Origin of the sequence: Streptomyces durocortorensis (assembly GCF_016901035.1) — a bacterium.
In the GTDB taxonomy this organism is placed as follows: domain Bacteria; phylum Actinomycetota; class Actinomycetes; order Streptomycetales; family Streptomycetaceae; genus Streptomyces; species Streptomyces durocortorensis.
Genome location: NZ_JAFEUF010000021.1, coordinates 5,664 through 53,766, shown reverse-complemented (window position 1 = coordinate 53,766; position 48,103 = coordinate 5,664). Strand labels below are relative to the sequence as shown.

Here is a 48,103-nt window from a genome sequence, read left to right as displayed (position 1 = left end):
CTCCAGAGCCGTGTCCAGCGAGCCGGTGTTGCGGTGGATCTGCGCGATGCCCTCCAGCGCCCACACGGTGTGCCGGGGCGCGCCCCCGGCGCGGGGCGCCGCCCCCGTCCCCACGGTGCGGCGCGGGTGGACCGTCCCCATCCGCCGGGACGGGCGGTCCACGTCTGTCAGGACTCCGGTGCCCCCGCGGTGAGTCCGAGGCCCGGGAGGATCGCCATCTCCACGAACCGGGTCAGATACGCGGCGTCGGCGTAACGCCCCTCCAGCAGCGGCCGGGCGCGCATCACGCCGAGCAGCTGGGCCGCCACGAACTCGGCCCCAGGGAGGTCCGCCGCGATCTCGCCGCGCTCCTGGCCCCGCCGGACCATCGCGTCGATCGCCGCGATCTCCGGCAGGATCAGCGCCTCGCGCAGTGCGCACAGCAGCTCCGGGCTCTGGAGTGCGGCATGGCTGAGGGCGTGCATCAGCGGGGTGTCCCTCCCCGAGGCCTCGCCGATCGCCCGCGCGGCCTCCAGGAGGTCCCCCGCCAGCGTCCCGGTGTCGATCTTCGGGAGTCGCATCCGCCGGGTGCCGTGCAGCGCGGCCACCACCAGCTCCGGCTTGGAGCCCCACTGCCGGTAGAGCGTCGACTTCCCGCACCGGGTGCGCGATGCGACGCCCTCCATCGTCAGCGACTCGTAACCGCTTTCCCGCAACAGCTCCAGCACCGCCGCGTACAGCTCCTGCGCCCGCTCCGGTGTGATCTTCGACCGGGGGGACGAGAGTGCTGACTCCGGTGCGGAATCGGGCGACGGCATGGGCTGTACCTCCAGCGGCGGTGCGGTGAGGTTCTCGATACGCCAGTGTACCGATACGCGCGTGTACCGATACGTCGGCGTATCGGTACACTGGCGTATCGATACGGCGTGGATCGATACGACCGGGCCGTCCTGCTACCGCTTCGCATCCAAGGGGGCACGGGTGAGACTCGCCCGCACCGAGCCCACGGACCAGGAGCCGGACATACGTGCCCGACCGCCCCTCGTCCGCGAGTTCCTTCTCGTGGCCGGACTCTTCCTGGCCTACAAATTCGGCCGCCAGGCCGCCAACGGCCATGTCGAGGAGGCGTTCCGCACCGCGGGGAACGTGTGGGACCTCGAACGCGCCCTGCACCTCCCCGGCGAGGGGGGTGTCCAGGGGCTGCTGCTGCACAGCCAGCCCCTGATCCACGCGGCGAACACCTACTACGCCGCCGTGCACTTCCCGGCCACGGCCCTCTTCCTGGTCTGGCTCTACTGGCGCCGTCCCGCGCACTACGTCCGGTCGCGCCGCGTCCTCGCCGCGCTCACCGCCGCCGCCCTGGTGCTGCACCTGCTGTTCCCGCTGGCCCCGCCCCGGATGCTGCCGGTCGCCGGACTCGTCGACACCGGACAGGTCTACGGGCCCACGGTGTACGGACAGACGCCCGCGACCGACACGATGGCGAACCAGTTCGCCGCGATGCCCTCGCTGCACGTCGGCTGGGCCGTGATGGTCGCCCTCGGGCTGATCGCCGCCACCCGCTCGCGGTGGCGCCTGCTCTGGCTGCTGCACCCGGCGATCACCCTGTTCGTCGTCGTGGGCACGGCCAACCACTACTGGCTCGACGCGATCGTCGTCGTGGCGCTGCTCGCCGTCGCCCTCGCCGTGTTCCGGCTGCCGGTGCCCGCCCGGAGCGGCCCTGCACAGCTGCCCCGGCCGGGCGCAGGAGGGAGCGGTGAGGGCACTCCCGTGCCGGCGTTCGCGGGTGGCACGCGCCTTGCGGCCTCCGGGACGTACGAGGGTGGTGCGCGCCCTGCGGCAGCCGAGGTGCCTGTGGCCTCCGGGACGTACGAGGGTGGTGCGCGCCCTGCGGCAACCGAGGCGCCTGTGGCCTCCGGGACGTACATGAGCGGTGCGCGCCCTGAGGCACCCGTGGCCTCTCGCACGTACGCGGGTGGCGCCCGATGAACGCCACCCTGCTCGCTGTCGCGCTCTCCCTCGTCTCCGCCGGCGCCTACGCGGCCGCCGCCGTCGCCCAGTCCCGGCTCGCCGGGCGTACCGACCCCGCCACCGGAGTCCTGCGGATGCTGGGCCGGGGCGCCTGGTGGTCGGCGGTCGGCCTCAACGCCGGGGGCGCGCTGCTGCACGTCGCCGCGCTCAACTACGGCCCGCTCACCCTGGTCCAGCCGCTCGGTGCGCTCACCCTCGTCGTCGCCGTCCCGCTCGGCGCGCGCGCCGCCGGACGCCGGGTCGGCCGCGTCGAGTGGCGGGGCACGGCCCTGACCCTGCTCGGCCTCGGCGCACTGCTCCTGACGGCGGGCGGATCCGCCCCGCACGAGACCCTCAGCCTGCCCGAGGCGCTCGGCGTGGGCGCGGCCACCATGGCCGTCGTCGCCGGGCTCAGCCGGCCGGGGGCCCGCCCGGGGCTGCGGCACGCGGCGGCGTCCGGGATCACCTCCGGTGTCGCCTCCGCGCTCACCCAGACCCTCACCGTCGCCGTCACCGACCACTCCGGCGGCCCGCTGTTCAGCTGGCGGCTGCTGACGGTGGCACTCCTGGTCTCCGCCTTCGCGATGGGCGGCCTGCTGCTGTCGCAGACCGCGTACCGGGGCGGGCTCGGCGCACCGCTCGCCGTGGTCACCCTCGCCAACCCGGTCGCCGCCGCCGCGATCGGCCTGGCCATGCTCGGCGAGCGCCTCCAGGGCGGGCCGGTCAGCCTGGTGCTCGCGCTCCTCGGCACGGCGGCGGCAGTGCGCGGGGTGGTCCTTCTCAGCCGGGCCCAGGCGCGGAACACGGACCCGGGTGACGTGCCCGAGGCCCCCGTGCCGGCGGATCCGGTGCCCTCCCGGATCGTCATCGGCAGCCCGCGCCTCGCGGCCGCCCCGGATCCCGTGGCCGTACCGGCGGGCGGTGCGCCGCACCCGTGAGGGTGCGTACGGTCAGCCGTCCAGGTCGGCGATGGCCCGGGTCAGCCAACTGATCCAGAACGTCTCCAGGTCGATGCCGCCCCGCAGCACCAGATACCGCAGCCGGTCCTCGTCGGTCGTCGGCGCGGGGGTGAAATTCCGCTCCTCGATCTCCCGGTACTCCGCCAGCTGGGCTTCGTGCAGCGCCAGGTGGCGGCGCAGCTCCGCTCCTATGCCGTCCGCGCCGACGACCGCCGCCGCCCGCATCCGCAGCAGCAGCGGATCCCGGACCGGCCGGGGGTCCTCGGGGAGCGCGACCCAGGCCGCCAGCTCCTCGCGGCCCGCGGGCAGCACCTCGTACTCCTTCTTCTGCCCCCGGGCCGTCACCGCCGTGGGAAGAGCCCTGATCCGCCCGGCCTCCTCCAGTTTTCCCAGCTCGCGATAGATCTGCTGGTGCGTCGACGACCAGAAGTAGCCGATCGACCGGTCGAACCTGCGGGTCAGTTCCAGACCCGAGGACGGCTTCTCCAGCAGGGCGGTGAGGATCGCGTGCGGCAGTGACATGGGGTGCATCCTAGGAAGGGCGAGGGATCGCAGCGGGACGCGGGTTCACAGCGCCGCGGCCAGCTCCGTGCCCTGGCGGATGGCCCGCTTCGCGTCCAGCTCCGCCGCCACGTCGGCGCCGCCGATCAGATGGACCGGGACGGCGCCGGCACTCAGCTCCTCGTACAGCTCGCGGCGCGGCTCCTGGCCCGCGCACAGCACGACCGTGTCGACCGGCAGCACGCGCCGCTCACCGTCGACGGTGAGGTGGAGGCCCTCGTCGTCGATGAGGTCGTACGAGGCCCCGGCGATCATCTCGACGCCCCGGTGGCGCAGCTCGGTGCGGTGGATCCACCCGGTCGTCTTGCCGAGCCCCGCACCGACCTTGGTGGTCCTGCGCTGGACCAGGTGGACCGTGCGCGGCGACTTGGGGCGCTCGGGGGTGCGCAGCCCGCCCCGGTCCTCGTACGCCGTGTCCACGCCCCACTGCCGGAAGAACGTGTCGGGGTCCAGGCTCGCCGCGTCGCCGCCGTCGGTCAGGAACTCCGCGACGTCGAAGCCGATGCCGCCCGCGCCGACGATCGCGACCCGGTCGCCGACCGGCGCCCCGTCGCGCAGTACGTCCAGGTAGCTCACCACGTTCGGGTGGTCCGTGCCCGGGATCGCCGGGGTGCGCGGCTCGACGCCGGTGGCCAGCACGATCTCGTCGAAGCCGTCCAGGGTGCCGGTGTCGGCCCGGGTGGAGAGCCGCACGTCGACGTCCAGCTCCGCCAGCCGCGTACGGAAGTAGCGCAGCGTCTCGTCGAACTCCTCCTTGCCCGGCACCCGGCGGGCCACGTTCAGCTGGCCGCCGATCTCGTCCGCCGTGTCGAACAGGGTCACCGCGTGCCCCCGTTCGGCCGCCGTCACCGAGCACGCGAGGCCCGCCGGACCCGCCCCGACCACGGCGACGCGTTTACGGGTCCGGGTGGGCGAGAGCACCAGCTCGGTCTCGTGGCAGGCGCGCGGATTGACCAGGCAGGAGGTGATCTTGAGGCTGAAGATGTGGTCCAGGCAGGCCTGGTTGCAGCCGATGCAGGTGTTGATCGCGTCCGCCCGGCCCGCCGCCGCCTTCGCGACGAACTCCGGGTCGGCGAGGAACGGGCGGGCCATCGACACCATGTCCGCCCGGCCGGAGGCGAGGATGTCCTCGGCGACCTCGGGGGTGTTGATGCGGTTGCTCGTCACCAGCGGTACGGAGACCGCGCCGCGGACCTTCTCGGTCACCCAGCTGAACGCGCCGCGCGGCACGGAGGTGGCGATCGTCGGGATCCGCGCCTCGTGCCAGCCGATGCCCGTGTTGATGATCGTCGCGCCCGCCGCCTCGATCTCCCGCGCGAGCGTCACGACCTCGTCCAGCGTCGAGCCGCCCGGCACCAGGTCCAGCATGGAGAGCCGGTAGATCAGGATGAAGTCGTCGCCGACCCGCTCACGGACCCGGCGCACGATCTCGAGGGGGAGCCGGATGCGGTTCTCGTAGCTGCCGCCCCAGCGGTCGGTGCGGTGGTTGGTCGCGAAGACGATGAACTCGTTGATCAGGTAGCCCTCGGAGCCCATGATCTCGACGCCGTCGTACCCGGCGAACCGCGCCAGCTCCGCCGCCCGGACGAACTCCTCGATGGTCTCCTCGACCTGCTCGTCGGTGAGCGCGTTCGGGACGAACCCGCTGATCGGGGCCTGGATCGCGCTCGGGGCCACCAGGTCCGGGTGGTGCGCGTAGCGGCCGAAGTGCAGGATCTGCATCGCGATCCGGCCGCCGGCCTCGTGCACCGCCGTGGTGATCTCCCGGTGCTGCTCCGCCTCCGCCTCGGTGGTCATCTTGGCCCCGCCGGGGAAGGAGCAGGCCCGCTCGCTGGGGGCGATGCCGCCGGTGACCATCAGGCCGACGCCGCCCCGGGCGCGCTCGGCGTAGAACGCCGCCATCCGCTCGAAGCCGCGCTCGGCCTCCTCCAGTCCGATGTGCATCGATCCCATGAGCACCCGGTTGGGAAGGGTGGTGAACCCGAGGTCCAGCGGGCTCAGCAGGGTCGGGTACAGGCTCATGAGGTCTCCTCCGCACAGGGTCGTCGGGACAGTTGTAGACCACGGTCAAGCGATTGTGCAACAAGTTGCACAATGATCTGCGTCGCACCCCGTCGCACCCCGTCGCGCCCCCGGGCCTTGCGGCGCCCGGCCCGTGCCCCGTACGGCCTACTCGGCCGCGCCCGTCCGCCACCCGCCGACGAGAGTGGGAGCCGTACCCGAACCCCCCTCACCCCGGGAGTCCTCATGGTCTGCGTCAACCGGCGTGATCTCGGTCTGCTCGCCCTGCGCGTCGGCACCGGCGCGGTGCTCGCCGCCCACGGCAGCCAGAAGCTGGCCGGCTGGTTCGGCGGGGGAGGGATCCAGGGCACCACGGCCGCGATGGAGGCGATGGGGTTCCACCCGCCCAAGCACAGCGCGGTGGCCGCCGGACTCGGTGAGGCGGGCGGCGGTGTGCTGCTGGCCCTGGGCCTGGCCACCCCGGCGGCGGGCGCGGCGGCGGCCGGGGCGATGGCGGGCGCGGTGGCCGTGCACGCCCCGGCGGGCTTCTTCGCCCAGGGCGGCGGCTACGAGTACCCGGCGTTCCTCGGCTTCACCGCTGCGGCCATCGGGCTGACCGGCCCCGGGCGCTACTCCGTGGACCACGTCACGTGCCATGTCTTCGACCGGCCCTGGATGGTCGCGCTGGCCTTCGCAGGTAGTGCGGCCGCGGCGGCCGCGGTGGTCGGCCGGCGGGCGAAGGGGCAGACGGAGCGGCCGGGGGAGGAGTCCTGATGAGCGAGGACCCCTCGGGGAGTGCGGGCCCGTCCCGGGCCACCGGCCCGTCCGGCGCGGCTGACCCCGCGCGGGCTGCGGACCCGTCCCAGGCCTATGACCCGCCCGGCCCGGCCTACCTGTCCCGACCCGACGGCCGGCCGCCGTCCGGCCCAGAGCAGGAGCCCCGGACCGGACCCGGGCAGGAGCCCCGGACCGGACCCGGGCAGGGCGACACTCCGTGGCAGCGCGCCGACGGCCCTGCCGTTCCCGCACCGGTGCCCGATCCGGGCAGCCTCTGGGTGACCGGCGGAGTGCTCCTGGCCGGAATGCTGATGCTCTGCCAGGGCGTCGTGGCGGCCCTGGAGGGCATCGCGGCCCTCGCCGACGGCGATGTCTACGGCGACGTCGGCGAGTACCTCTACCGGATCAGCCTCACCGGCTGGGGCTGGATCCACCTGGTGCTCGGCGTCTGCGTGGCCGTCACCGGGGCCGCACTGCTCAGGGGGGCGAGCTGGGCGAGAGTGGCCGGCATCCTCTTCGCCTCCCTGAGCCTCTTCGCGCACTTCCTCTTCCTGCCGTACGCGCCCTTGTGGTCGGTGATCGTCATCGCCCTGGACATCTTCATCATCTGGGCGCTGTCCGCCTACCGGGATCCGGACCCGGTCCCGGCCGCCGTGCGGCGCTGACCGTCCGACCCTTCCCGGCTCAGGGCCCCGGGCCACCACGCCTTCGGCCCGATGTCCCGTACCAGCGCCGGGACGAGCAGCGACCGGACGACCAGCGTGTCCAGCAGGACGCCGAAGGCCACGATGAACGCGATCTGGAGCAGGAACGCCAGCGGGATCACGCCCAGCGCCGCGAAGGTGGCCGCCAGGACGACGCCCGCCGAGGTGATGACCCCGCCGGTCGTGGTCAGCCCGCGCAGGATGCCCTCCCGGGTGCCGTGTCGCAGCGACTCCTCCCGGACCCGGGACATCAGGAAGATGTTGTAGTCGACGCCCAGGGCGACCAGGAACACGAACCCGTACAGCGGAACCGACGAATCCGTGCCGCTGAAGCCGAACACATGGGTGAAGACCAGCGAGGAGATGCCGAGCGTGGCGAGGAAGTTCAGCGCCACGGTCGCCACCAGCAGCACCGGCATCAGCAGCGACCGCAGCAGGAACACCAGGATCACCAGGATGATCGCCAGCACCACCGGAACGATCAGCATGCGGTCGTCCTCGGCCGTGCGCTGGGTGTCGTACTGCTGGGCGGTGTAGCCGCCGACCAGCGCGTCCGATCCCGGTACCGCGTGGACCGCGGTGCGCAGGTCCGCCACCGTCTCCTTCGCCCCGTCGCTGTCCGCCGCGTCCTTGAGCGTCGCGTCGATACGGACCTTGCCGTCGACGACCAGGGGTTCGCCGCCCGGCCGCCCGCTCGCGCTCACCGGCGCGACCGAGGCCACCCCGTCGGTACGTTCGGCGGCCTCCGTGACCTCGGGGAGCCGGTCGGCCGCCGCGATGATCACCGCAGGGTTGCCGGAGCCGCCGGGGAAGTGCTCGCTCAGCGTCTCCTGGGCGGCCACGGACGGGGCGTCGTTGACGAAGATCTCGTCCAGCGGCACGCCCTTGGAGGTGAGCGTCGGGGCGAACGCCGCACAGGCGATCAGGGCCGCCAGGGTGAACGCCCAGACCTTGCGTGGCGAGCGGTCGACGAGGGCCGCGACCTTGTGCCAGATGCCGTGGCCGCCGGACACCTTGTCGTCGGCGGGCTTGGGCTTCGCCGGCCAGTAGGCCTTCCGGCCCAGCAGCACCAGCGCGGCGGGCAGGAAGGTGAGGGCGCTCAGGACCGAGCAGACGATGCCGATCGCGCCCACGGGGCCGAGGGCCCGGTTGTTGGTGAGGTCGCTCAGCAGCAGGGCGAGGAGCCCCGCCGCCACCGTCGCGGCGCTCGCCGTGATCGGGCCGAAGGACTCGCGCAGCGCGACGCGCATCGCGGTGAACCGGTCGCCGTGGACGGCGAGTTCCTCCCGGAACCGGGCGGTGAGCAGCAGCGCGTAGTCCGTCGCCGCGCCGATCACCAGGATCGACAGGATGCCCTGCACCTGACCGTCCACGCGCACGATGTCGTGGTCGGCGAGCACGTAGACGACCGCGCAGGCCAGGCCGAGGGCGAACACCGCGCCGAGGATGATGACGAAGGGCAGCAGCACACTGCGGTAGACCAGCAGCAGAATGACCAGCACCGTGATCAGGGCGACCCCGAGCAGCAGCCCGTCGATGCCCGCGAAGGCGTCGGACAGATCGGCCTGACTGGCGGCAGGCCCCGCGAGCTGGACCGTCGTGCCGGGCACGGACGCGCCCGCCTTCTCGACCTTCTCCAGTGCCGTCGGCAGCTCGTCCCCCAGATCCGGGCTCAGCTGCACGATCCCCTGGAGGGCCAGGCCGTCCTCGGAGGGCAGCGCGGGGGAGGGTTTCCCGGCGACGCCTTCGCTTCCGGCGAGCGAGGCGAGGGCGCCGGTGGCGGCCTCCCGCTGCTCGTCGCCCACGGGGGCGTCCTGCTCCTTCGAGGTCCAGACGAGGATGACCGGCAGGGTCTCGTTCTGCTGGAACGCCTTCTGGGCGTCGATGACTTGCGTGGACTCGGCGTTCTGGGGCAGGAAGGCGGCCTGGTCGTTGGTGGCGACCTCGCCGAGCTTTCCGGCGTACGGTCCGAGCCCGCCGCCGATGCCGAGCCAGGCGATCAGCAGGACGACGGGGACCAGCCAGCGGACCGACCGTGCAGGGGTGGGCATGTCTCTCCCGAGGGGTGGAGATATCTCATCGGCAAACAATCTCAATCGTTGAAATATATTACGGGACCGCTTCCCGGGAGATCCGTACGGGGGTGGTTTCCGCGGCCCGTCCCCTCATGGACGCACCGGGCCGGGCGGAAACTCAGCGACGCGCCGGGGGAACCTCGGCCAGCTCCTCGTTCATCGCCGCGAGGAAGCGCAGCACGGTCGTCAGTTCGCCCTCGCTGAAGCGGGCCCTGGCCCGTGCCGTGGCCTCGGCCAGCGGCATGAAGTAGTCACGGGCGACCGTGCGGGCGCTCGCCTCGTAGTACACGTGCACCACTCGGCGGTCGGCGCTCTCCCGCGCCCGGCGGATGTGCCCGGCCCGCTCCAGCCGGTCCAGGCAGGCTGTCACCGCACCTGAGGTGAGACCCAGATGCTCCCGCAGCGCCCCGGGCGTCAGGGGTTCCGGGGCGTCCAGGATGGCCCCGAGCGCACTCACGTCCGTGGGGTGCAGTTGCTGGTTCACCGCGAAGCCGTGGCTCATCCGGTTGATCTCGCCGTTCATCCTCCGCAGCTCGACCGCGAACGCCTGGAGGTCGGCGAGGGGGGGCCCGGAATCCGAGCCCCCGCTCCGGGTCGATCGGTCCTCCGCGCTGGTCACGCCTTCAGCGTATAGAACCCCCGCCGACGTGCTACGCCCGGACCGTCACGCGGTCCGGGCGCGGGTTTCGCGGCGCGCGGGATGCTCCATCACGCTCGTCACGACCTCCTTATGACGGCGGCATCAGCACCGTGTCGACCAGGTTGACCGTGGCGTTGGCCGTCGGCACATCGCCGCAGACGATCTTCGAGGAGTCGTTCACCGTGAACGCGGTGCCGGAGCCCTTCGTGGTGAGGTCGCTCCCCTCCAGCGTCTTGAAGGTGCCGTCCTCCATCTGCTGCGTCGTGACCTTTTCGCCCACCACGTGGTACGTCAGAACCTTGGTGAGCTGGTCCTTGTCGTTCAGGAGCGCCTCCAGGTCAGCCTGCGGGATCTTCTCGAACGCGGCGTTGGTCGGCGCGAACACCGTGATGTTCTCCGCGTTGTTGAGGGTGTCGACCAGGCCGGCCTTCGTCACCGCGTCGACGAGGGTGGAGAGTTCGGGGTTGTTGGACGCGGCGGTGGCGACCGGGTCCTTGGCCATGCCCTCCAGGCTGCCCGCGCCCTCCTTCGGCACGGAGGCGCAGGCGGGGCCGTACGGATCGGCGGGGGCCGCGGCCTGCGCCTGTGGAGCGAAGAACGCCAGAGAGGCGGGAAAGGCGATAGCGGCGGCGGCCGCCGCGGTGCGCTGCAGACGGGTGATCGTCATGGTGTCTCCTCGGCGAGCGAGGGGGCTTCACTGTCGCCCCCACGGGTCTTCTCCGTCCTCCCCACGCTGACGCGCGACCGCCCGAGCCGCCTGCCGCGTCGGTTCTGCGTCGAAACCGACCCTCGGGCGTCACCGGATCGCCCCGGCATCAATTCAAGACCTTCACGGCATTGATTGGGTGGACGGGGGCAACTGGGTGACATGAATAGCCGTTCAGTATCAGCGCAGGGACGTGGCCAGGCACGGCGTGCCGCGAACAGCAACGCCATGGAGATGGCGGGCCGCGCCGGATTCGTCGCCCGCGGAGTCATCTACGTTCTCGTGGGCTTCCTCGCCCTGCGGATCGCGTTCCCCGGAGGCGGTGGGAAACAGGCCGACCGGGGCGGCGCGGTCGCGGAGATAGCCGAGAAGCCCTTCGGGACGGTTCTGCTGTGGGTGCTGGGCCTTGCGGTGGCGGGCATGGCGCTCTGGCGCCTGTCCGAGGCGCTTTTCGGCGGGGCAGGACCCGACGAGCACAAGCCCGGCAAGCGGGCCATGGCAGGGGGGCGTGCCGTCTTCTACGCCTTTGTCGCCTACTCCGTGCTGTCCTTCGCCGCCGGTTCCTCCGGCAGCGGTGGCGGCTCGTCCGACCAGCAGTCGCAGGACATCACCGCCAAGGCGCTCGGCTGGCCGGGCGGTCAGTGGATCGTCGGGATCGGCGGCGCGGTGGTGGCGGGCGCGGGCCTCTGGATCGCGGTTCGGGCCCTCATGCGCAAGTACCACAAGCACCTGAAGCTGTCGGAGATGTCCCGCCGGGTCCGCAAGGCCGTGGATATCACTGGTGTGTTCGGCGGAGCGGCGCGCGGCAGCGTCTTCGCCGCGGCGGGGGCGTTCGCCATTGCCGCAGCCATCAATCACGATCCCGACAAGACCAAGGGGATGGACGACACCCTGCGCTCCTTCGCCGACACTCCGGTCGGCCCGTGGTTGCTGGTGCTGGTCGCCCTCGGCCTGGTCGCCTTCGGCGTGTTCTCCTGGTTCAACGCCCGCTACCGCAAGGTCTGAGCGGATCCGTCCCGCAGCGGGCCACCCGCCGCCGCCCTGCTCCGGGCGGCGGCTTCGCGCTCTGCCTGCTCGGGGTGGCGGCGACGCCAGTACGGGTTGTCGTGCGGCAGGCCGCCGGTCACCCGCCCGTACATGCCGAACGTGAGGATCAGCAGCCCCATCACAAAGCTGAAGACGACGTTCGACATGCTGAAGTCCAGGATGTTCGCGGACCGGTCCAGGATGAACAGGTGGATGAAGCCGCTGAGCAGGAAGAGCGAGCCGACGGTCATGTTCACCGTGGACGCGACATTGCCGCCCACCGCCGCCCCGGCGATCAGCACCGCACCGACGAGCAGCGAGATCAGACTGAGGAGCCCGTTCGAGGTGAGTCCGGCGACCTGGCTGCCGTCGGTGTCGAAGAAGCTCAGCTGATCGGCGAAGCCGAGAGACCCGAAGACCATCAGGATCACCCCGCAGAGGCCCGCGCCGATCCGGTACACCGATGCCAGGCGGTGATCGGTGGGCAACTCGTCGCTCAGTTTCATGACCGTCTCCTGTTCCTCGCGCCGCATGGCCGGGTGTGGTCCGTGATCAGCCGGGTGTGGTCCGTGATCAACAGAGAACCGCCCGCGGATGGACCAGGCAACATGCGTCGCTTTTGCGTCGTATGGTGGATTTATGGACCCGACAGGCGACCTGCTCCTGGAAGCCCCGGCAGACGGAGGCCTGACCACCGGTGCGGTGGCCCGCCTCCTGGGCGTCGCACCGACGACGCTGCGCTCGTGGGACCGCCGCTACGGCATCGGCCCGGCCGCGCGGGAGGACGGCCGGCACCGCCGCTGGTCCGGGGCGGACATCGCCGCCCTGCGGAACATGTGTGCCCTGACGAGCGCCGGCCTGCCCCCGGCGGAGGCCGCTCGCACCGTCCTGGCCGGAACGTCCCGCGCCGGAACGTCCGACGCTCCGGCCGGGCCCCGGTCCGGGCAGGTTTCCCGGGCCCCCGGGCCGCTTCCGGTCGGCAGGGCGCGCCAGGAGTGCCGCGGCCTCGCCCGGGCGGCGGTCCGGCTGGACGCCCCGGCCATGGACGAGCTGCTCACGGCGGTGCTCGACCGGTACGGACTCCCGGTCGCCTGGGACGAGGTGATGATGCCGGCGCTGCACGCGGTGGGGCACAAGTGGGAGACGGCGGGGGAGCGGTACATCGAGGTCGAGCACCTGTTGTCGTGGCATGTCTCCGGCGCACTCCGCGGCGTGGCCGACCGGCCGCCCGCCCCCGGCGCGGGCCTCGCCCTGCTGGCCTGCGCGCCCGGCGAAACCCATACGCTGGCCTTGGAGGCACTCGCCGCGACCCTCGCCCAACAAGCCCTGCCCGTCCGCATGTTCGGCGCTGCCGTGCCCGCCGGGGCGCTGGAGGACGCGGTACGGCGGACCGGCCCCGCCGCAGTGGTGCTCTGGGCGCAGTCGCGCGGCACGGCGAGCCGCTCGCTCGTGGACCGGCTGGACGCGATCGAGTGGGGCGTACGGGGTGCGCGCAGGCGTTCCGTCGTCTGCGTCGCCGGACCCGGCTGGGCCGGACGGCAGTTGCCGGGAGCCCGGCACCTGACCGGGCTGGCCCACGCGGTGGACGTCCTGGCCACGCTCTAGGCTGCCGGCCGCTTCAGGCCCCGCCTCCCCGGGCGTCTCCCGCCTTACCGGGCGTCTGCTGTCTCCCTCGTCTCCCCGGGGGTCTCCCGTCCCGACTCCCGCAGCGCGCCCCGTCAGCGCAGGAAGTCCGCCAGGCCCGTCAGGAGCCGCTCCACGTCGTCCGCGTCGTTGTACGCGGACAGCCCGACGCGCAGGCCGCCGCTCTCGCCGAGCCCGAGATGCCGGGAGGCCTCCAGGGCGTAGAAGGACCCGGCGGGCGCGTGCACCCCGGAGCGGGCGAGGGCGCGGTAGGCGTCCGCCGCGTCCCGGCCCTCGAAGGTGAGCAGCAGGGTGGGGGTGCGCTTGGCGGCCCGCGAACGCACGGTCACCCCGCCCAGTTCGCGTACCCCCCTCTCGACTGACTCCCGCAGAGCGCTCTCGTGGGCGTCGATCGCCGCGTACGCCGACAGCAGCCGCTCGCGGCGCCCGCCGCGCCCGTCCGCCGCGTCCGTGTCGGAACCCAGGCCCGCGATGAAGTCCACCGCCGCACGGGTGCCCGCCATCGACTCGTAGGGCAGCGTGCCGAGTTCGAAGCGCTCCGGTACGGCGTCGGTGGACGGCGCCAGCTTGTCCGGGCGGAGGGTGTCCAGTAGTTCCGGCCGGGCGGCGAGCACACCGTGGTGGGGGCCGAAGAACTTGTACGGGGAGCAGACGAAGAAGTCCGCCCCGAGCCGCTCCAGGTCGACCGTGTGGTGCGCGGTGAGATGGACCCCGTCCACGTACAGCAGCGCGCCGGCCCGGTGGGCGAGAGCCGCGATGGCCGGGATGTCGGGCCGGGTGCCGATCAGGTTGGAGGCGCCGGTCACCGCGACCAGCCGGGTCCGCCCGCTGATGTGTGCGCCGACCGCCTCCGGGGACAGCTCACCGGTCGCCGGATCGAAGTCGGCCCACCGCACTACCGCCCCCGCCCGTTCGGCAGCCTGCACCCACGGGCGGATGTTGGCATCGTGGTCCAGCCGGCTGACCACCACCTCGTCCTCAGGGCTCCAGGTCCCGGCCAGGGTGCGCGCGAAGTCGTAGGTGAGCTGGGTGGCGCTCCGGCCGAACACGATCCCGCCCGGGTCCGCGCCCAGCAGGTCCGCCATCGCCTGGCGGAATCCGTGGACGATCTCCTCCGCGTTCACCTCCCCGGGCAGGGCGGCGCCCCGGATCGACAGGGGCCGGCTCATCGCCTCACCGATCGCCGCCGCGACGGAGGCCGGGGTCTGTGTGCCGCCCGGACCGTCGAAATGCGCCGTACCGGACCGCAGGGCGGGGAACTGCGCGCGCACCGCGCCGACGTCGTACGACAAGGGGACTCCTCGATTCACTGCCGGGCTGCCGGGCTGCTGGACTGCCTGATCTCGCCGTGATCATCGCAGGGTGGTGTCCGCCGGCGGAAGGAGCCCGGGGTTCGCCCACCGTGCACGCGCTGGTGAGGAGCACGCGGCGACGCCGTTCGCGCGCGGGCGCACGGCTCCTCGATTCGACGCACGCCCGAGCGCGAGAATTCCCCTCCGGCGCATCGTCATGCGCCGTCCCGCGGCATCGCGATGATCCTACGAAGTAGTTTCTCGGAAACATGGCCTCGTTCGGTTGTGCGATCTTTTTTCGCGTCGCTTATCGTCGATAAAGATGCCGGTGAATTTCCGTGAGCGAGCGTGATTAAAGCCGCAGGATCGGGAAATAGATGACGTGGGCTGATGGGGTCGGGGGCATCGGTTCACGCCACGGCCGAATTCCATCGGAGCCGGGTGTCTGAAAGACGTCAGCGCGGGGCCGAGGTCGCCCCAGGGTTCACCGAGACTCCCATAGCTGCTCCAGCCTGCGCCGATGCGGAAAAGTTTGGTCACTCCCGTTGCGTTCCCTTGTGGGGGTCACATATGGACGAGCGCGAGCGCGCCGCCGATGGCGAAATTCATTCGGCCGACTATTCGGTTTCCGGGAAGGGGGCGGCCGGTAATTCGGCTTCCCGTATTCTCCGTGCCGTCGCCTACCCCGTTCTCCTCCTCGCTGTCGTGTGCGTCGCGGCGTTCGCATTGAGCCTGCGATGGGATCCGGCGTGGGTCAGCCCGCTTTTCCTGATCGGCGTCATCGCCTATCTGGCTCTCCTGGAGCGGCTGATTCCGTACGACCGGAACTGGCATCCCGGAAAGGACGAATGGCGCTGGTACGGCATCTGGTTCCTGCTCACCATGGCCGGAAGCGGACTGGCGCAACTGCTGGTCGCGCTGGCCGTCGGCCTGATCTCGCCCGAGGAGCCGGCCCGCCACCTCGGGGCCGAGATCCCGGGCGCCCTCCTCGCCGGGTCGCTGGTGAGTTACCTGGTGCACCGGTTGGGCCACCGGAACGCCCTGCTCTGGCGACTCCACGGGGTGCACCACGTGCCGGAGAAGGTCAACGTCGCCAACAACGGGGTCAACCACGTGCTGGACATCGTGCTGGCGCAGAGCCTCGTCCAGCTGACCCTGGCCCTCGTCGGCTTCTCCCGTCCCGCCGTGCTGGTGGCCGGACTCTTCGTCGCCGCACAGGGCTACTTCGTCCACGCCAACATCGACGTCCGGATCGGCCCGCTCAACCATCTGCTGGCCAGCCCCGAGCAGCACCGGCTGCACCACAGCACCGATCTGTCCGAAGCCGGCCACTACGGCTCCGACCTGTCGTGCTGGGACCACCTCTTCGGCAGCTTCACCTGGCGTCCCGGCCGCGAACCCGCCGCCGTCGGTCTCCACGATCCCGCCTCCTTCCCCGGCACCGGCGAGATCCTCGCGGCCCTCCTGCACCCCTGGCGACGCAGACCCGCACCGGCCCCCGACCCGGAGTGACCGCCGCCCCCACCACGCGCTTCACCACGACTTACGGCACCACGACTTACGGCACCACGACTTGAGGAGTTCCCATGGCCGACGCGAACAGCCGGGAGTTACGGAACAAGGTGGCGATCATCGGGATGGGCTGCCGCCTGCCCGGCGGCGCCTCGGACCACCGCTCGTTCTGGCGGAACCTGGTGGCGGGCAAGGACTGCATCACGCCCACCCCGCCCGACCGGTACGACGTCCGTACGCTCGGCAGCCGGTTCCGCGACAAACCCGGGCGCCTCGTCGGCGGCCGCGGCGGATACATCGACGGCTTCGACGAGTTCGACCCCGCGTTCTTCGGCATCAGCCCGCGCGAGGCCGACCACATGGACCCGCAGCAGCGAAAGCTCCTCGAAGTGGCCTGGGAGGCCCTGGAGGACGGTGGCCAGAGGCCCGCCGACCTCGCCGGCGGCAACGTCGCCGTCTACGTCGGCGCGTTCACCCTGGACTACAAGATCCTGCAATTCGCCGACCTGGGCTTCACCTCTCTGGCCGCCCACACCGCGACCGGGACCATGATGACGATGGTGTCGAACCGGATCTCGTACTGCTTCGACTTCCGCGGCCCGAGCCTGTCCGTCGACACCGCGTGCAGCTCCTCCCTGGTCGCCGTCCACCTGGCCTGCCAGGCGTTGCACCACGGGGAGACCGACCTCGCGTTGGCCGGCGGCACCCTGCTGCACATGGCCCCGCAGTACACCATCGCGGAGACGAAGGGCGGGTTCCTGTCGCCCGGGGGCCGCTCCCGTACCTTCGACGCCGCCGCCGACGGTTACGTACGGGCCGAAGGCGTCGGCCTGGTCGCGCTGAAGCGGCTGGACGACGCCGTACGGGACGGGGACCGGATCCACGCGGTGATCCTGGGCAGCGGCGTCAACCAGGACGGCCACACCAACGGCATCACCGTGCCCAACCCCGACGCGCAGGTCGACCTCATCCGCCGGGTCTGCGCCGAGGCGGGCATCACCCCCGGCGACCTCCAGTACATGGAGGCGCACGGCACCTCGACACCGGTCGGCGACCCGATCGAGGCGAACGCCCTGGCCCGCGCGCTCGCCACCGGACGGGCCCCGGGCGCCCGCGCCTACGTCGGCTCGGTCAAGACGAACATCGGCCACACCGAATCCGCCGCTGGGATCGCCGGGCTGATCAAGACCGTCCTGAGCATCGAACACCGCACGATCCCGCCCCACATCAACCTGGAGAACCTCAACCCCGCCATCGACCCGGCGACCCTGCCCTACGAGATCCCCACCCGGCCCACCGGCAGGCCCGCCCACGAAGGGCCCGCCCGCGCCGGGGTCAACTCCTTCGGCTTCGGCGGCACCAACGCCCATGTCGTCCTGGAGGAGGCCCCGCCGCCGGTTCCACCGGACCCTGGGAGCGTCGCATCCGCCGGGCGGCGCTGGAGCATCCTGCCGCTCAGCGCCCGCCGCCCGGACGCCCTGACGGAGATGGCGGCCGGGATCCGGGCCGAACTGGCGGGCGACAACGGCCCGGCCGTGGCCCTCGACGACCTCGGCCACACCCTGGCCCACCGCCGCCAGCACCTCCCCGAACGGCTGGCCGTCGTCCACACCTCCCGCGCCTCCCTCGACGAGGCCCTCGCCGCCCACGAGCGCGGCGAGCCCCACCCCCGGGTCGTCCACGGCCGGGCCCGCGACGCCGCCGACCGGGGGCTGGTCTGGGTCTTCACCGGCATGGGCCCCCAGTGGTGGGGCATGGGCCGCCAACTCCTCGAAGAGGAAGCGGTCTTCCGGGACGCCGTCACCGCGTGCGACCGTGCGATGCGGGAGTTCGCCGACTGGTCCCTCGTCGAGGAACTGACCGCCGAGGAATCCGTCTCCCGGATGACGGAGACCTGGCTGGCCCAGCCCGCGAACTTCGCCGTACAGGTCGGCCTGGCCGCCCTGTGGCGGTCCCACGGCGTGCGGCCCGACGCCGTGGTCGGACACAGCACCGGGGAGATCGCCGCCTTCCACACGGCGGGCGTCTACTCCCTGCGGGACGCGGCCAGGATCGTCGTGCACCGCAGCCGCCTCCAGCAGACCCTGGCCGGTACGGGCACCATGCTCGCCGTCAGCCTGTCCGAGGACGAGGCGGAGCGCCGGGTGCGGCCCTACCGCGACCGGGTCTCCATCGCCGCCGTCAACAGCCCCACCGCGATCACCCTGGCCGGGGACGAGGCGGCTCTGGCCCTGCTGGCCGAGGAGCTGCGGGCCGAGCAGCAGTTCGCGAAGTTCCTCACCGTCGAAGTTCCGTACCACAGCGTCGGGATGGAGCGCGTCAAGGACGAACTGCTGGCGGAGCTGGCCCCGTTGCGGCCACGGCCCACCCAGGTGCCGCTGTATCTCACCGGCGTCGAGGGCACCGCCCGGGGCGAGGAACTCGACGCCGCCTACTGGTGGAAGAACGTCCGCGACCGGGTGCGCTTCCGGTCGGCGATCGACCGCATCGCCGACGACGGCCACCGCCTCTTCCTGGAGATCGGCCCGCACCCGGTCCTCGGCCACGCGATCCGCGAATGCCTCGACGCGGGCGGCAGGTCCGCACTCACCCTGGCCTCGATCCGCCGCCGGGAGGACGAGACCGAGCGCTTCGCCGCCTCCCTCGGTACGCTCCACACCCTCGGCGTCCCCGTCGACTGGGACCTGCTCCAGCCCACCGGCCGGCCCGTCACCCTGCCCCGCCACCCCTTCCGGCGCGACCGCCACTGGACCGAGCCCCGGCCGGTCGCCCAGGTCCGGCTGGGCCACCGGGACCACCCGCTCCTCGGCCGCCGTACCGACGCCACCGCACCCACCTGGCTGGCCCGTCTGGGCACCGAGGACCTGCCCTACCTCGCCGACCACCGCATCCAGGACACCGTGGTCCTCCCCGCCGCCGGCTACCTGGAGATGGCCGCCCAGGCCGTCCTGCGGCTCACCGGCTCCACCACCGCCGTCCTCGCCGACATCGACCTGCGCAAGGCGCTCTTCCTGCCCGACGGCGAGGACCGGACCGTGGAGGTGTCGTTCTCCCCGGAGAACGCCGCCTTCACCATCGCCTCCCCGACCGGGGACGACGGTGAGCGGACCGTCCACGCGAGCGGAACCGTCCGCACCGGACAGCGCCGCCGCACCACCCCGCCGCTCGACGCCTCCGCGATCCGGGCCCGGTCCCAGCGCCACCTCGAAGGACCCGACTGCTACACCGCGCTGGCCGCCCTCGGCTACCACTACGGCCCCGCCTTCCAGGCCCTGGAGGAGGTCTGGATCGGCGCCGGAGAGGTCCTCGCCCGGATCCGCCCGCCCCGGGCGATCGGCGACGACGCCGCCGGGCACCACCTCCACCCCGTCCTGCTCGACGCCTGCTTCCAGACGCTCCTGACCCCGCTGATCCCGCCGACTCCGCCGGCCCCCGAAGACCCCGTCCCGGCCACCGGGATCAGGCTGCCGCTCTCCCTGGACGAGGTCGCCCTCGAACCCATCGGCGACCAGCCGTTCTGGGCCCACGCCACCCTGCTCCCCGCCGACGCGGACACCACCCTCGGGAACATCGCCCTGTACGCCGACGACGGCACACCCCTCGGCCGCATTGAGGGCTTCCGGGCCGCCGACGTCGAGAAGGCGGCCACCGCCGTCGCCCGCACCACGATCGACTCCTGGCTCGCCGAACCCGTCTGGACCGACTGCCCGCCGCTGCCGGCCGAGGACACCGGAGCCCCGCCGCAGGACGTGAGCTGGCTGCTCCTCGCCGACGCCACAGGCATCGCGGAGGCCTTCGCCGCCCTGGCCGAGGCCCGTGGCGAACGGTGCCGCCTGGTCCGCCGGGGCGCGGCCCACCCGGCCTCCGCCGACGGCCACTCGTACACGGCCTCCGCCGACGGCCGCACGTACACCGTCGACCCCACCTCCGACGCCGACCTGCGCCGTCTCTTCGCCGACCTCGACCGCGACGGCGGGCCCTTCCGGGGGAACGTCCTGCACCTGTGGAACCTAGACGCCCCCGCCCTCGCCGCATGCGACCGGAGCACCCTCCACGCCCACACCGGCGCGGGCGCGTACTCCCTGATCGCCCTCGCCCGGCTGCTCACCGCCCGGGGCGAGGCCGGCCGCCTGCACATCGTCACCCGAGGCACCCAGCCCGCCCTGCCCGGCGAAGGGACCGAACCCCTCGCAGCGCCCGCCTGGGGCATCGGCCGCGTCCTGCGCCACCAGGAACTGACCGAACACCCCGGCAAGCTCATCGACCTCGACCCCCGCAGGCAGCCCGGCCCGGACGGCGACCGCGCCGAGGCGGCGGCGCTCCTGGCCGAGGCGTTGAGCGACGACGAGCAGGAGATCGCCCTGCGCGACGGCCGCCGCCGCACCAGCCGCCTCCGTCCCGCCGAGAGCCTCACCCGGCCCCTGCCACTGCGCCTGCGGGGCGACGGAAGCTACCTGGTCACCGGTGCGTTCGGCGCGCTCGGCCGGCTGCTGTGCCGGACGCTCGTACGGCGCGGGGCCCGCCGGATCGTCCTGGTCGGGCGCACCCCCGTGCCGGCCCGGGAGAAGTGGGCCGGAACCGATCCCGCCACCGCCGAGGGCCGGGCCGTGGCCCTGCTCCGCGAGCTGGAGGCGCTCGGCGCGCAGCCCGTCCCCGCCACCTTCGACATCACCGACGAGGACGGCCTGACCGGCTGGCTCGACGCCCACCGGCAGAGCGGAGCGCCGCCCCTGCGCGGGGTGTTCCACCTGGCCGGCCAGGTCCGCGACACGCTCGTCGCCGACCTCGACCGGGCCGCCTTCGACGCCGTCCACGACCCCAAGACCATCGGCGCCCACCTCCTGCACCGGCACCTGCGGGACGAACCCCTCGAACATTTCGTGCTCTTCGCGTCGATCGCCTCGCTGCTGACCACGGCCGGCCAGACCAACTACGCCGCCGGGAACGCCTTCCTGGACGCCCTCGCCCACCACCGCCGCGCCCAGGGCCTGCCCGCGCTCAGCCTCGACTGGGGCCCCTGGGCCACCGGCATGATCGAGGAACTCGGCCTGGTCGAGCACTACCTGCACAGCCGGGGCATGAGCTCGCTCTCCCCGGACGCGGGCATGGCCGTCCTGGAACGCGTCATCGGACAGGACCACGCGCAGCTCGTCGTGGCCACCGTCGTCGACTGGCCCGTCTTCCTCGCCTGGTACCCGTCACCGCCGCCGCTGGTCGCCGACCTCGCGTCCGCCGCCGCGCCGCCCACGGACACCGCCTCCGGCCACGGGTTCCTCGACACCTTCCGCGCCGCCGGGGAGGAGGCCCGGCGCACGCTGGTCGCCGAGCGGTTCGCCGCGCTCGCCGCCACCGTGCTCCGCACCGGAACGGACCGCGTCGACGCCACCACGGGCCTCGGCGAACTCGGGCTCGACTCCCTCCTCGCCATGGAGCTGCGCGCCCGTATCCACGCCGAACTCGGCGTCGCCCTGCCCGTCGTCGCCCTGCTCAGCGGCACCCCGGCCGGGGAACTCGCCGCGCAGCTCCACGACGGGCTCGCCGCCCTGGCCTCGGCGGAGGAGGACGACAGGGCCGCCGACGCGGTCGAACTCCACAGCGATGAGCGGCAGTACCCGCTGACGCAGAACCAGAAGGCGCTCTGGTTCCTCAAGCACCTCAACCCCGACGGCTACGCGTACAACATCGGCGGGGCCGTCGAGGTGAACGTCGCCCTCGAACCGGACCTGATGTTCGAGGCCGTCCGCCGGCTCATCGCCCGCCACCCCGCGCTGCGCACCAACTTCCTCCTGGTGGACGGGCAGGCCGTGCAGCGGGTCTCCGAGGACGCCAGGACCGACCTCGCCCTCTTCGACGTCCAGGGCGAGGACTGGGAGACCGTCCACGCCACGATCGTCCAGGAGTACCGCAAGCCCTACGACCTCGCTCACGACCCCCTGATCCGCTTCCGCCTCTTCAAGCGGGGCCCGGACCGCTGGATCATCATGAAGGCCGTCCACCACATCGTCTCCGACGCCATCTCCACGTTCACCTTCATCGAGGAACTCCTTTCCACCTACGAGGCGTTGCGCCGCAACCGGGAGCCACAGCTCCCGCCGGTCGAGGCCCGCTACCTCGACTTCCTCAACCAGCAGAACGCCTTCCTGGCCGGGCCCGGGGCGACGGGGATGCTCGACTACTGGCGGACCCATCTGCCGGCGGAGGTCCCGCTCCTGGACCTGCCCGTCGACAAGCCGCGCCCGGCGGTGCAGACCCACAACGGGGCCTCGGAGTTCTTCGTCCTCGACGACGCGTTGAGCGCCCGCGTCCACGCCCTGGCCCGCGCGCACGGCGTCACCCCGTTCATGGTGCTGCTGAGCGCGTACTACCTCCTGCTGCACCGCTACTCAGGGCAGGACCACATCGTCGTCGGCTCCCCGGTGACCGGCCGCACCCGGCAGGACTTCGCCTCCGTCTACGGCTACTTCGTCAACCCGCTGCCCCTGCACGCCGACCTGTCCGAGGACCCGACCGTCGCCGAACTGCTGCAACAGGTCCGCCGGACCGTGCTCGGCGGCCTGGACAACCAGGAGTACCCCTTCGTCCTCCTCGTGGAAGAGCTGGGCCTCCAGCACGACCCCAGCCGCTCCGCCGTCTTCCAGGCGATGTTCATCCTCCTCACCCACAAGGTGGCGACCGAGCAGTACGGCTACCGCCTGGACTACATCGAACTGCCGGAGGAAGAAGGGCAGTTCGACATAACCCTGTCCGCCTACGAGGACGAGGCCGAGGGTCGCTTCCACTGCGTGTTCAAGTACAACACCGACCTCTTCCTCCCCGAGACCATGCGCCGGATGGCCGCCCACTACAGCCGCCTCCTCGACGGAATGACCCGCGCGCCGGGCGAACGGCCCGCCTCCCGGCTGGAGATGCTCGGCGACCGGGAACGCGAACGGCTCGTGGAGGAGTGGAGCCGCCCGGCCCTGCCCTTCACCGGCCACCGGGACGACGAGCTGTTCACCCCGGTCCACGCGCTGATCGCCCGCGCCGCCGCCGCGCACCCCTCGGCCGTCGCCGTCGCCACGCCCGCCCCGCACGGCGGGGCGCACCGCCTGACCTACGCCGAACTGGTCCGCCGGGCGGACGACACCGCCGCCCGCCTGCGTACGCTCGGCGTCGGCGAGGGCTCGGTGGTCGTGCTGTGCCTGGAGAAGTCGCCCGAGCTGATCGTCGCCCTCCTCGCCGTCCTCAAGGCCGGCGCCGCCTACCTCCCGCTCCGCCCCGACCAGCCCGCCGACCGGCTCGCCCACCTCGTGACGGCAACCGGCGCGGGCCTCGTCCTCGTCGTGGACGAAGCCGCGCCCGGGCAGACCGGGGCCCTGGCCGTTCCGACGCTCACCCTCACCGCACTCGCCGCCACCGCACCGCAGCCCGACGGCCCGCCGGGCGAAACCGCCCCGGACTCACCCGCGTACATCATCACCACCTCCGGCTCCACCGGACGCCCCAAGGCCGTTCGCGTCAGCCACCGCAACCTCGCCTCCGCATACGAGGCCTGGCGGCAGGAGTACCGGCTGGAGACCGACGTGCGGACGCACCTCCAGATGGCCGAACCGTCCTTCGACGTGTTCACCGGCGACCTGGTACGCGCCCTGTGCTCGGGCGGCACACTCGTCCTGGCCGACCGCGACCTCCTCTTCGACACTCCCCGGCTCTACCGTACGATGCGTCAGGAACGCGTTGATTGCGCCGAGTTCGTGCCCGCCGTCGTGCGCGGCCTGATGGACCACTGCACACGGGAAGGGCTGCGGCTGGACTTCCTGCGGCTCCTGGTGGTCGGCTCGGACGCCTGGAGCGTGGGGGAGTACCGCAGGCTGGCCGAGCTGTGCGGACCCGGCACCCGTCTCGTCAACTCCTACGGCCTCACCGAAGTCACCATCGACAGCGCGTACTTCGAAGGGCCCGTCGACGACCTGGAACCCGGCGCGATGGTCCCGATCGGCCGGCCCCTGCCGGGCAGCGCCCTCCACATCCTCGACGCCCACGGCGAACCCGTCCCGCCCGGCGTGCCCGGTGAACTCTGGATCGGCGGCCACGGCGTCGCCCTCGGCTACGCCGGAGACCCCGGGCAGACCGAGGAGCGCTTCGTGACCCGTACGCTCTCCAGGGCCGCCGACGCCCGCCCCGAACGGCTCTACCGCACCGGCGACATCGCCCGCTGGGACGCGCACGGCCGGGTCCACCTGCTCGGCCGCACCGACGGCCAGGTCAAGCTGCGCGGCCACCGCATCGAGATCGGCGAGATCGAGGCGCAGCTCGCCCGGTGGCCCGCGCTCGCCCGGGCCGTCGTCACCGTACGCACCGACACCGGGGGAGACGCGGCCCTCTGCGCCTACTGCGTACCGGAGGCCGGAGCGGCCCTGGACGTCCGGGCCCTGCGCCGCCACCTGGCCCGCTCCCTGCCCTCGTACATGATCCCGTCCCACTTCACCGAGCTGCCCGCCCTGCCGCTGACCGGCAACGGCAAGCTGGACCCGGCCGCGCTGCCCGCCCCGCGGGCCGAGGCCGGCGACCGGCCGCACGAGGAGCCCGTGACGCTGTACGAGGTCAGCCTCGCCCGGCACTGGAAGACGCTGCTGGGGTGCGAACAGGTGGGATTGGAGGACGACTTTTTCGAGCTCGGCGGCAGTTCGATCAAGTTGATCGAGCTGCTCCACCACCTGCGCACCGAGTTCGGCGTCGGCGTCCCCGTCAGCAGGCTCTACCAGGTCACCACCCTCCACGGCATGGCCGCCACCGTCGAGGACGTCCTGCTCGGGGCGAGCGCCGAAGACCTGCCCTCCCTCACCTTCAACGCCGGACAGAACCCCGCCCTCTTCTGCTTCCCGCCCGCCGGCGGCCACGGGCTCGTCTACCGGGGCCTGGCCGCCCACCTCCCCGACCACACCGTCATCGGCTTCAACTACCTTCCCGGCGACGACAAGATCGCCCGGTACGCCGACCTGATCGAGGCCGACCGGCCCGACGGCCCCTGCCTGCTCCTCGGCTACTCCCTCGGCGGCAACCTCGCCTTCGAGACGGCCAAGGAGCTGGAGCGGCGCGGCCGCCACGTCGCCCACGTCGTCATCCTCGACTCCCGCCGCATACTCACCGCCTACGAACCGGACGCGTCCGGCGTCGCCGCTTTCGAGGCCGAACTCGCCGACCACGTACGCCGACACACCGGATCCGACGCCGTGACCCACGAGACCCTCGCCCACGCCGCCGAATACCTCGCGTTCTGCGGGCGCACCCCCAACACCGGCACCGTCGCCGCGACGGTCACCGTCATCACCGACGAGGAGAAGGCCGCGCTCTACGCCGCCGGGCAGCACGGCACCTGGCACGGCAGCTCCACCGGCACCACCGCCGTCCTGCGCGGCTCCGGCGTCCATGCCGAGATGCTCGACGCCAAACACCTGCTCCGCAACGCCCAGTTGGTGCGCGACACCCTGAGGGGGGAGGCGCCCCATGCCGGATGACGACTCCACCGACTGGACCAGCAGGGAGCGCACCCCGGGAACCCCGCCCCGCGTCATCGTCGTCGGCGCGGGTGTGGCCGGCCTGTCCACCGGCTGCTACGCGCAGATGAGCGGCGCCAGGACCCGCATCTTCGAGAAGCACGTCCTGCCCGGCGGCTGCTGCACCGCCTGGTCGCGCGACGGGTACCTCTTCGACTACTGCATCGAATGGCTCGTCGGCACCGCGCCCGGCAACGACGCCCACCAGGTGTGGAGCGAACTCGGCGCGTTCGACGGCAAGACCGTCACCAACTTCGAGCTGTTCAACAAGGTCGAGGACGAACACGGCCGGTCGGTGACCTTCTACAACGACCCCGACCGCCTGGAGGCCCACCTCCTGGACCTCTCGCCCGTCGACGCCCCGCACATCCGGGCCTTCACCCGGGACCTGCGGCGTTTCATCGACATCGAGCTGTACCCGTTCCTCACCGCGCCCGCCCTGCGGACCGTACGGGAGAGGGCACGGACCCTGCGCACGGTGCTGCCGGCCTTCCGGCTGTTCTGGCGGACGGCCGCCACCCCGATGCACGCCTTCGCCGACCGGTTCCAGGACCCACTGCTGCGCAAGGCGTTCCGCAACATCTTCTTCCAGGACCCCGGCGGCTTTCCGCTGCTGCCGTACCTCTTCAACATGGCCGCCGCCCACCACGGCAACGCGGGCTTCCCGCAGGGCGGTTCGCTCGGCCTCGCCCGCTCGGTCGAGGAGCGCTACCGAAGCCTCGGCGGCACGGTCACCTACCGGGCCCGCACCGAACGGATCCTGGTCGAGAACGACCGGGCGATCGGCATCGAACTCCGCAACGGCAGAAGGTACTTCGCCGAACACGTGGTCTCCGCCTGCGACGGCCACACCACCGTCTACGGACTCCTGGGCGGCCGGTACACCGGACCCCGCATCGACAAGCTCTACACCGACCTCCTCCACCGCCCCGGCACCCTCTTCCCCGCCGTCGTCTCCGCCTTCGTCGGCCTGCGCGGCGACCTCGACCCCGACGAGGCGCACAGCACCACGCACCTCCTCGGCCCGGACGACGCGGCCCACCTCCCCGGCGCACTGCAGGACAGCCTCGTCGTCCAGGCCCGCTCCCGCTACTCCGGCGGCTTCGCCCCACCCGGCTGCTCCGTGCTGCACTGCACCTACTTCAGCGACTACGCCCACTGGAAGGACCTGCGCACCAGGGACCGCAAGGAGTACCGCCGGCGCAAGCGCGACGTCGCCCACTTCGTCCGGGACTTCCTGGAGCGCCGCACCCCCGGCATCGCCGACCGCATCGAGATCGTCGAGGTCGCCACCCCCGCCACGACCCACCGCTACACCGGCAACCTGGGCGGCTCCATCCTCGCCTGGAAGGCGTTCTCCGACGCCGACGACGTCGCCGCCCGCCTGGTCGGCAAGGACCGGATGCGGCTGCCCGGCCTGAGCGGCTTCTCCATGGCCGGGCAGTGGGTCGGCATGGGCGGCCTGATCCGCGCCGCCTCCACCGGCCGCTTCGCCGTCCAGTACCTCTGCCGCGAACTCGGCCTGGAATTCCGGGCCTGGGAGAGCAAGGGCGCCGAACCCTGGCACCCCGGGAAGCTGGGACACCTGCCCCAGCTCGACCGGTGGTCGGCACGCGAGAGCGAGGGCTCATGAGCAGCGGGGAGAACCGGCCGCGCGAGACGATGATCATCATCGGGGCCGGACTCGGCGGCCTCTCCACCGGCTGCTACGCCCAGATGAACGGCTACCGCACCCGCGTCCTGGAGATGCACGAGATCCCCGGCGGCTGCTGCACCGCCTGGGAACGCGGCGGCTTCACCCTGGACGCCTGCGTCAGCTGGCTCCTCGGCAGCGGCCCCGGCAACGAGATGCACCAGATCTGGCTGGAGCTCGGAGCCCTCCAGGGCAAGGAGATCCGCCACTTCGACGTCTTCAACATCGTCCGCGGCACCGATGGCCGGGCCGTCCACTTCTACTCCGACCCGGACCGCCTCGAAGCCCACCTCATCGGCATCTCACCCGCCGACGCCCGCCTCGTACGGAAGTTCTGCGGACAACTGCGCAGCTTCCGCGCGGCGTTGGCCGTCTACCCCTTCCTGAAGCCCGTAGGGCTGATGGGCCGCCGGGAGCGCTGGCGAATGCTCGCCTCGTTCCTGCCGTACTTCAATGCGGTCCGCACCACGATCACCGTCCTGATGACCGACTTCTCGGCGCGGTTCAAGGACCCTCTCCTGCGGGAGGCGTTCAACTTCATCCTGTACGAGAAGCACCCGGCCTTCCCCGTCCTCCCCTTCCACTTCCAGCTCGCCTCGCACGCCAACCTCTCCGCCGGCGTCCCCGAAGGCGGCTCCCTCGGCCTCGCCGAGTCCATCGAGGCCCGCTACCGCCGGCTCGGCGGCGAGGTCGCGTACAACACGAAGGTCGAATCGGTGATCGTCGAGGACGACCGGGCGGTCGGCGTCCGGCTCAGCGACGGCGGCGAACTCCGCGCCGACATCGTCGTATCGGCCTGCGACGGCTACACCACGACCATGAAGTTCCTGAAGGGCGAGTACCTCGGCGAGGACTACCGCAAGCTCTACACCGAGACGATCCACGAACCCGGCATGGTCTTCCCCGGCTACTTCACCCTCTTCCTCGGCCTCTCCCGCCCCTTCCCCGAAGGCGACCCCTGCACGACGTACCTCATCGACGAGGCGATGGCGGCCGAGCTGACCGGCATCCGCCACCCGAGCATCAACGTCCAGTTCCGCAGCCGCCATTACCCCGAACTGTCCCCGGACGGCACCACCGTCGTCTACGCCACCTACTTCTGCGACATCGCCCCCTGGCGCGCCCTGGACGAAGGCCCCGAACAGGTCACCCGCACCCGCGGCGGCCAGGAACTGCACACCCTTCCCGTACGGCACGGGCGCGGCTACTACGCGGCGAAACGGCGGGCCCGCGAGGCGCTCGTCGGCTTCCTGGAACAGCGCCACCCCGGCCTGCGGGACGCGATCGTCGTCCGGGACGTCTCCAGCCCCCTCACCCAGGTCCGCTACACGGGCAACTACGACGGCACGGTCCTCGGCTGGCAGCCCTTCGTCGAGAGCGGCGAGAGGCTCGAAGAGCTGATCAAGAAGCACGGGCCGGGCCTCCCCGGGCTGCGCGACTTCTACCAGTCCGGGGTCTGGGCCACCACCGGCGGCCTCATCCGGGCGGCCGCCGCCGGACGCCACGTCATGCAGTTCGTCTGCCGCGACGACGGCAAGCCCTTCACCGCGTCGCTCGACCTCACCGCACCCCCGCCTACCCACCGGGTGATCCCTGTGCCCGTCCGCCGCACCCGCACCGACGCGGAGGAAGCCATGAAGACGGAGAGAAGGCCATGAAGACGGAGAGGAAGCCATGAGGATCGCGAAGTGGGTGGTCCGCGAGCACGTCGAGGGCGTCCCCGACGTGGACCGCGTCTACGAGAAGGTCGTCGAGAACGTCGACGTCACGCTGGCCCCCGACGAAATGCTCCTGCGCACCCTGTACGTCTCCGTCGACCCCTACCTCCAGGGCATCGCCCTCGACACCCCCATCGGCCGGCACATGGGAGCCGACTCGATCATGGAGGTGGTGGAGGCGGGACCGCGCGCCGCCCACCGCGTCGGCGACCTCGTCCAGGGCTTCGGCGGCTGGCGTACGCATGTGGTCTCCACCGGCGCGGCCGAACTCTGGCAGACCGGCACGTTCCCCATGGTCTTCCCCGCCTACCGCAGGCTCGACCCCCGCTGGTACGACGACGCCCTGCCACTGCCCACCGCCCTCAGCGTGATGGGCGGACCCGGCATGACCGCCTGGGGAACCCTGAGCAAGTACATGACGATCAGTCCCGGCGACACCCTCGTCATCAGCGGGGCCTCCGGTGCGGTGGGCGCCCTCGTCGGCCAGCTCGCCGCGCTGGCGGGGGCCCGGGTGATCGGCACCACCTCGTCCCCGGAGAAGGCGGACTACCTCACCGGGCTCGGCTTCGACGCGGTGATCGTCTACCGCCACGGGGACGGCGCGGACACGGTGCGCGAGGCGCTGGCCCGGGCCGCCCCCGACGGCGTCGACCGGTACTTCGACAACCTCGGCGGCACGGTCACCGACGCGGTCTTCCCCATGCTCAACATCGGCAGCCAGGTGGCGGTGTGCTGGCAGTGGGCCACCCAGGTCGGCAACGAGGACACCGGCCCCCGGCTCCTGCCCTACCTGATGTTCCCGCGCGCCACCGTCCGCGGCATCTTCTCCCTGGAATGGTTCACCGAACGCAACTGGCAGGACCTGCACACCGAGCTGGGCGGCCGGGTCCGGCGCGGCGAGGTCGTCTGCGACCACACCCTGCACCACGGCTTCGACACCATCCCCGCCGCCTACGGCAGCCTCTACGGCGACCGGGCGGCCAACCGCGGCAAAGTTCTCGTCGAGCTCTGACCCCGCAGCGCCGGAAGCGCCCGAACAGCCCCCAGGAGGCATGTTGACCACCAGCGAGCCCACCTGTCCCGCCCCGGTGCCGATGCACCGCCTGCACTTCGAGAAACCCGGGCCGCCCCGTCGCGGCGAACTTCCGGGCGGCACGACCGCCTGGCTGGTCAGCCGGTACGCAGACGTCCGCCAAGTGCTCTCCGACCCCCGGTTCGGCCGGGCCGGGCTGTACGCCGCCGACGCGCCGGCCCTCTCCGACGTCCCGGACCTCGTCAACGACCCCGACCTGATGTTCAACCAGGACGGCCCCGACCATCTGCGGCTGCGCCGCACGCTGCGGCGTGCGTTCACCCCGAGAGCCGTCGCCCGCTGGCGGCCGTGGATCGCCGCGATCGTCGAAGAGCTCCTCGACCGACTCGAGGCGCGACCGCAACCAGCTGACTTCGTAGTGGAGTTCGCCCTCCCGCTGCCGGTGGCGGTGATCAGCCGGCTGATGGGGCTCGACGAGTCCGCGTGGGACCGGCTGCGGCACTGGAGCGAACACGCCTTCTCCGACGGAACCCACGGGGGCGATCAGGTGGCCGCCGCCCGCACGGAGTTCGGCGCGTTCGGAGCGGACCTCCTCGCGGAGCGGCGCCGGGCCCCGGGCGAGGACCTGATCAGCGGCCTCGTCGCGGCGGCCGACGAAGAAGGGGACGTGCCCGAGGCTCAGTTGGTGAGCCTGGTGTGCGGGCTGGTCGCCGGCGGCCACGACAGCACGATGACCATGCTCGGCAACGCGCTGCTCTACCTCCTGGGCGAACGCCGCGAGACCTGGCCCCGCATCGGCGCCGACGAGGAGGCCGCGGGGCGGGTCGCGGACCGGCTCGTCCACCTCGTCCCGCTGGGCGACGACCGGGGCAGCGCCCGCCACGCCGCCACGGACGTCGAGGTCGGCGGGGTCACGATCCCGGCCGACGCGATCGTGCTCGCCGACTGCGGGATGGCCAACCGCGACCCGGAGGTCTTCCCGCCCGCGACCCTCCACGACCTGTTCGTCCCGCTGGAGGCCCCCACGCTCTCCTTCGGAGCCGGCCCCCACTACTGCCTCGGCGCCTGGCTGGCCCGCACCGAACTCCAGCTCGCCCTGCACCGACTGGCCGCCCGCTTCCCGGACCTGCGCCTGGCCGCCCCGATGGACGCCGTCGCCTGGCGGACCGGGACGACTTCCCGCAGCCCGCGGCGGCTCGACGTCAGGTGGTAGCGCCGCTCCGGTGGGTGCCCCCGAGGGCTCGCCGCAGCACCGCGATCTGCTCGGCGGCGGCCCTGCGCGGGAGCGTGAGGCGGGGGAGCGTGCCGTCGAACCCGTGGAACGCGCCGGGCCACAGATGGAACTCCGTCGACACCCCGGCGGCGATCAGCCGGAGCGCATACTGCGCGCACTCGTCACGGAACACCTCCAGCTCCCCGACGTCGACGTACGCGGGCGGGAGCCCCGACAGGTCGGTGGCGCGGGCCGGAGCCGCGTACGGGGAGACGTCGTCACCGCCCGCCGACGGGCCGAGCAACGCGGCCCAGCCGTACAGGTTGTTGGCGCGCGGCCAGGTGACGGCCTCGGTGAACTCCTTGCTGGAATGGGTGGTGTTGCGATCGTCCAGCATCGGGCAGAGCAGCAACTGGAAGGCCAGACGCGGGCCGCCCCGGTCCCGGGCGAGCAGGGCGGTGGCGGCGGCGAGACCGCCGCCCGCGCTGATCCCGCCGACCGCGAGGCGCTCCGGGTCGATCCCGAGCGCCCCGGCCTGCTCCGCCGTCCACCGCAGTGCGCGGTAACAGTCCTCGACGGGCTCGGGGTAGGGGTGCTCGGGCGCGAGCCGGTAGTCCACCGACACCACGGTGCACCCCGCCTCCAGGACGTAACGGGAGGCCCGGGCGTCGTCCGCCTCGGGCGTGCCCAGCACCATGCCGCCGCCGTGGATCCACACCAGGCACGGAAGCGGCCGGGGGTCGGGGCCGCCCCGCCCGGGGGCCCCCCCCCCGCCCCGGGGGGGGGCCCCCCCCCCCGCGCCCCCCGGGGCACCCACCCCGGCCCGGCCCGGGGGGGGGGGGCGGCCGCGCGCGGCCGGTAGACCCTGACCCGTACCGGATCGGGGCCCGGCAGCCGATGATCCCTCACCAGGACCCCTTCGGCGGGCGGCGGGGAGCCGACGTTCGCACGGGCGGCGCGTACGGCGGGCAGCCCCTCGCGGTCCAGCCCGTCGAGGACCGTGGGCGACAGCGGTTCGGCGGCCAGCGCCGCGGCCATCTCGGGGTCCAGACGCGGGTCGTAGGGCATCGGGTGGAGCCTTTCTCCTGGCGGCGGGGGGCGTGCAGGGGCCGGAGTGGCAGGGTTGCGCCGGTCGCCGCCCGCGCACCCCGCCGCACCCCGGCCCCGCCGTCAGCCGCGGGCGACGGCGATCGAGCCTCCGAGCCGCTCACCCGCCTCGTAGACCATGTACGGCACGCCCCGGTCCGTGCCGAAGCTCGGCGCGGCGGCGCGGCCGTTCTCCGGAGCGGCGCTGCCCGAGTCGTAGAACACGCCGAGGTGGTTGCGGCGGGAGAAGTCGTTGCCGACCTCGGTGATCAGGATGTTCCCGCCGTTCTCCTTGCCGGTGTGGTAGACGACGTACGTGCTGCCGCCCCGGGTCAGCAGGTGGCCGCCGCTGATGTTGTTGACGCCGACGTCCGAGTGGCGGATCAGCGGCTGCTGCGCGAAGGTCCAGGTGCGGCCGTCCTTCGACCAACCCCAGCCGACGTCACGGCGGTTGGACTGGTTGTTGACCATGAACAGCATCACGTACCGCGCGTCGCGTGCGGGCAGGTCGTGCCGGAACACCCGTGCGTAGGACGTCTCGGTGGTGCCCGCCGGAAGCATGTCCTTGGTGAGCACGGTCCGGTCGTAGGTGAAGGTGATGCCGTCCTTCGACCGGGCGAGGCGGGTGGTGTGGTTCTCGCCGTGGAAGTAGAGCCACATCTCCTTGACGTCCTCGTTCCACAGGACGTGCGGCGAGGAGACATGGCTGACCTTGTAGTGCGGCTGCCAGTTGTTGGAGACGAGCGGATTCGCCGTGTACTCCGTGAACGGGCCCTCCAGCTTGTCACCGTACGCCAGGCAGATACCGCCGGGCGCGTCGTGCGGCGCGTAGTAGAGGTAGTAGCGGCCGAGTGGGTTCGCCAGTCGGTCGTAGACGCCCCGGATACAGGGGAAGATGATCTCGCCCGTCGGGTTGTACTTCAGCTGAGAAGGCGTCAGCAGGGGCTTCACGTAGTGGTAGTTCGGGAAGCCGCCCGGCGCTGCTGCTGCTGCTGCTGCGCCCGCCCCGGTGCCGGTGGCCATGACGCCGGCGGTGGCCGCCGTGCCCGCCACCGCACCGCGCAGGAAGATCCGGCGGCTCGGCCGGAACACACCGGATGCGGCCGGGGTGTTGTCCTCGTGCTGGGTCATGTCGTTCTCCGTCCCGTAGAGATGAGCGATCCGGAAGAGATGAGAGGTCTCGAAGGGATGACCGATCACAGATAGCTGGCGGCGGTCACGCAGAACCCGCCGAGCGCCACGGCCCAGACGTACGGCAGGGTGCGCAGCATCACCTGCTGCGGTGTCACCCCCGCGTACTGCGCGCTCCACACGGTCTGCGTGCTGGTGGGGTCCGACACCCCGAACACCTGGTTGTACGAGGTGGCCAGGCCGAGCACCGCGACGGCCGGGTAGATGCCGGCGGCGATGAGGACCCCGGCGATGCCCGCGCCGAGGCCGTAGACGTTCAGCGGCCCCCGGTAGAGGCAGAGCGGCACGAGCAGCGTGAAGACCAGGACGAACAGCACCGGGTTCTGCGGGCTGACCGCCTTGACCAGCGGTTCCAGCGACTCCACTGCACCGGGCAGCTTCACCGCGGCGAGCAGGATGCCGATGGCGATGAACAGCACGATCGGGGCCGCCGCGACCTCGAACGAGCCGTACAGTGTGCGCAGCAGACGCTTGTTCATCTCGCGCGGCCGGGTGGTCGTGACCAGCGCGAACAGGACACCGGCCAGCATCGACGGCAGGATCGCCACCTCGAAGCCGAGGGCCAGGACCAGCGGGACGACCGGGGTGAGCAGCGCGTACCACGGTGCGTCGCCCAACTGCTTGCGACGCGAAACGGGCTTGGCCGAGGCTGACTTGAGTGACCAGGCGTGCTCGACGCCCCGCCTGCGCGTCTCGATGAGGACGAACAGGACGGCGGCGGCCAGCGCGAACGGGAACAGCTTGAGCATGAAGCCGCGCACGGTCTCCACGGGCAGCTCCAGCGCGGTGGAGAAGAACTGCCAGATGGGCAGCTCGAAGGGCATGCCGGCGGCGATGCCCATCAGGATCGTCCCGGCGGCGGTGACCTTGGGGATGCCCACGGCGATCATGGCGGGGATGCCGATGATCCCGGCGAGCATCGCCGCGGGGGCCGAGCCGGTGACCGTGCCGACCAGGGTGGAGACGGCGAGGACGCCGAGGGCGACCACCACCGGCCGGTCCCCGCCGAACTCGACGATCTTGCGCACCAGGGTGCCCGCGATACCGGTCTCGTCCAGCAGCTTGCCCAGCCAGGAGCCGAGCAGGATCGCGATCATCGTGGCGGCGAGGGCCGGAGCGCCCGCCTGGATCACCGTGTCCAGCACGCTGTTCTCGCCGGTCAGCGGGGCGCCCGCGACGAACGCGATGACGACGGCCAGGATGACCAGTGCGAAGGCGGTGGGCAGTTTGCGGGTGAGCATCGCGGCGACACCGGCCGCCATGACAAGAAGGATGACGACGCCCATGGCGTTACTTCTCTCTTCCGTACGAGGATCCGGTCGCGGACCCGTGCTGCGGCTCGGCCGCGGTGGCCAGGGCGGCGGTCAGCAGGAGCGGACTGCGGCCCAGGCCGCAGGCGACGCGGGCGTGGGCATGGGCGGCGATCTCGTCGGCGCCCGCGACATGGCCGTACAGCGTGTGCCGGCCGGCGCGCAGCACCACATGGTTCAGGGCCTGCTTCAGCGTCTTCTTGGCCGGACCGTGGTGCAGCCGCTCGTGCACCGCCTCGTGCGCGATCGCCGCGGCCCGCACCGAACCGGCCGGATACCACTCCCGCCAGCCGAGCAGGTCGATCAGCTCTTCGGCGAGCGCCAGCGTGTCGGTGAACAGCTCGACGGTCGGCACGGGCCGCGAGGTGTAGCGGGCCAACAGACCCTTCGTGAGCCCCCCGTCGCTCTCCACGATCCGGGCCGTCGCGGGCACCGGCGGGAGCGCCGCGCCGAACGCGTCGGCCGTACGGGCCCAGTGGCGCAGCAGCTCCGGGTCGCGCCCCTCGTGCGTCGGAGTGTTGGCGAGCAGCCGTACGCCGAACGCGACGTCGTCCTCCGCCTCCAGCTCCCGGACGGCCGCCAGCGCCGCCCGGTCCAGCAGCGCGGCGCTCATGTCCGCACCTCCACCACGGCGACGACCGGTTCGTCGGCGGCACGGGCGCGCAGCTCGCTGCGGGCGAGGGCCAGCAGCGGGTCCGGGTCGATCACCCCGGACAGGTCCGCGATCCGCGAGCCGAGCAGCAGCCGTAGCGCCGGGGCGCGGACGCCGCCGTCCCCGTACGACGTGGCCTCCTTCACCAGCCCCGCCAGGACCTCCGGCGCCTGCCCCACGGTCGTCGTCTCCACCCGGGCGTCCGGCGCGTGCAGCCGGACGACGCCGTCCGCGTCCACGACCCGCACCGGGTGCCGGTCCGCCCGGAAACGGCGGTGCACCTCGGTGCCGTACACGGTGTGGGCCGGTGTGCCCGCGAGGACCCGCACCGAGGCCGGGTCGGTCCGCAGGCTGTCCGCGGCGGCGCGCAGCCGGTCCGCCTCGTCGGCCCGGTGGGCGCGGTCCTGGGTGCGCAGCTCGGTGGCCCCGGTCGCCACCGCCCGTACGGTGCTGGTCTGCGGGTCGACCGTGACCTCGACCTCCACCCCGTCGGCGGCGGCCCCCTGGGCGATCACGGCGGCCTCCGCCTCCGCGCGTACGGCGAGGATCTGCTCCTGGCCGGCCCCCGGGATGATCCGTTCGACCTGCTCCCGGATGAGGGCGAGCGCCACGCCGATGGGGCTGATCACCTCGTTGTGCTGGGCGATCCGGCCCTCCTGGCCGGTGACGGCCGCCAGATGCGGGGTCACGGAGGCCGCACCGCCGCCCCCGCCGACGAGCAGCGCGGTGTCCTTGTCCAGCCGGTAGTCCCGCATCATCGTCTCGACCACGGACTTCACCTGATCGGTGCCCGCGTCCAGGAGCTTCGTCGCCGCCGTGACGACATCGGTGCCGAGGGCGGCTGCCAGCGGGGCGATCGCGGCCTTCGCCACGGCCGGGTCGCAGCGGGCGAAGTCCCCCTCCGGCACCCGGCCCAGCGCGTTCGCCGCACAGGTCATGGTGACCGCGAAGCGGCCCCCGGCGGCGTCCAGCACCGCGTAGTCGGCCGGGTCGTCCGCCATCGGCCGGATCGTGGTGAGCATCGCGCCCTCCAGGTCCTCGGGGCGCGCGAAACAGGCGTACGGCAGCCCGGCGATGTGCGCGCTGCGCGGCCCCACGCCGACGACCTTTCCGCCGTCGACCCGGACCATCGAACCGCCGCCGACACCCACGGTCCGCACGTCGAGCGCCGAAAGATACGACGTCCGGCCGAGCATCGTCGCGTGCCGGACGGCGACCTTGCCGCGCCGCACCACGCTGATGTCCGTGGACGTGCCCCCGGTCTCCAGGAACAGGCCCTCGCTGATGCGCTCCTGCATCAGCGCCCCGGCGACGCCCGCCGCCGGTCCGGACAGCACCGTCAGCAGCGGTCTGCGCCGCATCTCGTCCAGCGACATCACCCCGCCGTCGCACCGCATCACCATCAGCGGCGCGGTCACGCCCGCCTTGGTGATGGAGGCGTCGACCAGGTCGGCGGTGGCGAGCATGCGCGGCAGGATCGCCGCGTTCACCACGGCGGTGCGGGTCCGCTTGTGGAGCCCGTACAGCGAGGTGATGTCGTGCGCGGCGGTCGTCGGCAGCCCCCGTTCCCGGGCGGCGGCCGCGACCGCGTCCTCGCCCTCGGGCCGGTCGACGCTGAACGGCTGGCTGGCGACGACGACTTCGGCGCCCTCGCGGACGACGGCGTCGAGCGCGGCGTTGACGGCCGGTGCGTCGTCGGGATCGGCGACATGCCCGTAGGCGAGCGGCAGCCGCTTGCCCGGGGTCAGCTCCAGCTTGCGGAACGCGGCCAGCCGGCGGGTGAGCGTACCGCCGGGACCTGCGCCGATGCCGATCAGTCCGACGGTGGCGACGTCGCCCTCCAGCAGGGCGTTGGTAGCCTGTGTGGTGCCGTGGGCGAGGAACGTCACGTCCTCGGGCGTGTGGCCGGTCTGCTCCAGCAGACGGTCGAGAGCCTCGACGATGCCGTGGGCGACGCCGTCCTCGTGATGGTGGCTCGTCGGCACCTTCACCTGCCCCAGCAGGTTCAGGGTCGTGGCGTCTACGGCCACGGCGTCGGTGAAGGTTCCGCCCACGTCGATGCCGACGCGGATGCGGTGGGTGTTCATGGCTGGGCACCTCCTTGTGCGGGTGGCAGGGCGAGGGCGGCAGGTCCGGACGCTCGGAAGAGGTCCGGGGCCTGGGGCCGGGCGGGTACAGGTGGAGCTGCGCCCGCCCGGCGCTCCGCGCTCACCCCTGGGGGGCCGTGCGGTGAAGCGGGTGTGGGTGGTGCGGTGAAGCGGGTGATGCGTCGTTCGCGCGTGTCTCTCGCGCGGACGGGGTCAGTAGCCGCGTACGTCCGGCCAGTGGCGCTGCACGCCGTCCCGCTCCAGCAGCGCGGCGAACGCCTCGAACCGCTTGTCCTCGGCCTGGACCCGGTGCGGTTCCACGCTCTCGGCGACACAGTGCGCGGCCAGGGCCCCGGCGACCTCGCCGATGTTCCATTCCACCGGGTGGAGCCGGTAGCAGCCGTTGGTGATGTGCGTCGTGCCGATGTTCTTGCCGGCCGGCAGCAGGTTGCGGACACGGCGCGGGAGGAGCGCGCCGAGCGGGATCTCGAACGGTACCGAACCGATGTCGACGTAGTTGTCGCCGCCGGTCGAAGGGTGCAGATCGATGCGGTAGTTGCCGACGCCGACCGAGTCCCGGTAGCGGGTGCCGCCGTAGGGGCCGACGATGTCGATCGACACGTCGTGCTCGGTGACCGTGGTGACGGCCTTGATCCGGCGCGACTCGCGTACGTAGGGGGCCTTGGCGAGACCGTCCGGGGTGCCGGTGACGTCCGGGCGCAGCCGCAGACCGGGGAAGCCCGTTCCGCCGTCGGCACGCGGGGCCTCGGTCTGGAGCCAGTACAGGACGGACAGAGACAGCTGGCGGGCCTCGGCGAGTGCGGCGGCCGAGGTCTCCTCGCCGCCGCCGATCAGCGGCTTCAACCAGTAGTCGTTCAACGGCCAGTTGACCAATGTGATGTCGGAGTCGAACGCCCCGGGCCGGTGCAGCTTGCGGGCCAGGATCCGGCGGAAGCCGAACAGCTCCTTGTCGCCCGCGTCGGCCGACTGGTCGGCGTTGACGTCCAGCGGATCCAGCTCCGGGTTGGGCACGAAGGTGCGCGGGACGGCCTCTAGGCTGCGCGGGTCGGGCGCGAGGAAGCCGAGCAGCGGACCCGGCCAGAAGTCCGGCTGATAAGTGCGCCAGAAGTCGTAGTCGGCGGGGCGCTCGATGGTGTGGTCCTCGCCCTCGTGGTGCGAGAGCGCGAAACACACCGTGATCCCCTGCTGGTTGAGGGGCTGGGCCTCCTCCGGCGCGTGCGGCTCGTCGAACTCGCTCCGCGCCTCGGCGCCGATCACGTGCTCCACGCCCGCGAGTTCGAGCAGTTCCCCGGTCTCGGTGGCGTCGATGACGTAACGGGCGCTGATCGTCAGGCGGTTGCCGCCGCGCAGGTCGGCCAGGGTCACCGACCGTACGGTGTCGTCGTCGCCCGCCTCGGCGGCCACCGGCCGGTGCTCGGTGAGCAGGGTGAGCAGGCCCGAGGAGCGGTACGGTGCGATCATGGCCTCCATGACCGCGAGCGCCACCCGCGGCTCGTGGCACAGCTTGCTGACGCGGCCCGCGCCCGGGTTGAGATTGCGCAGCGCCAGCGCCTCGGAACGCATCGGGTACCACTGGCGGTAGTAGTCCCGGATGGAGTCGCGCAGCGTGCGGTACGAGGCGGTGGTGCCGAACTCCTCGACCCACGGGTGCTCGTCCGGCGGGACCGCCTGCGAGGTGAGCTGGCCGCCGATCCAGTCCGTCTCCTCGGTGAGGACGACGGTGCGCCCCGCCCGGCAGGCGGCGAGGGCGGCGGCCACGCCGCCGAGTCCGGCGCCCACGATGAGGATGTCGGGTTCGGATGTCACGGTTCTCCTTGAAGTGCTGGGTGTACGTGGTGCGTTGACGGCCCTCTCCCCAGGGCCGGGTCGAAGACGGGCAGAGGAGTTCAGGGGTGTACAGGTGCCGGGCCGGCCGTCGAGCCGGGCCGGAAGGCGCAGGCCACCAGGGGCTCCGTCGCCTCCTCTCCGGCCACCAGCGCGGCGAGCATCCGCACGGCGGCCGCGCCCAGTTGGGGCCGGGGGACGTCGAATCCGGTGGGCACGGGCCCGTCCGCCAGGTCGGGCGGGGGGCTGCCGAGCAGGGCGAGCGAGGCGTCGCGCGGGCAGTCGATGCCGACGAAGTGCGCGGCACCGTGCAGGGCACGCCAGGCGTCGCCGGTGTCGGTCTCCTCCGCGACGAACGCGGTCACGCCCTCGTCGAGCCAGCCGCGCAGCCGCTCGGCGGTCAGATCGCGCTCGGGGTCGGCGGAGCGGAAGACGGTGGCCGGGCCGCCGGGCAGTCCCGCCTCCTCCAGGCCCTTGAGGAAGCCGTGTTCACGGTCGGTGGAGGCGGGGGCCTCGTCGTCCTCGCGGACGAGCACGATGCGCCGGTGGCCGAGGGCGGCGAGGTGCGCGACGACCTCCTGGCTCGCGCTGATGTAGTCCGCGCCGACCCAGGCCAGCCCCTCCAGCTCGTCGCGGCGGCCGAGGTGGACCACGGGGAAGCCGTCGGCGACCAGCCGCAGCAGCTCGCCGGCGGGGGCGTGGCGTCCGAGGAACAGGCAGCCGTCGGCGAGCCGCACCCGGTTGAGGGCGTTCGGACCGGCGGCCCCCGCGCCGCCGGTGCTGGAACCGGTGAAGAGCACCAGGTCGTAGCCGCGGGCCGCGGCCTCCTGCTCGACGCCGACCAGGAACGGGTAGTACGAGTGCTGGACGTCGGTGGGGAAGGTGGACGTGAAGCTGAAGACCCCGAGCAGATTGTTCCGCGCGGCGGCGAGCCTGCTGGCGGCCGGATCCGGCACATAGCCCAGGTCCCGTACCGCGTCGAGCACCTTCTGCCGGGTCTCCTCGGAGATCGTGACGCCCTGCTTCCGGGCCCCCAGCACCAGCGACACGGTGGCCTGCGAGACCCCGGCGAGCCGGGCGACCTCGGCCTGGCGCGGCCGGGACGTACGGCCCGCGGGGGCGGGAGCACGGCCCGGCCGGGACCGCTTCCTGGGTTCTTCCACGGTGTTCCTCCGGATCACTAATGCGTATTAGTAATGCGCATTAGTGAGTAACTGTGAACCTCCGTCCCGATGGGGTCAAGGGATCGCGCAAGACTTCTTTCGGCCGTGTGGGTGCGGGGCCCCGCATACGCCGGACCCCGCGGAGCTCATGAGCGAAGGGAGCTCACCAGTCGTGCACGGTCCCGTCGTGGAGCCGGTTGACCGGCAGGTACGCGGGCGCGTACGGGTGGGCGGCGGCCAGCTCCTCGTCCAGCTCCACGCCGATGCCGGGCGCCTCGCCCGGGTGCAGGTGGCCATCGGTGAAGGTGTAGGCGTGCCGGAACACCTCGTCGGTGAGCGGGGTGTGGCCGGAGAACTCCTGGATGCCGAAGTTGTGCACGGCCAGGTCCAGGTGGACGGCGGCGGCCATCCCGACCGGGGAGATGTCCTCGGGGCCGTGGATCGCGCTCTTGATCTGGTACTGCGCGGCGAAGTCGAAGAGCTTCCGCAGCGGGGTGACCCCGCCGAAGTGGGTCACCGCCGAGCGCACGTAGTCGATCAACTGCTCGGTGATCAGGGCCTGGTAGTCGTACACCGTGTTGAACACCTCGCCCACGGCCAGCGGCGTGGTCGTGGACCGGCGGACCAGACGCAGGGCCTCCTGGTTCTCGGCCGGGGTGCAGTCCTCCAGCCAGAACGGCCGGTAGGGCTCCAGGTCCCTGCCGAGCCGGGCGGCCTGGATCGGGGTGAGCCGGTGGTGGGAGTCGTGGAGCAGCGGCAGTTCGGGGCCGAACTCCGCGCGCACCGCCTCGAACACGGCCGGCACATGGCGCAGGTACGCGGCCGTGTCCCAGTCCTCCACCAGGGGGCGGGCCTGCTGGTGGAGGACCGGCGCGCCGGTGTCGTCGGTGTCGGAGACCCCGTACACGGCCTTGAGCCCGGGGATGCCGGACTGGATGCGGACGGCGGGGTAGCCCTCGGCGAGCCGGGCCCGTACGGAGTCGAGCAGTTCGGGGATGTCCCGGCCGTTGGCGTGACCGTATGTCCCGATCCGCTCCCGGCTCGCACCGCCCAGGAGCTGGTACAGCGGCAGCCCGGCGGCCTTCGCCTTGATGTCCCAGAGCGCCACGTCGACGGCGGCGATGGCGGCCATCGTCACCGGGCCGCGCCGCCAGTACGCGCCCCGGTACAGCGACTGCCAGGTGTCCTCGATGCGATGGGGGTCGAGCCCGGTCAGCAGCGGGGCGACATGGTCGGCCAGGTAGCTGACGACCGCCAACTCCCTCCCGTTCAGGGTCGCGTCGCCGAGGCCGGTGAGCCCTTCGTCGGTTGTCAGCTTCAGGGTGACGAAGTTGCGGCCGGGGCTGGTGACGACGACCTTCGCGTCGACGATCTTCATGCGTGTGTGCTCTTTCCGCGGGTGGGGGTCGGAGGTCGGGGGAGTGGAAGGTTCAGCCCTTGGAGGCGCCGGAGGTCAATCCGGCCACCAGATACTTCTGGCCGAGGACGGCGGCCAGGACCACGGGCACGGTGATGAGGGAGGCGGCTGCCATCAGGCCGCCCCAGTCCGTGCTCGCGTAGGAGATGAAGTTGAACAGCGTGACCGGCACGGTCTGGGTCCGGTCGTCGGAGAAGACCAGCGCGAACATGAAGTTGTTCCAGCTGAAGACGAAGGCCAGCAGCGACGCGGTCGCGGTTCCCGGTGCGGCCAGCGGCAGCGAGATCCGCCAGAACGCGCCGAAGGCGCTCAGTCCGTCGGTACGGGCGGCCTCCTCCAGCTCGACCGGCAGCCCGGCGAAGAAGCTGATCATGATCCACATGATCAGCGGGACCGAGACGAACATATGGCTGAGGACGAGCACCGTGTAGGAGCCGACCAGGCCCATCCGTGCGAACAGGTAGTACCAGGGCACCAGCAGCGAGATCGCCGGGACGATGCGCGCGACCAGGATCACGGAGCCGGTGCGGTGCATGGAGAACCGGCCCACCGCCCAGGCCGCCGGTACCGCGATCACTGCGGAGAGGAGCGTCGAAACCACCCCGACCAGCAGGGAGTTGCCCATCGAGCGCACGATCTGTCCGGCCTCGACGACGGCCCGGAAGTTGTCCAGCGTGGGTGTGAACCAGAGCCCGACCGAGGGATCGGTGACCTGCACATTGGTCTTGAAGGCGGCGGCGAACATCCACACCACCGGCAGCGCGAAGACCAGTGTCACGACGGTGATGGCGACGCCGCGCAGCCAGGAACCGTACCGGCGGCCGCGCCCGGTCCGCGCGGGGGAGAGGGTGGCACTCATGCGTTCTTCCTTCCGCCCCGGCGGCGCAGCAGCACCACGACACCGATGATGAACAGCGTGAACAGGACCAGGACGGCGGCGGCCAGGCCGTACTCCTGGTAGTCGAAGGTGAGCCCGTAGGCGTAGACGTTGAGGGTCTCCACCTCGAAGTCCGAACCGCCGCCCGCGCCCTTGGTGGCGTAGAGGATGTCGAAGGTCTTCAGCGCGTCGACGGCGCGCAGCACCAGGGCGGTGGCGAGCGTCGGCCCGAGCATCGGCAGGACGACGTACCGGAACCGCTGCCAGGCGTTGGCCCCGTCCACCAGCGCGGCTTCCTCCGGCTCCTCGGGGAGCGTGGTCAGTCCGGCGAGGAGCAGCAGCGTCATCATCGGCGTCCACTGCCACACGTCGATCAGCATCAGCGTCGGCAGCGACTGCCCGACCGAGCCCAGGAACTCCTGCCGGGGCGCGCCGACCGCCTCCAGCAGGTGGTTGGCGATGCCGTTGGTGGGGTCGAGGATCAGCAGCCACAGGATGCCGATCGCGACCGGCGTGGCGAGCAGCGGGATGATGAGCACGGTCCGCACCCAGCGCATCCCCCGGAACGGCTTGCGCATCAGCATCGCCAGGGCGAGCCCGAGCACCGTCTCCAGCACCACCGCGCCGACCGTGAAGACCAGGGTGCGGCGGGCCGCGGGCCAGAACCGGCGGGTGTCGCCCAGGGCGTCACCGAAGTTGCGCAGCCCGATGTGGGCGCTGTCGGCGTTCACCGCACCGAAGGCGTCGGTGAGGCTGAGGTTCAGCGTGAAGACCAGCGGAAAGACGATCATCAGGCCGACGAAGAGCACGGCCGGGGCGAGCATCGCCCACTTGAGCCGCCGGTTGGCCTGCTCGAAGGTCCGCTGCCGCCGTCCTGCCCCACGCGGCGTCGGGCCCGGTGTGCGGGTGGTGGCGCTCCGGGCGGCCGTTGCGACCCCGCCGGCCCCTGTGGTCTCCATGGCGGGCATCAGGACTCCTTGTGACGGTTGTCGCGTACGAGGAAATCGGCGAACTCCGCGTCCGCGTCGCGCACGACCGGCCGCACGGACTGGCCGAGGATGCCCGCGACCAGCGGGCGGCCGACGATGTCCCGGGCCCGGCCGACCTGGAGGACGCGCGGCCGGTCGTAGCCCACGCCGCGCTCCGCGTTGAGCCGCATGGCCTCGGCCAGCTCCGGCGGGAAGGCGGACAGCGCCTTCGGGTCGGCCCACACCGAGGAGCGGGCGCCGGGTATGCCGTCCTTCTGGAGCGCGGCCGACATCTCGGGACCGGCCGCCCAGCGGATGAACTCCCAGGCGTCGTCGCGCAGTCGGGAGAAGGTGTTGATGCCGAGGCTCCAGGACGGGATGTTGTGCGGCTTCGCCCCGGCCGGCCCGGCCGGGAAGGGCGCGAAGCCCACGGTCTCGCGTACCCGCGACACCTTCGGGTCGAGGAAGCTGCTGTAGATCGCGTCGGCGTCGACGAAGAAGGCGGCCTTGCCCTGCGCGAAGATGGGCATGGCCTGTTCGAGGCTCATGTTCGTCGCCCCGGGCGGCCCGGAGCCGGCGAGCAGACGGCCGTAGAACTCGTAGGCGGCGACGGACTCCGGGCTGCCGATGCCGGACTTCCCGTCCACGACGAAGTCCCCGCCGTACGAGTAGAGGAAGCTCGACCACTGGGAGACCGCGCCGCTGCGCTGGCCCCGGCCGACGTACCCGTAGAAGCCGTCCTTCCGCCGGGTCAGCTCCCGCGCGCCCTCCATCAGCGCCTCCAGGGTGCGAGGCGGCCCGCCCAGGTCCGCCACCAGGTTCTTGCGGTAGTAGAGGGCGGGGCGCTCGGTCACCACCGGGACGCTCAGCACCTTCCCGGCCGTGACCGACGCCTGGCGCGGGGCCTCCTGGAAGTCGTCCCAGGCGAACCGGGCGTCATTCGCGACGCGGTCGCTGAGGTCGGCGAGCCAGCCGTTGTGGCCGAACAGCAACTGTTCCTGGAGCGCGCGGACCATCATCACGTCGACGTCGGTGCCCGAGGCGTTCAGCTTCACGTTGTAGCTGCTGGCGAGCTGGTCGGCGGTGAGCAGGGTCATCGAGACCCGGCGCCCGATCCGCTCCTCGAACTCCACGGTGCGGCGCTTGACCGCCTGGGACCAGACGTGGTTGATCGCCATGATCCGCAACGGTGCGTCGGCCGAGGGCTTGCCGCCCCCGCTCGAACAGGCGCTCAGCGCGCCCGCCCCGGCGGCCGCCGCGGCGAGCCTGCCGAAGGCACGCCGGCTCAGGGGCTGGCTGCTCGTGGACATCCTCGTCCTCGTTTCTCTGCGGTACGTACGGGTCGCGGGCTGTGTACGGATGGCGGGCGGGCCCTGCCGACCCGGCGGGACCGGGCTGGTCCAACCTGGTCCAACTGGTAGGACCAGTTGGTCTACGCGGGACCGTAACAGCAGGGAAACCTCCCGGACCAGACCCTGAAGCCAAGATTCCACGGACCGGACGGATCAATTCCGGCGCGGTCGACGGATGGGGAGGACCGGGCGTGGAGGACCGGGCGGGGAGGACCGAGCGGGCGCATTCCGCCTGGGCCCGGGTTCGGCGGGGGCTACCGCCCCGGAGGCGTCCGGCGGCCCTCGGCCTGATCCAGCAGTGTCTCGATGTGGTTGCGCGCCATCGTGTCGACCTGGACGTCGAGATCCGCCCCGTACGTCCGCAGGCCCAGCATCAGGTGCTCCCGCATCCGCGCGCACGCGAGGTCCACGTCCCGCGCCTCGACCGCCTCGAAGATCTCCGGGTGGTGCGGTACGCCGGGCTCGCCGATCGACGGGTCGGAGTTCGAGCGGAGCATCATCTCGAACATCATCCCGCTGATCGAGGAGAGCATGATCCGCAGCACCGGGTTCTTGCTGGCCACGGCGATGGCGTCGTGGAACTCCATGTCCGCCTGGGCCTTGACCACGACGTCGGTCGCCGACTCCAGGGCGTCCCGGGCGGTCCGCATCGCCGCGATGTCCTCGTCCGTGGCCCGCTCGGTCGCCAGCCGGACCATCTCGACCTCCAGCGGGATCCGCGCCTCGATCAGCTGCCGCACGGTGGGCCGCCCCGCCCGGTACAGCGCGTCGTACCCCCGGGCCTGTCCCGAGGACTGCTCCTGGACGAAGGAGCCGCGCCCCGGGGCGACTTCGATCAGATGCTGGGCCTCCAGCCGCCGCAGCACCTCGCGCACGACGTTCCTGCTGGCCCCGAACTGGGCGGCCAGCTCCCGCTCGGAGGGGAGCTTCGTCCCGACGGCGATCCGGCCGGAGCGGATGTCGTGCTCCAGCTCACGGGCGATGCGCTCCGTCAGGAGCCCGCGCCGGGCGGGGTCCGCGACCGGACCCGGCCGCGCGGACCCCGACGGGGAGGAGGGGGCGGACGGCTGCATGATCGCAGGGTACAGGCCGGTCGGGCCCCGCACCCGGCCCCCCGGCGGGGCCGACGCCCACGGCTACGGCACGGGCTGCTGCTGGGTGACGCAGTGGATGCCGCCGCCCCCCCGTGCCGAGGCGGTCGATGTTCAGCTGCTCGACGACCCGGTCGGGGTGGAGGCGGGCCAGCAGGGTCTTCGCCGCCGCGTCCGCGCGGGAGTCGCCGAAGTGGGCGCAGATGACGGCGTCGTTGCACGGGTAGTAGTTCGCGTACTAGGCGAGGAAGTCCGGGTGGCCGGAGCGGATCCTCTCGTAGTCCGAGCCCTGGAGCCGCGTCACCTCCATCGGCCCGCCCTGTGCGGTCGTCGAACCGGTGAGGATGCGGTGCTGCTGCCGGGCGTCCTCGGCGTAGGCGTCGTCGTCCGTCGCGAGAGGCATCTGGACGAGGGCCTCGCCCGGGGCCAGGAAGCGTGATGTGGCGTCGACGTGGTCGTCGGTGATGTCCTGGCCGCGGACGCCGTCGAACCAGATGACCTTGGACGCGCCGTACGCGTCGCACACCCGGCCGCCAGCTCGCTCTCCGGCTTGCCGGGGTTGCGGTTGCGGTTGAGCAGACTGCTCCGGGTCGCCATGAGGGTTCCCGCGCCGTCCTGCTCGATGGCGCCTCCCTCACCGACGAAGTCGGTGTGACGGAAGGGGACGCCGGTGTACGCGGCGACCCGTTCGGCGACCCGGGCGTCCTTGCCGTGGGCCTGCTTCCCGCCCCAGCCGTTGAAATTGAGTCCCACCGCGTCGAGCCCGCCGGCCCCGTCGGTGCGGAACACCGGGCCGGAGTCGCGCATCCAGCAGTCGTCCACGGGGATGGACGTGATGACGGTCACCGAACTGCCGCACAGGGAACGCGCCTTGGCCGCGCTCGCGGAGTGGTCTTGCCGGAACCCGACTCGCCCACGAGCGCGACGGTCTCGCCCGCGGCGACGGTCAGGTCGACGCCGTCGAGAACCCGCCGGGCGGTGCCGGGCAGCGTGATCCGCAGCCCTTGGACGTCGAGTACGTACGGGGCTGTCATGGGGTCCTCCTGGCGACACGGTCGGCCCAGCGCTCGCCGACCACGTTGAAGGCGACGACGGTCAGCACGATCAGGACGCACGGCAGTACGGCGGACAGGGGGTACCCGTGCTGGACGGCGGTCTGCCCGTCGAAGACCATGCGGCCCCAGTCGGGGGGTCACCGGCGAGGGCGACGACTTACACCAACTTCTACGTGGCCAACGACTCGGTCTTCATGCCCCGGTTCGGCGACCGCAAGGCCGACGACAGGGCCCGGGGAATCCTTCAGGAGCAGTTCCCCGACCGCGACATCGTGCCGGTTGTGATCGACACCGTCGCCTCCGGGGGCGGTGGCATCCACTGCGCCACGCACGACCAGCCCGGCAAGCCGGTCGATTAGCAGTGGGAATCGTTATCGAATCCAGGTATCGAAATGGTCTGATTGCCCATGCGTGTCCTTCGTGGCAGCCTTGTTTGCGGGGGTAGAAAGAAGATGACTTTTCTGTTGCTGCCGTCTTCCACCGGGCGGTGGCCCGAGAATGTGGAGATGGACAGCGTGGTGGCATCCCTGCAGCACCAGCCTCATCCCGGACACGAACATGCGCACGGCGAAGGCTGTGGGCACGTGGCGGTCCCTCACGACGATCACGTCGATTATGCGCACGACGGTCATCTGCACCGTGAGCATGAAGGTCACGTGGACGAGTGCGAGGCCGCTGAGCATCACGAGCATGCCGGTCACGACCATGCCCACGGTGAGAGTTGCGGGCATGTGGCGGTCCCTCACGGTGACCACTTGGACTATGTGCACGACGGTCACCGCCATGCCGCCCACCAAGGCCACTGGGATGACCACTGACTCTTTGTCCGGGTCGGTCAAATGGAGAATTGGGGGGGGGGGGGGGGGGGGGGGGGGTGGACTTTTTTTTGTTGGTGGTTTTTTTTTTTTTTTATGAGAAGGCCCGCCCGCG

Annotated in this window: 35 protein-coding genes and 3 pseudogenes; 14 read left to right on the top strand and 24 right to left on the bottom strand. The window is 72.1% G+C overall.

Going from position 1 to position 48,103, the window contains the following annotated elements; translation table 11 throughout:
- Together JS521_RS37650 and JS521_RS07125 are read right to left on the bottom strand one after the other, a co-directional pair.
- Positions 1–102 (bottom strand): annotated as a pseudogene (locus JS521_RS37650) (tetratricopeptide repeat protein); the annotation flags it as partial.
- 65 nt (positions 103–167) lie between these two features.
- Positions 168–797: a TetR/AcrR family transcriptional regulator gene (locus tag JS521_RS07125; protein ID WP_205081875.1), complete on the bottom strand. Its 630-nt coding sequence runs from the start codon at positions 795–797 to the stop codon at positions 168–170.
- 163 nt (positions 798–960) lie between these two features.
- Between JS521_RS07125 and JS521_RS07120 the strand changes: the two genes are divergently transcribed.
- Together JS521_RS07120 and JS521_RS07115 are read left to right on the top strand one after the other, a co-directional pair.
- Entirely contained in the window at positions 961–1,968 is a 1,008-nt protein-coding gene (locus tag JS521_RS07120; protein WP_307847795.1) for a phosphatase PAP2 family protein, read from the top strand.
- Positions 1,965–2,927 carry a DMT family protein gene (locus JS521_RS07115; protein ID WP_205081874.1) on the top strand — a complete coding sequence of 321 codons (963 nt, stop codon included), beginning with the start codon at positions 1,965–1,967 and terminating at the stop codon, positions 2,925–2,927. The genes JS521_RS07120 and JS521_RS07115 overlap by 4 nt, the downstream gene beginning before the upstream one ends.
- A 12-nt stretch (positions 2,928–2,939) precedes the next feature.
- Here JS521_RS07115 and JS521_RS07110 read toward each other — a convergent pair whose 3' ends face one another.
- Complete coding sequence (locus tag JS521_RS07110; RefSeq protein WP_205081873.1) at positions 2,940–3,470, bottom strand: PadR family transcriptional regulator; 531 nt, start codon at positions 3,468–3,470, stop codon at positions 2,940–2,942.
- Positions 3,471–3,515: 45 nt separating this feature from the next.
- Positions 3,516–5,531 carry an NADPH-dependent 2,4-dienoyl-CoA reductase gene (locus tag JS521_RS07105; protein ID WP_205081872.1) on the bottom strand — a complete coding sequence of 672 codons (2,016 nt, stop codon included), beginning with the start codon at positions 5,529–5,531 and terminating at the stop codon, positions 3,516–3,518.
- A 225-nt stretch (positions 5,532–5,756) separates the two neighbouring features.
- Between JS521_RS07105 and JS521_RS07100 the strand changes: the two genes are divergently transcribed.
- Positions 5,757–6,284 carry a DoxX family protein gene (locus tag JS521_RS07100; RefSeq protein WP_205081871.1) on the top strand — a complete coding sequence of 176 codons (528 nt, stop codon included), beginning with the start codon at positions 5,757–5,759 and terminating at the stop codon, positions 6,282–6,284.
- Positions 6,284–6,952 carry a DUF7144 family membrane protein gene (locus JS521_RS37465; RefSeq protein WP_205081870.1) on the top strand — a complete coding sequence of 223 codons (669 nt, stop codon included), beginning with the start codon at positions 6,284–6,286 and terminating at the stop codon, positions 6,950–6,952. The genes JS521_RS07100 and JS521_RS37465 overlap by 1 nt, the downstream gene beginning before the upstream one ends.
- Here JS521_RS37465 and JS521_RS07090 read toward each other — a convergent pair.
- From JS521_RS07090 to JS521_RS07080, 3 genes are all read right to left on the bottom strand, one after another.
- Positions 6,910–9,042: an MMPL family transporter gene (locus tag JS521_RS07090; RefSeq protein ID WP_205081869.1), complete on the bottom strand. Its 2,133-nt coding sequence runs from the start codon at positions 9,040–9,042 to the stop codon at positions 6,910–6,912. The genes JS521_RS37465 and JS521_RS07090 overlap by 43 nt on opposite strands.
- A 142-nt stretch (positions 9,043–9,184) precedes the next feature.
- Positions 9,185–9,685 (bottom strand): MarR family winged helix-turn-helix transcriptional regulator, encoded by a 501-nt coding sequence (locus tag JS521_RS07085; RefSeq protein ID WP_205081868.1) that lies wholly within the window; start codon positions 9,683–9,685, stop codon positions 9,185–9,187.
- A 109-nt stretch (positions 9,686–9,794) separates the two neighbouring features.
- Positions 9,795–10,373, bottom strand: a complete 579-nt coding sequence (locus JS521_RS07080; RefSeq protein WP_205081867.1) for a fasciclin domain-containing protein — start codon at positions 10,371–10,373, stop codon at positions 9,795–9,797.
- 201 nt (positions 10,374–10,574) lie between these two features.
- Between JS521_RS07080 and JS521_RS07075 the strand changes: the two genes are divergently transcribed.
- Positions 10,575–11,417, top strand: a complete 843-nt coding sequence (locus JS521_RS07075; protein ID WP_205081866.1) for a DUF1206 domain-containing protein — start codon at positions 10,575–10,577, stop codon at positions 11,415–11,417.
- Here JS521_RS07075 and JS521_RS07070 read toward each other — a convergent pair.
- Positions 11,402–11,944, bottom strand: coding sequence for a DUF4383 domain-containing protein (locus JS521_RS07070; protein ID WP_205081865.1), 543 nt, complete (start codon positions 11,942–11,944; stop codon positions 11,402–11,404). The two genes, JS521_RS07075 and JS521_RS07070, sit on opposite strands and share 16 nt — an antisense overlap.
- 133 nt (positions 11,945–12,077) lie before the next feature.
- Here JS521_RS07070 and JS521_RS07065 point away from each other — a divergent pair, with 133 nt between their 5' ends.
- A complete protein-coding gene (locus JS521_RS07065; protein WP_205081864.1) occupies positions 12,078–13,043 on the top strand; it encodes a MerR family transcriptional regulator in 966 nt (321 codons plus the stop codon).
- Between the two features lie 113 nt (positions 13,044–13,156).
- Here the strand turns inward: JS521_RS07065 and JS521_RS07060 are convergent, their stop codons facing one another.
- Positions 13,157–14,374: a cysteine desulfurase-like protein gene (locus JS521_RS07060; protein ID WP_205081863.1), complete on the bottom strand. Its 1,218-nt coding sequence runs from the start codon at positions 14,372–14,374 to the stop codon at positions 13,157–13,159.
- 570 nt (positions 14,375–14,944) lie between these two features.
- On the opposite strand from JS521_RS07060, the gene JS521_RS07055 reads away from it, so the two are divergent.
- The 6 genes from JS521_RS07055 (at position 14,945) to JS521_RS07030 (ending at position 31,079) form a co-directional block, all read left to right on the top strand.
- Positions 14,945–15,886 carry a sterol desaturase family protein gene (locus JS521_RS07055; protein ID WP_205081862.1) on the top strand — a complete coding sequence of 314 codons (942 nt, stop codon included), beginning with the start codon at positions 14,945–14,947 and terminating at the stop codon, positions 15,884–15,886.
- Positions 15,887–15,960: 74 nt separating this feature from the next.
- A complete protein-coding gene (locus JS521_RS07050; protein ID WP_205081861.1) occupies positions 15,961–25,383 on the top strand; it encodes a non-ribosomal peptide synthetase/type I polyketide synthase in 9,423 nt (3,140 codons plus the stop codon).
- Positions 25,373–27,055 carry a phytoene desaturase family protein gene (locus JS521_RS07045; RefSeq protein WP_205081860.1) on the top strand — a complete coding sequence of 561 codons (1,683 nt, stop codon included), beginning with the start codon at positions 25,373–25,375 and terminating at the stop codon, positions 27,053–27,055. Before JS521_RS07050 ends, JS521_RS07045 begins: the two co-directional genes overlap by 11 nt.
- On the top strand, positions 27,052–28,773 hold the full coding sequence (locus tag JS521_RS07040; RefSeq protein ID WP_205081859.1) for a phytoene desaturase family protein: 1,722 nt from the start codon (positions 27,052–27,054) through the stop codon (positions 28,771–28,773). The genes JS521_RS07045 and JS521_RS07040 overlap by 4 nt, the downstream gene beginning before the upstream one ends.
- 16 nt (positions 28,774–28,789) lie before the next feature.
- Entirely contained in the window at positions 28,790–29,845 is a 1,056-nt protein-coding gene (locus JS521_RS07035) for an MDR family NADP-dependent oxidoreductase (RefSeq protein ID WP_205081858.1), read from the top strand.
- 43 nt (positions 29,846–29,888) lie between these two features.
- A complete protein-coding gene (locus JS521_RS07030; RefSeq protein WP_205081876.1) occupies positions 29,889–31,079 on the top strand; it encodes a cytochrome P450 in 1,191 nt (396 codons plus the stop codon).
- Here the strand turns inward: JS521_RS07030 and JS521_RS07025 are convergent.
- The 15 genes and pseudogenes from JS521_RS07025 to JS521_RS06950 all read right to left on the bottom strand — a co-directional run bounded on the left by JS521_RS07025 (position 31,069) and on the right by JS521_RS06950 (position 47,292).
- The gene (locus JS521_RS07025; protein ID WP_239486894.1) at positions 31,069–31,776 is read right to left on the bottom strand and encodes an alpha/beta hydrolase; all 708 of its coding nucleotides are present in this window, start codon (positions 31,774–31,776) and stop codon (positions 31,069–31,071) included. The genes JS521_RS07030 and JS521_RS07025 overlap by 11 nt on opposite strands.
- A gap of 473 nt (positions 31,777–32,249) precedes the next feature.
- Positions 32,250–33,296 (bottom strand): glycoside hydrolase family protein, encoded by a 1,047-nt coding sequence (locus JS521_RS07020; RefSeq protein ID WP_205081857.1) that lies wholly within the window; start codon positions 33,294–33,296, stop codon positions 32,250–32,252.
- A gap of 65 nt (positions 33,297–33,361) precedes the next feature.
- On the bottom strand, positions 33,362–34,642 hold the full coding sequence (locus JS521_RS07015) for a TRAP transporter large permease subunit (protein WP_205081856.1): 1,281 nt from the start codon (positions 34,640–34,642) through the stop codon (positions 33,362–33,364).
- A 4-nt stretch (positions 34,643–34,646) separates the two neighbouring features.
- Positions 34,647–35,279 carry a hypothetical protein gene (locus JS521_RS07010; RefSeq protein ID WP_205081855.1) on the bottom strand — a complete coding sequence of 211 codons (633 nt, stop codon included), beginning with the start codon at positions 35,277–35,279 and terminating at the stop codon, positions 34,647–34,649.
- On the bottom strand, positions 35,276–37,405 hold the full coding sequence (locus JS521_RS07005; RefSeq protein ID WP_205081854.1) for a hydantoinase/oxoprolinase family protein: 2,130 nt from the start codon (positions 37,403–37,405) through the stop codon (positions 35,276–35,278). The genes JS521_RS07010 and JS521_RS07005 overlap by 4 nt, the downstream gene beginning before the upstream one ends.
- A 213-nt stretch (positions 37,406–37,618) precedes the next feature.
- Positions 37,619–39,232, bottom strand: a complete 1,614-nt coding sequence (locus JS521_RS07000) for an FAD-dependent oxidoreductase (RefSeq protein WP_205081853.1) — start codon at positions 39,230–39,232, stop codon at positions 37,619–37,621.
- 80 nt (positions 39,233–39,312) lie between these two features.
- Positions 39,313–40,413, bottom strand: coding sequence for a LacI family DNA-binding transcriptional regulator (locus JS521_RS06995; protein ID WP_205081852.1), 1,101 nt, complete (start codon positions 40,411–40,413; stop codon positions 39,313–39,315).
- A gap of 163 nt (positions 40,414–40,576) precedes the next feature.
- Positions 40,577–41,791 (bottom strand): D-mannonate dehydratase ManD, encoded by a 1,215-nt coding sequence (manD, locus tag JS521_RS06990; RefSeq protein WP_205081851.1) that lies wholly within the window; start codon positions 41,789–41,791, stop codon positions 40,577–40,579.
- Positions 41,792–41,843: 52 nt separating this feature from the next.
- Positions 41,844–42,689: a carbohydrate ABC transporter permease gene (locus JS521_RS06985; protein WP_205081850.1), complete on the bottom strand. Its 846-nt coding sequence runs from the start codon at positions 42,687–42,689 to the stop codon at positions 41,844–41,846.
- A complete protein-coding gene (locus JS521_RS06980) occupies positions 42,686–43,675 on the bottom strand; it encodes a carbohydrate ABC transporter permease (RefSeq protein WP_205081849.1) in 990 nt (329 codons plus the stop codon). The genes JS521_RS06985 and JS521_RS06980 overlap by 4 nt, the downstream gene beginning before the upstream one ends.
- On the bottom strand, positions 43,675–44,985 hold the full coding sequence (locus tag JS521_RS06975) for an ABC transporter substrate-binding protein (protein ID WP_205081848.1): 1,311 nt from the start codon (positions 44,983–44,985) through the stop codon (positions 43,675–43,677). The genes JS521_RS06980 and JS521_RS06975 overlap by 1 nt, the downstream gene beginning before the upstream one ends.
- A 296-nt stretch (positions 44,986–45,281) precedes the next feature.
- Complete coding sequence (locus JS521_RS06970) at positions 45,282–46,100, bottom strand: FadR/GntR family transcriptional regulator (protein WP_205081847.1); 819 nt, start codon at positions 46,098–46,100, stop codon at positions 45,282–45,284.
- Positions 46,000–46,940: pseudogene (locus JS521_RS36495) on the bottom strand (agmatine deiminase family protein). Before JS521_RS36495 ends, JS521_RS06970 begins: the two are co-directional and overlap by 101 nt.
- A 20-nt stretch (positions 46,941–46,960) precedes the next feature.
- Positions 46,961–47,152: an ATP-binding cassette domain-containing protein gene (locus JS521_RS06955; protein WP_372448560.1), complete on the bottom strand. Its 192-nt coding sequence runs from the start codon at positions 47,150–47,152 to the stop codon at positions 46,961–46,963.
- A complete protein-coding gene (locus JS521_RS06950; RefSeq protein ID WP_239486899.1) occupies positions 47,149–47,292 on the bottom strand; it encodes a hypothetical protein in 144 nt (47 codons plus the stop codon). The genes JS521_RS06955 and JS521_RS06950 overlap by 4 nt, the downstream gene beginning before the upstream one ends.
- Between JS521_RS06950 and JS521_RS06945 the strand changes: the two are divergent.
- Positions 47,227–47,532 (top strand): annotated as a pseudogene (locus JS521_RS06945) (agmatine deiminase family protein); the annotation flags it as partial. The gene JS521_RS06950 and the pseudogene JS521_RS06945 overlap by 66 nt on opposite strands.
- A 147-nt stretch (positions 47,533–47,679) precedes the next feature.
- Positions 47,680–47,991: a hypothetical protein gene (locus tag JS521_RS36490; protein WP_239486893.1), complete on the top strand. Its 312-nt coding sequence runs from the start codon at positions 47,680–47,682 to the stop codon at positions 47,989–47,991.
- Positions 47,992–48,103: the final 112 nt, after the last annotated feature.

Excerpts from the sequence above, each read along its gene's own strand:
- JS521_RS07125 (WP_205081875.1), bottom strand. The coding sequence starts at position 797 with ATGCCGTCGCCCGATTCCGCACCGGAGTCAGCACTCTCGTCCCCCCGG.
- JS521_RS07115 (WP_205081874.1), top strand. The coding sequence starts at position 1,965 with ATGAACGCCACCCTGCTCGCTGTCGCGCTCTCCCTCGTCTCCGCCGGC.
- JS521_RS07110 (WP_205081873.1), bottom strand. The coding sequence starts at position 3,470 with ATGTCACTGCCGCACGCGATCCTCACCGCCCTGCTGGAGAAGCCGTCC.
- JS521_RS07105 (WP_205081872.1), bottom strand. The coding sequence starts at position 5,531 with ATGAGCCTGTACCCGACCCTGCTGAGCCCGCTGGACCTCGGGTTCACC.
- JS521_RS07100 (WP_205081871.1), top strand. The coding sequence starts at position 5,757 with ATGGTCTGCGTCAACCGGCGTGATCTCGGTCTGCTCGCCCTGCGCGTC.
- JS521_RS37465 (WP_205081870.1), top strand. The coding sequence starts at position 6,284 with ATGAGCGAGGACCCCTCGGGGAGTGCGGGCCCGTCCCGGGCCACCGGC.
- JS521_RS07090 (WP_205081869.1), bottom strand. The coding sequence starts at position 9,042 with ATGCCCACCCCTGCACGGTCGGTCCGCTGGCTGGTCCCCGTCGTCCTG.
- JS521_RS07080 (WP_205081867.1), bottom strand. The coding sequence starts at position 10,373 with ATGACGATCACCCGTCTGCAGCGCACCGCGGCGGCCGCCGCCGCTATC.
- JS521_RS07075 (WP_205081866.1), top strand. The coding sequence starts at position 10,575 with ATGAATAGCCGTTCAGTATCAGCGCAGGGACGTGGCCAGGCACGGCGT.
- JS521_RS07070 (WP_205081865.1), bottom strand. The coding sequence starts at position 11,944 with ATGAAACTGAGCGACGAGTTGCCCACCGATCACCGCCTGGCATCGGTG.
- JS521_RS07065 (WP_205081864.1), top strand. The coding sequence starts at position 12,078 with ATGGACCCGACAGGCGACCTGCTCCTGGAAGCCCCGGCAGACGGAGGC.
- JS521_RS07055 (WP_205081862.1), top strand. The coding sequence starts at position 14,945 with ATGGACGAGCGCGAGCGCGCCGCCGATGGCGAAATTCATTCGGCCGAC.
- JS521_RS07050 (WP_205081861.1), top strand. The coding sequence starts at position 15,961 with ATGGCCGACGCGAACAGCCGGGAGTTACGGAACAAGGTGGCGATCATC.
- JS521_RS07045 (WP_205081860.1), top strand. The coding sequence starts at position 25,373 with ATGCCGGATGACGACTCCACCGACTGGACCAGCAGGGAGCGCACCCCG.
- JS521_RS07040 (WP_205081859.1), top strand. The coding sequence starts at position 27,052 with ATGAGCAGCGGGGAGAACCGGCCGCGCGAGACGATGATCATCATCGGG.
- JS521_RS07035 (WP_205081858.1), top strand. The coding sequence starts at position 28,790 with ATGAGGATCGCGAAGTGGGTGGTCCGCGAGCACGTCGAGGGCGTCCCC.
- JS521_RS07025 (WP_239486894.1), bottom strand. The coding sequence starts at position 31,776 with ATGGTGCTGGGCACGCCCGAGGCGGACGACGCCCGGGCCTCCCGTTAC.
- JS521_RS07020 (WP_205081857.1), bottom strand. The coding sequence starts at position 33,296 with ATGACCCAGCACGAGGACAACACCCCGGCCGCATCCGGTGTGTTCCGG.
- JS521_RS07015 (WP_205081856.1), bottom strand. The coding sequence starts at position 34,642 with ATGGGCGTCGTCATCCTTCTTGTCATGGCGGCCGGTGTCGCCGCGATG.
- JS521_RS07010 (WP_205081855.1), bottom strand. The coding sequence starts at position 35,279 with ATGAGCGCCGCGCTGCTGGACCGGGCGGCGCTGGCGGCCGTCCGGGAG.
- JS521_RS07005 (WP_205081854.1), bottom strand. The coding sequence starts at position 37,405 with ATGAACACCCACCGCATCCGCGTCGGCATCGACGTGGGCGGAACCTTC.
- manD (WP_205081851.1), bottom strand. The coding sequence starts at position 41,791 with ATGAAGATCGTCGACGCGAAGGTCGTCGTCACCAGCCCCGGCCGCAAC.
- JS521_RS06985 (WP_205081850.1), bottom strand. The coding sequence starts at position 42,689 with ATGAGTGCCACCCTCTCCCCCGCGCGGACCGGGCGCGGCCGCCGGTAC.
- JS521_RS06980 (WP_205081849.1), bottom strand. The coding sequence starts at position 43,675 with ATGCCCGCCATGGAGACCACAGGGGCCGGCGGGGTCGCAACGGCCGCC.
- JS521_RS06975 (WP_205081848.1), bottom strand. The coding sequence starts at position 44,985 with ATGTCCACGAGCAGCCAGCCCCTGAGCCGGCGTGCCTTCGGCAGGCTC.
- JS521_RS06970 (WP_205081847.1), bottom strand. The coding sequence starts at position 46,100 with ATGCAGCCGTCCGCCCCCTCCTCCCCGTCGGGGTCCGCGCGGCCGGGT.
- JS521_RS06955 (WP_372448560.1), bottom strand. The coding sequence starts at position 47,152 with ATGACAGCCCCGTACGTACTCGACGTCCAAGGGCTGCGGATCACGCTG.
- JS521_RS06950 (WP_239486899.1), bottom strand. The coding sequence starts at position 47,292 with ATGGTCTTCGACGGGCAGACCGCCGTCCAGCACGGGTACCCCCTGTCC.
- JS521_RS36490 (WP_239486893.1), top strand. The coding sequence starts at position 47,680 with ATGGACAGCGTGGTGGCATCCCTGCAGCACCAGCCTCATCCCGGACAC.